Source organism: Halosegnis longus (assembly GCF_009663395.1).
Classification (GTDB): domain Archaea; phylum Halobacteriota; class Halobacteria; order Halobacteriales; family Haloarculaceae; genus Halosegnis; species Halosegnis longus.
Genome location: NZ_QKNW01000002.1, coordinates 115,344 through 173,014 on the forward strand (window position 1 = coordinate 115,344; position 57,671 = coordinate 173,014).

The following is a 57,671-nucleotide window of genomic DNA, read 5'->3' on the forward strand; positions in this document are numbered from 1 at the left end:
GTCATCGATCTATCCTCTGGTGAGACATCTGTGATTGTAATTCGGGGTCGACTGTTCGCGAGCCACGAACACCGATCCAGTGGTGCGACGCCGGCGCGGAGTTACTCCTGTTGGGTCGGAAGACGGGGAGCAAGTACCGACACGAGCGCGTCGAGATCGCGCGTCTGGTACCACGCCGTTCCCGGCCCGGTGAACTCGAAGACAAGCCCCTCACCACTCAGGAGCGTCGATTTCAGCCCGCCGACCCGCTCAACGGAGTACTCGATGTCGTCGTCCCACGCGATGAGATGCTCGTTGTCGAGGACGTACGATTCGCCGGCATCGAGTTCAATCTTCTCAAGCCCGCCGTAGGCGTCGATGAATGCCGTACCGGTGCCTTTCAATGCCAGCGGCGTCAGACTCGCCTCACCGAGCATCGATTTCACACCACCGATTTCGGAGTCGATATCGATTCCCTCAGTCGCGGCAAGAAAGGCCCCATCAACAGTGTATAGCGCCGAATCCTCCAGTTCGTGGGCCATGACATCACCAGGCGAAGGTGGTGCGAACGTGACTGTTCCACCCTCTGCGCTTGCAGTAAAGCTGTTCGCGAACGCTGATTCGCCCCCGAGCAGTGACTTCGCTGAGCTCAATAGCCCATCCCTGCTCGTGCCGGTCTCCACTGAGACAGTCGAGGAGTGACCGACCATTGCGCCCGGTTCTGCGATAATTGATTCGTTTGCATCAAGCGAGACGACAAGGTGTGTGTACGACGGTTGGTGTGTGAACTCGTAGTTCATAGGAGGGCTTCACGGAGTTGTGAATCTGACAAGCAATCAAACTATCGGGACAGTATTCTGAACGAAAACGCCCGGCGTACACTGTCTCGCAACTTAGCTGAATCGACGCGTAGTTCGGGGGCAGCGTATTCGGTACGTCTGGCGTACATGCCGCCATCGAAGATTCGTGAATACAGAGGATGTAGTCAGCAGTTGGCCATCGTTGGCCACACCAATCTGAGTGACTCAGCCGATGAGTGGAACTGCATATTGGTCTGTCCACTGAGACCGATGTTAAATATGAAAATAATTTTTAATCTGGTGTTTAGTATGCTATGATCGATGCCAGTGCTCGATCTGATTGGATCCCTGCTTGTGTGGCCCCTCAGAACTGGAGCGAACTCTCTCACCGGAATCGTCCTAACGATCGGTTTGATGATGCTTGTGTTTCTCGCCAGTTATCTCTGGAAAAAAGCCCGGCAACTAATATCAGAAGATGGACCATAGAGAGCTCCATGGCTGGTGACCATTGTAGCACATTCTTTCTCGCGGTCTCAGAGGCGCCGGAGTGAGATACCCCGAGTCAGTACCTGTGGAGGTTGCACTCCCTGTGGATACACCCGTACCTACAAATGGACAAGGCGAGTGCCTCAGCGCTTGACCCTGGGACTGTTCCCAAAGCGCGTCATGGAAACAGGAAGCCCTATGCTCACGGGGCGAATGGCGTCAGCCGTGAGCGAGTAGGAGACGATAATTCACACTTTCCTTACGGCAGAAACTGTTGCGAAGAGGGTGAATAATCCACCGAGTACAATTGCTATAATCGGTGCGTTTGACGTTTGATTTTCCAGAAATGCATCTCCCGGCTGGTCGGGAGAAACATATGCGGTTGTCTGCGACCCTTCTTGATACTCTTCAATAGCTGATTCGGCTCCTGACTGCGTTTCGTAGTTCTGTTCAATATCTGCGGGATATATTTTTGTTCCAGTATATTCGGATCCATCATAAGTGTACTCAAACTCAACTACCGGATCGAAATTCGCGCCTGGGTTTGATGACGTTCCGCTGTCCGCCTCGATGTCGAGTTCAATGATAGTCGCATCAACCTCGACTGATTCTCGAACTGCCTCAGTCTGTTGAACGTAATCATATCCTCCGTAGCTGATGATCGCAATTCCGATGAGGATGTACAACAACGCACCTTTGAGACTATCGGGACCATTGATATTCACACCTGAGTCGTCACCCATACTGTCAATCACCACGAGGTTCCTTACAATGGAGAGAGAGTCGGGCGTTGCTGCGGGGCGCAGTTAACTGCGGGCTAACCTGCTCACACCACCGAAGGCGGTATAGCAGGCGAAGCAGCGAGAGTCGCTGTATGCGTCGTCCGAATGTCCAATCTTCTTGTTGGAGGGCTGTATGCATCGCCCCTATGTTCGCACACCTGGCAACTAAAAATTGTATATCGTCACTGTACACAGCCTACCCAACGTGGCTTTCGGTTCAATTGGACCGACGGAACCACCGAAGAACACCGCCTATAGGTGCGTCGTGTCAGAGATTGTCATAGTCTTGGTTCTGTTGAAATCCAATTTATCAGATATATAACCAGATAAAACGGGTGGTCGTTGAATGGTGCGTATTGCCTGCTGGCACTTCTATCAGAACTGGTTGATGTTCAGCGTCGCGTACGAGATACAGGGCGTATCTCGGTCACAGGCGTCCAGGAAGAGCGCCCCGGCAGTAGCGTTTCTCGGATGTGCAGGACGTTTATTTGCGAAGTCTTCAGATATATATGTATGCCAACACTGGAAGGCTGGACACTCTGGCTACACATCGGTGCCGGAACAGTCGCTGTGTTGGCTGGCGTTGGGGCGCTCGTGACGAACAAAGGGGGATGGCGACATCGTCAGGCTGGAAAACTCTTTGTGATATCAATGGGGGTAGTCGTTGCGACAGTGTTTGGTCTTCTCGTCTTCAACCCCACAACTTTCCGAATCATCCTCACACTCGTTGCGATCTTCAGTGGCTATTTCGCGTTCTCGGGATATCGAGTGCTCTCCCGAAAGCGACCTGGTGATGACGCAGATACGATCGATTGGGTCGCAACGGGAGCTGTCTTTGTAGCCTGCCTCGGCTTAGGAGTGTGGGGAGGCATATGGTATCTCGGCGGGCAGTCGTTCGGCATCGTGATGATTGTATTCGGTACAATCGGAGTGGTATTCGCCACGCTTGATGCGTGGACATTCCGTCGGGATGGAACAGACGAGTGGATGGTGAGCCACCTCCAGCGGATGATCGCCGCGTTCATCTCAACCGTCAGTGCTGTCTCGGCTGTCAACCTGACACCCATACTCGGCATTTGGGCCTGGCTTTGGCCGACAATCATCGGCGTTCCACTCATCGTCTACTGGTCGAATGTCTACAGCACCGAGTGATTGCCCTCCCCTCCAATTCTATCACTTGAGATGAACGTCTGAGCTAACATCGCTCAGAGCACGAGCTGCATTGACACTTTGTATGCAGCACAGGGGTTGTATCTGCCTGTAAGGGAGTGAACGGAACCGGCTAGGATAGTTTTACAATACGACTGAACTGGTGTACAGTATGAACGTGACGAAGGGTCGCTGGCGAGTTCTCTTCATAGTCGGAGTTGTTTTACTTTCAGGCTGTGCCGGCGTGGTGCCAGATGGCCCTGTCGACGATGCAGAACCTAATAACGGGTCTTCAACTCCAGTTGATGGCACTCTGGAGATGCACTACATCAATGTTGGCCAATCGGTGAGTACACTCATTATTAGTCCAGGAGGTGAGACAATGCTGGTCGATACAGGCCATTATAACGACGACGGGGAACACGTCTTAGAATACCTCCAAGATCACGATATTAGTCGAATTGATCACCTCGTCACCTCCCACAATGACGCCGATCACATTGGGGGACACGCTGCTGTCATCGAGTATTTTGAAACAGAGGCCGAGGGCGTCGGTACCGTCTACGATCCCGGTATCGCTGCGAGTACACAGACCTACGATGAGTACCTCGATGCAATCGAGCAACACGACGTACCCTTACTCGAGACCCGAGAAGGGGATTCAGTCTCATTTGGTGACGTCGGGGTCGACGTACTTGGCCCACCAGATCCGTATCTCGATAGCGAGGACCGAAACGAGAACAGTATCGTTCTCAAGTTTACTCACAGTGAGACAAGCTTTCTCCTCTCTGGTGATGCGGAGATGGATCAAGAAAGCTATCTTGTAGATACCTACGGCGGGCAACTCCAATCGACAGTACTGAAGGCAGGCCATCATGGCTCTTCAAGTTCCTCTACCGGAGCGTTTCTCGATACGACGCAGCCGCAGGCGGTGATTATCTCTAGTGCGTATGATTCTCAGTACGGTCACCCAGATGAGGAAGTGCTACAACGGTTTGCAGATAGGTCGATTCCGGCGTACTGGACTGGTGTCCACGGCAATATCGTGCTCGTGAGCGACGGACGTTCGGTGTCGGTACAGACGCAAGGCGATGTGGATACGGATCCACTCACCCTCCGTGATGCTGCTCCAATCGACCCGGGGACGGGTGGTGCGGTAACTGAACGAGCTACGTTGGATAGCAACGGAACGACTATCGTTGAATCTACCTCTAACAGCAGAGATTCTGGCACGGATGAATCGAGTGACGGCACGTCAGGAGAGGGACTCATTATTAACGAGATTAATGCTGACGCTGACGGCGATGAGCGTGAGAACCTCAATGACGAGTATGTCATCTTCGAAAACAGCGGTGACGATGCTCTTGATCTCTCAGGATGGACGATTGAAGACGACGTAGGCCAGAGCTACACCATCCCGGATGGCTTCACACTTGATGCGGGCGAGACAGTAACGCTTCGAACTGGGAGCGGAGAAAATAGCGAGGATGAACTCTACTGGGGATCTGGCTCACCAATCTGGAACAATGATGGTGATACGGTGATTGTCACTACCGCCTCGGGTGACCTGGTGCTGGAGGAGGAGTACTGATGGAAGAAATTGAACTACCGGATGGGAGCTACACGGCAGTTGTTGATTCGATTGAAGATGGACTCGCGAGAGTATTCTTTGAGCAAGATGGAGAAGAAGTAGGAGACGCTGTTATCGATGCTTCGCAGTTGCCTTCAGACGGCCGCCACGCTGATGCCATTCTGTCGGTATCAATCCACGATCACCAGCTCGAAACCGCGGTTTACAGGCCAGAGAAGACGGCTGACCGAGCCGAGGATGCCCAGAATCGGTTTGATCGACTAGCAAAACGCCCCTCTTCAGATGAGGACAATTGAAGCCTAAGCAACGACAGCCAAGCTCTCGCTGAGGAGCCTTCCAAACGAACTCCGGTTCCTTCGAGCAAACAGCGATACGGAAGTCAGGCCGATGGCACGGCCCGTGCGATTCGAGTGGGATGACCACGATTGGTCGGGAAAACCACACTGTCATGAATCTCCCAAAGAAGTGCGCACGAACCCGCAAGTAGCCTCCGTGGATCGGTAGTCGAACCCACCGGAGGAATTCTTGCGCTTTAGCGCGGGGTGGATGTCACTCGTAGTCGTAGCCCCACTCCCGAAGCTTCGCCGCGACGAGGTCCTCATTCTCCTGCGCGACCAGCATAGCTGCCTCACGAACGTCCGACTTCGGAACTGACTCACCGAGCCGCCCCTCAACTGTGTCGCGAAGGTCGTCTTCGCCCTCGCGAACGAAGTCCCGAAGGAAGAACGGGACTTGATCACGTCCTTCGTTGACCTTGCTTCGCCGGTGGATGTACGGCAAGCGGGGTGTCGATGGCTCCGTGGTTCCGCTGTCGTCGACCGATGTTTCTGCTGTTTCGGTGGGCTCCACATCTGTCTCCTCGACGGATTCTTCGACCTCTTCATCATCGCTGTCGTACGGGTCGCCCGATGAGCCGGATTTGAGCCCCATCTACGCCACCCCCTCCACGATGCCTGCTTCACGTTCAAGATGACGTGCAAGGTCTTCGAACGCTTCGAGCGTGTCCATCTCGTGATCACGCTCTCGCGAACGATGCTCGTCGACGTACGCGAACGGCGAGCATTGTTGTCGCCAACTCCCTTCCATCAGCGACGCCCGCTCGCCGATGACAATCGGCACATCGAATGGCCCCTCACGAAGCTCATCAAGGATCTCCTGTTGGTCATTGGTTCCCTTGAAGCCGATCGGGACGACCGCTAAGACTCCGACATCAACGCCGGTGTTCTCTTCTAACCCGGTCACAAGATCGTCTAGTCCCTCAATGGACTCCTGTCCCTTCGCTGTTGCCTCGAACGGGATGACGACGTTTCCTGTTGCTACGAGCGCATTGTACAGTACCGGGCCGGCCTTGCCTGCCGTGTCCACGATGAGGACATCATACCGGTCGCGAACGTTGGCCTCGTCAAGAACACGGTGGAGTTGGTGGTATACCGAGTACGACCGTCCGAGCTTCGAGGCCTTCTCTTGTTCCTGAATCAGCAGTTCAGGAAGGTCCTCAAGCATGTTGTGTGATGGGATGAGGTCAACGCCTGCTTCGACGGTCTCGACTAACCCGTCAAACGGCCCCTCGGGACTGTCGACCATGTGCTTGACGAGATTGTCGGCCGATGAGTCACCGCGGTCGTATCCGTCTGGCCCGAACAGATAGGTGAGTGAGCCATTCTGGGTATCAAGATCGATGCAGAGGACATCGAGTCCGGCGCGTGCGTGTGCGACCGCGAGTGTCCCAGCTGTCGTTGTCTTTCCAACACCGCCAGCTTCGGAGACTGGCGTGTACGCGAGCATGGTTCTGGCGTCGGTGAGACATCTATTAAATGTTAGCCATATTGTGTAGTTAGTGGGTATAGTTATGAGCTATAGTTGGCTGTTATAGTTGTAGGCTATAGCTGGTGTATGTGGCTACAAAATATAGTTGCTATGTGTAGTTGTAGTGTGTCGGCACTACAACCTCTCATACGGCCGATTTCGACGGTCTCAGAAGTTCTGACAATATTCGAGGCCAATTTGCCTGTGGACAGCTATGCGCTTTCTGAGAGCCTCCTACCCGATATCTCTCAGCGCCAACGGTGTCGTCGTTGTACACGGGCAAATTCGCAAACGCTCGGTCGGAGGGCCTGGACCTCGCGACTCAGAGGTATCGCCATCAGAACCACATAATAACCGTAGAGGCTGATGACACGATGACCAACTAGGTGGCCTGTCCCAGACAGATCTATCGCAATCGCTGCTTACTGGTCATCAGCTGCACCGTACTATGCACTATTATGCGCTATTGATCGTTGCCACATGATCTCCTACCGAAGCTGAACACGAGCGCCGGGGTATCGAATGGTATTCTAGAAGAGCTCCGGGCAGACCAAGCTAATATTGCTGAGCTTGGACACAATCTCTTGGAACCAACGCCGGTTGCACAACGTCGTCGCGCCTACCTGCCAACAGCTGGAATGAATCACGCACGTCGATTGTTGTGGTTGCTCGGCCACTCGCCACTGGTGGTGTCGCAGATTCAATATAGCAGTATACACTTTATCGATGGGTAAAACAACCGAATATCGTGGCTTGAGGTGTCTGAGAGGCCAGTATTCTGGGTCTCACTACCTGATCTATTCCACTCAGTTGTAATGCAATACAAATGAGTGGCTATTTGCACCTCCACGCTGTACGGTCATCACGACGCATGCCCCAGGACTCAGACCGCCCATACCCGGCTGCAGACGACGCCAGCACCGACACGCCGGCGCTTGACCGACTCGTTGCGGATTTCCTCCGTTCCAAGCGACGTGACTCGCAGGCGTACGCAACCTCTGCCGAGTCAGTGTTGGAGCGGTTTGTCGACTGGTGTGGGCGTCGGGGGGCAACACTCGAACGCATCGACGATAACGACCGCATCCTTCGCGAGTACGCGAAACACCTGCAGCGGCGTGTCGACGGCGACGGCATCGCTGCCTCAACGGCGAACGCCTACTTCAGCTACGTCTCGGCATGTCTCTCCTATGGGGTTCGGGATGGGGTACTCACGCGGAATCCAGCATTGAGTGCAAGCGCACAAGAGGAACTCCCAACAGCCGAACAAACCCAGGCTGACCAGCAGTTTTGGACGCCGGCCCAGCGGGAGCAACTGGTCGCTCATGTCGACGAGCGGGCCCGAACGGCGATCAGTGACCGCGCGTTCGATGCCCACATCGAGGCTCGGGACCGCGCGATTGTCGCTGTCCTCGCGTATACCGGGGTGCGAGGAGCAGAGGTGTTTCGCCATCCACAGGATGACCGAGACGGCCGACAAGGGCTTCGCTGGGGGCGCGTCGACTTGGACGCGGGTACGGCACGCGTCCTGGGGAAATCGAAAGAGGAGAGCAAACGCTGGCAGGAGGCATCACTGGTCAAACCGGCTCGAGAGGCACTCCGCCAGCTCAAACGCGTCCAACGGCCGCCGACGGACGATTGGCCAGTGTTCGAAACGGCACATGCGCCGTCACTCCACCGAGCGGCTGATGCGGTGCTCTCGGAGGCAGCCAAAACCGAAGCACTAGAGACGTATGGGGGAATCCGTGAGGTGTTGCGCGAGCACGAGATCACCCCGCCAGCGCTCACGACCGATGGGGCACGGCGGCTGATGCAACGGCTCACCGACGCAGCCGAAATTGACGTGCCCAACGGGACGTACCTACAGCCCCACGGTGCACGGCGTGGCATCGGAGAGGCCGTGTATCGCGAAGATCGGGAACAGGCACAAGATCTACTGCGCCACCAGTCGCTCTCAACAACGAAAGATCACTACCAGCATATCGACGCTGCAGAACGAACAGAGGAGCTTGACGAGACCCTGGGGTTCGGGGACGACGCGTAGCCGCTCAGTATACTGATTCGACTTTGGGGTAAAATCCCGATTCTGGGTTGAATGACACGCCAGATTGATACGGCGCAAATCCAGCGGCGGTACACACTGCTGTTGCGAACATGGGATCGCCATCCGCAGACAATGGAGACAGGAGTCACAGTCTGAGAAGGCTGTCTAAAACAGGGCGACAGCGGTTGTCTCTCCGGAAAGCGTCATCGTGCTGCCCGTCGCCCGAGAATGAACACGAGCAGAGCAAGCATGACCGCGCCAAGGCCTGTCTCGACGGTAGTCAGGAGTCGTCCGAGCCCGACAGGCTGGAAGTCACCGAAGCCGAGGGCTGTGTACGTCAGCGTTGAGTAGTACACTGCATTCAGTAGCTCAACAGGGTTTGCAACAATTTGTGTATAGGTGATCGGAGCCCCCTCTGCTGGTTGCATCCACCCGCCAAGCGGGTAGAGAAGCGCAAATGAAAGGATGATTCCAAGGCTCCAGGCGATGACGCGCCACGGACTCTCCCCATAGAGGAGTGTTACTCGGGCTATCTTCGCTCGACTCCACCGAGCGCCGGCGATGAGTCGCTCTTCTATGCTCTCAGCTGCCGTTGCATCGTCCCAGTAGCCCTGTGTCTGGAGATCCTGTCGCCGGACAAATGCACGCGCTTGGAGCCGGGGACGAGCGTGTTGTCCGCCGAGTTCCTCCAAGGCGCGATAGACGCTTTTTGCCGTATCGACATCTGTCTCTCCAGCTCCGCCGTCGTAGCCGGGATCATAGACGCAGGTGTGGCGTGAGCGAATCGCAGCAAGCGTATGCGGAGACACGTCGCTGTTGTCCGATGGATCGCCGAGAAACCGTGTCTCTTCGTCAATCCGAACATCACCGAGTGAGGTATCTGCAAGCTTCGCGCCGCGCAGATCTGCACCAGATAACGTTGCCCGGCTCAGAATACTACGCTCCATGTCAACCCCACGGAGATCAGCATCCATCAGGTCGGCCTCTGTCAGATTCGCCTCCGAAAAGATCACGCTCGACAGATCCAACTCCCGGAAATCAACACCGTTGTTGAATTCAGCATTGCCGAAGTCCACTGACTCGAGGCGTGCATTACGGAATCGGGCTTGTCCGTTGAAACTGACATCGCGAAAGCTGGTTCGATCGAATGTTGCGCCGACGAAGTTTGCCTCCCGGGAGAATTCGGCAAATCGGAAGGTGCCGCCATCGAAGTCTGCTTCATGGAAGGTCACGCGATCACCGAAGGTTGTCTGGAAGAACTCACCACTGTGGAGTGATGCACGGAGGGCAAACAGCTCATCTTCAAACGAGCAGTTTCTGAAGCTCGCTTCAGTCTGTATCGTCGCGTTCAACAAGCTCACGTGTGCTTCAAACGTCGATGCGTCAAACTCGACCTCGGTGAATGACACATGCCCGAAATCGACGCGCTCAGCAAACCGGCTGGCATGGAAATTCACGGACGCCGCAAACACAGCATCTGAGAAGTCTGTCGCTGTCTCGAAATGTGCCCCCGAGAAGTTCACACTGTCAGCGAAGGTCGCCGACTCGAAGCCACCAGTATGGAAGTGTGCGTCCTCGAACGTTGCCGCAGCGTGGAATTGCGATGCTGTGAATACCGCTTCATCGTTGAACGCGGCCTCCCGAAAGGTTGCCTTCCCGCCGAATTCCACCATCGAAAACGCTGCTGGCCCCGCAAACGTGACCGATTCAAAATCGGCGTCACCGCGGAAGTTTGCCCCCGTGAAAGTGGCATGGGGGACCGTTACCGACGCTGCGCCGATGTCAAACGTACCGAACTCCGCACCCAGAAATTCTACCGCTCGGCGGTGGGCGTCGGAGTCAGTCTTGTCAGTCGCGGTGTCAACTGCGTCTAGAAAGGCGGCAACCACATCAGCATCGTCTTTCTCCTCGACTGGCAGGTGGAAGATGCAGTGGTCTTCCTGCGCCTCGGCCGCATGTGGGCAGGTCCACACCCCAGCCTCGTTGAGGAGCTCCTCGTCGACATGGCACGCATCCCCCGGTTCTCCACCCCACGATTGGGGATGCTCTGGATCAAGGACGTACGTGCAGCTCGCCGTCGCCTGTGACATACCGGTGGCAAGACGGGTATCATCTTCAAATTAGGTGCCAGTTTAAGCGGCTGGTACTATCGTGGAATGTGCTCCCGCGCAACCGCTATTCGTTATGTTGGAGTGGTCCTGAAAACGTACCTACTGGGTCCCTCGCAAAGGCCGTCCGGTAGGCCTCCTCAAAGATGGTATTGAGCACACTGAGCAACTCTGGATTCGTGGTGCAGAAGTCGCTGATTGCAGTGGCAAGCTGTGCATGGTAGGACTCGGCGAGATTCTGTGGATCAAGCGCCGAGAGATCCTCGCTCATGGATATGTACGATTTGGGGCTGGGGTCTTCAAGCTATGTTGGCGGTGGATGCTTCAGTGTGACAGTTGCCCGTGGTGCGCTTGCGTGGGGAGCTGAGGGTAAAGTAGGTGAGCCACGTTCAGGCCGGAGGATCTGCATCATCGCCAAAGCCGCTGCCATATGATTCGACTACGTCTGTGACAATGACTTCATAGGCGTTGTACCAGTCTGTCCAGCGCTGTTTTGCCGTTTTATTATCTGCGTGAGTGCCGAATTGTTCCAGGGCATCAAGTGAATCCCAGTAGTGAACTGCCTCGGGGTCAAGCCCGAGGTACTCGACTTGTTCCCTCTGTAGAGATATCCCTCTCTATTCAGTAGGGCTCCGACAACCACATCTCGACATACCAGGGTAGTCGCTATTCTTCGAACCCGTGGAGGGACCGATGTTTGTTGAGAAATTTCGGGTGCGGGCGCAGGTTCTCATCGTTCGGGAGATGCAGCGATTCTCCGTTGAGATTGTTAAACTCATCGTACCCGTCGCACCCCTCTGCCTGGCGCACGATGACCTCGTAGTCATCTGTGACAGAGAGCCATCCGTTGTCGAACGCCCAGTGATGCAGTTTACACAGCGCCACCCCGTTTCTCACATCATCTACGCCATCCTCGCTTTTTGGATAAATATGTGCAGCTTCAACCTCAAGACCCCCATTCGGCGCGACGCGCCGAGTACCGCACACCGCGCACCGTTCATCGTACGCATCTTTCACTTCCTGCGCAAATGCTTGGTCGCGCTGTCGGCGACGCGTGCTCGTGAATGACTTGTTGTCTTCCGTCAGGTCGGGATTCGTAGGCTGGGATGGCGTTCCATTGGATTCAGACGGTATCTGAGCGGACCCTGCATCCGCCGCATCGTCACCCTGTGTGCTTACCGAGTTGTTCTCTGGTGGAGTCGCAGTATCGTTGTGGGTTTCCACTTCGAGATCGAGACGCATACTCTCAAGCCGACCCCGAGGGAGATCAGCAACACGCGCCAGTTCGTATAAATATGCGTCACTCCAGAAGGCCGGGTCAGTGCACACAGCTACGGTATCAGCGCGTACCGAGGCATCCATGGGTGTTGCTGCGATGTGCGTATTACGTGGGCACGTTAACGGTCCCAAGAAGACAATCTCGCCTTTCAGCTTCCCTTCGGTACCGATGCCGTACGCATGCCCGTTATCTGTAAACTCGAATACTTGCACGTGCTCCTCGTCTTCGATGGCCGCGTGCGCGTCGTCCACCACAATATCAGTCTGATACCCGTGCAGCGTGACGCTCGACGCGTCTACGCGGCGAACGGTCACTCTGTCTTCAACGTCAACCTCAGTGATGTGATGCATCACGCGCGTCCCGTCCTCAACGGCGATATTAGCACCGTCCTCCTGCGATTCTCGCACCGTATACGTCTCGCCATCCACCGCCACAATCACGGTTGCGTCGCCATCGTCATCACGGTTGACGCGTCGCACTTCACCATCAGCTATTTCTCCGGGATGGAAAGGTGCATCCTCACTCGGCGAATCAGCCATGAGTGTTTCACGTGGCGCACGCCCGTTAAACGTGCACGGCATCAACGTCGTCAATATCCGCTATTGCAAACGATCGTCGCTGCGTGACTAGAAGGGAGCCTTCAGCCAGGAATGATCATCGGTCAGCGCCTGCATCTGCCGGCCAAAGAGTGGCCGCAGTGAGTGAATCTCACCGTCAATGAACAGATCAAATGGTTCGCCGCGGTGGATCTCTCCCTGGACGACAAACTGGATAATTGGCTGTGTCTCGGCGGTTGCCAGCGCATTGCCGTGATCGGCCATCGTCTTCGCGAGTGAGTTGATGAACTCCTGATCGGTGAATGCCTCGCCAAGATTGACAACTGTCACTTGATTTGGTACATCTCCCTCGGCGAGGAGCTCTTCGAATGCCTCAATCGGCAGCTGTGTCGGGAACGTGTCGTATGTTCCGTGCTCAACAATGTTGTAGACGCCCCGGAGCTGGCCATCTGTTGGCATTCTATTGCAAGATAGTATATTAGAAACGAATAAGAACCTATCGGGGAAATCCGGCAGCGAGAGCGGGGGTTGACACCCTCCCACCGCTTCAGGGGGTGGGCTTCCGCTCGCTCCGTGTCACTCCTCGGTGAACGAGAGGTCGATATCGATATCGAACGCGTCGTCGCTGAGTCGCTCAAGCAACTCTTCAATGGCGGCATCATCCTGGCCAGCCTCGAGTGTGAGATTGACTTGGGCGCGATCGGTCTCTGCGGCGCCCTGCATCGTCGTGGGAACCCCGGCATTGCCTTCGAGGACGAACTTGACAAAGCCGTGTTCAAGGACGCTGGGGCCGTCTGGACTCTCCGCAGTCCTGACCGACCGCCATTTGCTTCGCAAATCCGTGACGGAGTCGCCAGTGTAGCCGAAGGTCCACGTTTGGCTGCCTTCCTCGTAGATTTGGAATGGGTAGCCGGGCATCCACTGCGAGGGATCGGTGGAGCCAGTCGACGAGATGGTGAACCGGGGCGCTGTTTCGGTCCCAAGCGTTCGCAGCAGATGCGTCCGAACGCCTGCCTCGGTAACGGCGCTCCCAAATCGATTTTGAATCGTCGCGACATCGAACGTCTCGCCACCGTCCAGCTCGGTGAGGTACTCGTTGATTTCGTCAGCAAACGAGTCGGGGACGACGGGAACGAGCGTTACCTCGAGTGGATCACGGTCGGCGAGGGAATCTTGATACCGGTGATTAGCCTCGATGAGGTAGTCATCAGCAAGGACGCTCACCACGGCTTCTCGGATTGCTGTTTCAGTGTCGGCCTTGGGCAGATACACATCATCGGCCTGCCGAATCTCACGCAGTATCGCCTCGACTGTGACACGGCCGTCTGTCTCAATGGTGTCGGTGAGCCGGTCGGCAATGTCTGATGCGCCGATAATCCGCGCCATCGACACATCGCGAATTGCGGCGTCCAGCTCGGGTTCGGTGAGGAGCTCTGCCCCATGCCGCAGGATGTAGGCATCGTCCTGGATGAGGCGACCAATCGCCATGAACAGGCGATCCTGTTCGTCGCCATCGATGCGAACATCGGTTTTTGAGGCGAGCTCGGTATGGTAGTCACCGACCGAGATTTCCGTTGTCCCTTGGCTAAATCGGCTCCGCAGATCGGATTCAATCTCTTCGATCCCCCAGGTCTCAATATCGTCTTCGTGGATGATCGTTGATTTTGGCCGAAGCGCTTCGAGATTGGTGCTAAAGCCATCGGCTGGCGTGTGGATGAGGATCGGCGCATCGGCAAGCGCTTCCTTGGCGGCGTCGATCACATCGCCAACACTGCCCGGAATCGGATACTGCGGATTCGTCAGGAACGCCTCATAGATGGCCTCGATTGTGGTTTCGCCCTTCCGCGAGAGCAAGTCTTCGGCAATCGGCCAGATGTGGCTTTCAAGATCGAAGGGATCTGCTGCGGCCTCGTCAATGAGCGTACTGGCGCTGTATTCGTCCCCCTCAATGACGAACACATCAAGCTGCATGCGCGTCGCGTCATCGAATTCATTCAGGAGATCATCACCATCGATGACATCGCCATAGGCGCGGCGCAGCTCTTTCTGGAGCTCTTCTTCTTCCTGGTTTTTCATCGCCCGAATGCGGGCTTTGATGCCGTCATCAAGACCGTCGCCAGCCAGGACTTGGCGAGCCCCTTCAACATAGCGGGCTTTGTCGATATACCGGGTTCCCGATTCGATTGCGCTTCCCTCCTTCGGCTGGACAAAGAGGAACGTATTTCGCCAGCTCCGCCCACGCCCTTCATCGGTGATGACGTCCCGAACCTCGTCGGCGGTCCACTCGCTATCCTTGATGATGACTTTGACTTGCTTGCTGTCGGGGATCTGCTTCAGATCATCCATCCGGAAGCCAACGGTGTAGGCGCCGTGGCCAAACAGCTCCTCGACCATGGTGGCGATTTCGCCCTTGGCAGCCGTTTCTGACACATCGCCGGCGGCATTCCGGATCAGGGCATTCGGATTGCGCTTATCACGAATGGCGTATTTGCCGTTCAGCTTGTGTAGATGCCACGCAATGCCGTGGAGCTCTTCGAGCTGGATGTAGATTTCTGCAATCCGATCCCCTGTCTGATAGGCCCCCATGACGATCTGGGCGACATTGGCGCCTTCCCCCTGGCTATCATTCAGTGAGTACAGCAGAATCGTGTTGAGAATGCGACGCCCGTGATCAATGGTGTCGTCGATGCGGTCGATATCGTTGGTACAGGCATCCGGCCGCGCACGATTGATTTTCGTCAGCTCATCTTCAAACTGCTCGGCATCGATATCGCCGTGGGTGATCAGATCAGTCTCTTCGCGAAGCTCCAGCAGAATCGTCGAGAAGAGATAGATCATCCCGCGGGTGTTCTGATTACTGTCGGTCTTGTAGTAGCGCGATTCGAGTGTGTCGATCAGCTCGGGATGAATTGGATAGATTTCCTCGAATTCATCGCGCGTCGGGCGATCGTCTTCGGTGACGTAATCCGAGCGATCGTAGGCTTCGAGATAGCCATCGATAATCTCGCTGGCAAGCTCCGTCTCGACATCATCGATGAGCCGGTGGAGGAGGACATCACGTTTGCTCACCTTACTGTTCATGTTCACTTGGACGGCATCCTCGCGGTCGAGGATATCATGGACAGCTGACCCCTGTCGGAGGACGGACATGATAGTGTACAGCTCAAGCGAATCCATCGCTGTCGCTTCCATAAGTGCCTGCAGAAAGCCACGATTGGCGGCCCGGCGGTCATCATTGAGCGAATCCCACCAGTCTTCAAGCTCATCAACGATGAACGCGACCGTTCGGTCGCCGATGGCCTCTTCAATCGTTTTGATGCCGGGATAGCCCCCCGAGGCGAACGAACCCGGATCGTACTCAAGCGCCTCAAAGAACGGCTCCCAGAGATACTCGTATTGGTCGTTTTCGTACTGAATGGAGACGCTGATTGTTGTTGCGTCGGTCGGTAGTGCCGCGTCCATCCCAGGCACATGCTCGTCGGTCCAGGGGCCGGCAATCTCTGGCGAATTGAAACAGTGGTAGAACGCGACCATCTGGTGGGATTTGCCGGCGCCGTAGGGGCCATAGAGGACGTGGGTATTCCGTGGGTCGTCGCCGTTGAGCGAGTCACGCAGGATGGAGAGAGTCTCCTCTAACCCATGGGTGGACACGGTTCGCTTGAAGAACGTCTCGGCATCTGCCTCAAATTCATCATCGCGGTCCGTGTTGTACAGTTTCACCTGCCCGTCGATGCGGCCTTCGGTCCGGAGCTCCTCGCTCAGCGTGACCGTATCGGCAAGTGTGTGTGAAAGAGCGGATGCCATCGGATTATCATGACTGGGGGTTGGTGTGGGGTTAAGCATGACGGTGGCTGTTGCCCGTAATGGCGACAGTACAGCCGCTCAGTCTGGCACTTTCAGCCAGATTCATTGCGTGAACGAAGGGGCCCGCCACGGCTGGTTGCTGGCCCATCGCCAGCAGTGGCTCGGGGGTGGTTAGCCGCCGAAACTCGAGATGTCGCGGTCGCCGAGTACACGCTGGTAGGTGTCGTCACCGGTTGCAGCTGCCAACCGGTCGGCCAGCTCATGCACATCGTCGTCAATCTCCCATTTATCCACGTAATTTTGCACCGTTTTTCCCTCCTCGAAGCGTCGCCGGAGGAATTGCAGCTTATCTAAGGCGGTGAGGGTCCCTTCGCTGTTGACGCGGTCTTCGATATAGCGATAGCGGCGGTCATTTTGCCAGGTACCGAGCGCAAAGCCATCCTCCGTCGAGAAGAGCTGCATCCGTTTGAGATCATCTGGGCTTGCATTGGTGCCTCGACAGAGCTTGTTGACGGTGGAGTAATCCGGGCTTTGCTCCTGGAGTAAGTCAATGAAGACATCAATCTCGCCAATCTCGCTGGCTTCCTGGATGAGGCCATAGATTTCCTCGACAGCGTCCTTGGCGGACATGATGTCACCATCGCGCGTGACTTTGCCGTGGTGGCGTGAATACATCTGGAAACAGGCCCCCATCTCCATCACGCCGATATCGCCACGTGACAGCTCCCGTTCGGCCATGAGCTCGCGGCGCTTGGTTCGCACTTCCTCATAGATATCGCGGCGGAGGCGACGCCAGCTGATGCCGGTTCGCTCACTCTCGGCAATCGGGCGGGCCACGACAATGATATCGAAGGAGACTGCTTCCCCGGTGATGAATTTCTTCACATCGGCGGAGACGGGGTAGGTGCGTGTCACCTCAAAGCCGACATCACAGAGTGATTCAAGCAATTCACCCCAGGAGTCTGAGTCAGAGTGGTGATACGTGAACGCAAGCACCCCATCGGATTTCAGCGTGTTTCGAATGACGCTAAACGCTTCATGCAGCTCTGATTCGAAATCTTCGGAGGTTTTGTCAAGGAACGGATTGGTGACGATACTCTCAAGCCGTGGGGTTTGCTCCTGATCGAATCCCTCGTAGCGGTCCTCCAAGAGGAGTTTCTGCCAGACGTAGAAGTAGTCGGCTACCTCTGAATAGATGATATTGTCGTAGTAGGGTGGATCAGTAATGACGGCATCAAATTCATCCTCATACGGGAGCGTCCGCATGTCACCCTGCCGCAGCTCGAATGACTCACCGATTGGCGTCTCGAAGGGCTCCGTCTCCTGGGTGTCACCATCAACGATGTAGCGTTCGGTCGGGGCCGCAGCATACTCGACGCCATCGCGGACCATGGCCCAGTTTTTCTGGAAATTCCCCATGCCATACGCCGTCCCCCAGGGATTCGCCTCGGCAGGCCGACTCTGTGGATCAAATGAATTCGTCTGGAACAGATCGTTGATGTGGTTTCGCGATGCCTGATACCCCACCATCATATTGTTAAACCGCAGCATATCGCTAAACGCGAGGAAGAGATACTCCTGGGCGTTTTCATCCTCGACATTGCTGATGGCTCGCAGGAGCTTGCTCAACACGAGGAGCTGCCGGTCGTTGAACATGTCCTTCCAGTCTTCATACCCATGCTGAAAGACGTCATTGCCGCTAATGGATGATGCAGACGTGATGGCTCCCTCTGGGATCGGCTCTTGGGGAATGTAGTCGCGAAGGTCATCGGCCTCGGCCCACTCGGCGGCGGCGGCCGCATATCGCTGCTTGTCGTCGTCGGTCGCGGCTTTGTAGCCCTTGGCGTCGCTGCGGTCATAGCCACGCTCATCGCAGTGATCACAGTAGTACTCAACGGCGTAGAGTCGCTGTGAATACCCATCCTGTTCGGCAATGGCGTCAGTGACGCCGTATTTCTGGCCGCAGTCACGACAGGAGTATTCGCCGCGGTGCACGGTTCCCTCATCTGGACGGAAGGAATGGTGACACTGGTCACAGGTAGAGTCGCTCCGCCAGTCATCCACGTAGGTGAGCTGTTCGCAGTGGGGGCAAAACACGTTGTATTCGTCACCATGGTCGAAGCGGCCCTTGGCCACGCGATAATCGGAAAACAGCGAGACGGTGTTGTCACAGGAGACACAGTCAACCTCCTTGACCCACAGATAATGCATGACATCGGCAGTGTGGCCATCGTCGTCGGCATTTGGGCAGGCCGTTTGGTAATGCGCGGTAAGCTCCTCTGCCACCGCGTCTTTCACTGACTCAAACGCCGCATCAAGCGTGTCGAGATCCGTGCGGCCCGCCTCAAGCTCTTTCTTGACGACAAACCAGGCAACGGGATTCAGATCGTTGCCGACGACATCGGCGCCAAATCGGGAGGCCTCAACTAACGAGGTTCCGCCACCCATGAATGGGTCAAGGACTTTGGTATCGTTGACGCGGACGTCCTTGGGATACAGCTCCCAGAGTGACTCCGGATCTGTATCAGTGACTGACTCAAGCAGATGGTCGATATCATCGGAGCCAATATCAAAGTCTGTGAGTGTGCGCTTGTTTGCCCCCGGCTCACGCACGTCAATCTCCTTGGTTTCGTTGAGTAAGGAATACAGCGAGATGGAGCGGAAAACACAGCCGAGCCGGCGCGCCCACCATTTGTGCATGGTGTAGATCGGTCGGTAATGCCGCTTGGCACGCCCCTCCTTTTCGGCGATTTCGTTGATCTTCTCGATGGGGAACCCCTGCTCGATTGGCAGTGGTGTCCGTGCCGCCGGCGTGTGCTCTTGGCGGGCCATAATATACCTCCTCTATTCGGGAGTTGGTATATAAACCTTGCAGTCAATTTGGGGAGAGGAGTTAATTTTCAGGGGCGCAGTTTTATACAACCAGCCGGCCACCGGCGGATGTGACCGCGCCGACGAGCCCGGGAGGCGACTTTGTCTCAGTAACGTATGAGCACGGCGTAGCGGATGCCGTGACGGACGCGGGTGAGTCGACCGACGAGACGCAATCTGGGGAGCCCCTTGCGTCACTTCGCGCGCGACGAGTATTGGCTGGCCAGTCGGATACGGCGATGCAGTCGCTGGGCCAGCTCGATGAGTCGAATGTCAAGCTGCTTGAACACCAAGTTGAGGCGGCGTATCGCGCCCTGTTCGAGATGGATGGCAAGGCGCTACTTGCGGATGAGGTTGGCCTGGGGAAGACGATTGAAGTCGGCATGATTCTGAAGGAGATGGCGTATCGCGATACCTGCGATGCCGTCTTGATTCTCACCCCGGCACAGCTGGCCAAGCAGTGGCAAGGCGAATTGGCGGAGAAGTTCGGCCTCGAGTACGTCTGCAACTACGACGATGAGTTTGCGGGTTTTGATGCCCACGACCAGATCATTGCGAGTATTGATACCGCAAAGAGCGACCGGCACCGCGACACGGTGTTGAGTCGCCAATGGGATGTCCTCGTGCTTGATGAGGCCCACTACGTCAAAAACGAAGCAACGGATCGATACAGTCTGATCGACCAGCTCTACTATCGGTATGCGTTTTTCCTGACGGCGACGCCGATTCAGAATGAGCTAACCGATCTGTACAATGTGATCTCGCTGTTGCGGCCAGGGTTGTTCGGCACGCGTGATGTGTTTCACCAGTATTTCAGCGACTCCGGTGACTCGCTGATTAACACCGACGAGCTGCAGGCCCGCCTCCAGCAAGTCATGATTCGCAATCGGCGGGCCGAGACGGATATTGACTTCACTGACCGGATTATCGATACCCGAACGTTCCAGCAGTCAGCCGCGGAACGAGAGCTGTACGAGTTAGTCACCGAGTACGTGACAACGGCCTACAGCCAAGATCAGGGGCAGAAACTCGTGTTAATGTTGCTGCAAAAGGAGGTTGTCAGTAGTCCGGAGGCGCTTCGCGGGACGATCTACAAGCAGCTCCAGGACCCCACTGAACACACGAACCGCCAGGCACTTCGACGGATTCTGGATGCGATTGATGCGATTGAGGAGAATACGAAGGCCCAGCGACTCAATGATATCATCGCCTCGGCGCGTGAGGAAGTCGAGAAGGGACGTGTGATCGTCTTCACGCAGTTTCGGGCCACACAGCAGGCCTTGCTCGAATCGCTGTCAGCGGCGGGCTACGTGACGCATGCGTTCCACGGTGGCCACTCAAGTGCGGAGAAGGAAGCGATTATCGAGGACTTCCGCCAGGAGGGTGGTGTCTTGGTATCGACGGATGCGATGAATGAGGGGCGGAATCTCCAGTTTTGCAATCTGATGGTGAATTACGATCTGCCGTGGAATCCGATGAAGGTCGAACAACGGATTGGCCGGATTCACCGCATTGGCCAGGACCGCGACGTGTACGTGTTCAATATGGCACTAGAGGATACCATCGAGGAGTACGTCCTTGATCGACTGTACCACAAGATCGATCTGTTCCAGCAGACGGTCGGTGAGCTGAGTACGATTCTCTCGCGGTTGGATGACTCCGGGCAGAGCTTTGAGGATGAAATCTTCGAGCGACTCGTCAATGCCGGTGATGAAGTCGAGTTAGAGAATGACTTCGATGCGATGGCGGTCGATCTTGACGAACAGAAGGAGCTTGCAAATCAGATGGAGGAGTTCAACGAGGGGGTCTTCGACGGCTTTGATCTGGGGAGTGATACTGAGCGGGAGTCGCGTGATGAGCCCGCCGTGGCCCGGCAAACGCGATTGGGTGATGCGGAGTGACCGATACTGGTGAGTCGGAACGTGACGTCTCAGCATCCCGGTCGCTTGCGAATCTGCAGGCGGCGCTTCGCCCACTGTTTGTGCGGAGTGATGCAACTGTCGCCTTCGAGGACGATTGCTGGCGATGTACGGGAGACATTGCGGCCTTGCCGGCACCACTGCTTGACCAGCTTGCGACGCCGGAGCTGCCGACTGCTGTTGAGCTCGTGTGGATGGCGGCTGACGACGAGTCCACGCCAGAGCCCGCCGGTGAGGCGACTGTGGTGACGCTGACGCCTGAGGGGTCACTCACCGAAGAGTTGTTGACGCTTGCAGCGACCGACTGTCCGGTTGGCCGACTTGAGTATGAAGAGCCCGTACTTGCAGAGCCGGTTCCCGAGTGGGTAGCTGCTGGTGAGCTTTCAATTGCGGCTCGTGAGTTTACGCCGTATTTCACGCGTGATGGCGCGTGGTGTTTGCTTGCCGTCTCGGTTGAGACCGTCACTGAGTTTGAGCATGATCTGTTGCTTCCGGTCGCAATCGATCTTGCCAACGGTGACCCGCTTCCACTCCTCGTTGAGGCAGGCCGACAGCTTACTGAGCCAACGAGTGAGTACGAGTATTCGGTTGCTGATCCAGAGACGCTGACGGAGCCGGACACATATCACAGCGAGCTGATTGCGGTTGCCGAAACCGAGCTTGCACCCATTGTCGATGACGCTAAGCGTGACGCAACGGCGGCGGCACATGCAGAGTTTGAGGAGTATCGCGAGACACAGGATGCGCGACTCGAAACGCTTCGTGAGGACGTCGCCGCTCAAGAGGAGACAATTGCCGAGCTTCGGGACCAGCTCAAAGCCGTTGAGTCGCGGGACAAGCGGATGGAGCTGCTTGCTGAACAGGACGAGGCCAAGGAGACGCTCGATGCATTAACTGAGGAGTTGGATAGCATCACAAACTCGCGGCGAGACGGCTATCCTGAAAAGCAGGCGAAGATTCGCCAACGACATACAATCAATGTGGAGACGACGCTCGTTGGTGGGTTTGAGATGGCCTATGAGAAGGGTGATCTGACGCTGACTGTCACGGATGGGGAGTCACATGTTGACGTCCAGCAAGTGTATGGACGCGATGCGGCGTTCTTTGATGCGCCCGCATGTGCAGAGTGTGGGGCCACAGTTGATGAGGAGAATCCTGGCCAGATTCTCGCGGGGCAGCTTGTGGGTGCACATTGCTGTGATCGTGATGAATAGATTCATTCTCTATTTGCACAACAAATAAGGAACGGCACACCACACGACTGTACGTGACTCCGCCGGCGCCTCGTGATGAATCGGAGCCGAGTGACGAGGAGCCGATATCTGATGGCGGCGGCGAACTTCGCGATGCTGATCTTGCGCTTCTCGAGGATACCAAGCTGACGGATTTAGACGACGATGTGTTTGATCACGAAGCGCATATCGAAGTGCTTGAAGCGATCATTCACGATAACGAGCCGCCGTGGCAGATTGGCTTGTTCGGCACGTGGGGCTCCGGGAAATCGTCGATTGTTGAGCTTACCTTTGATCGAATCCGTCGTGGCCGGGCGAACGCGGTTGAACCAGCTCCTGAGACCGAGACCGACTCTAGGTTGACTCAGGACGACAACGACACAGAAGAGGGAGATGGTGCCGGCGAAGATACTGGGCTGACAGATTCAGACTCTGCTGCGGATGGTGACGTGGTACAGGACCCCGATACCGACGAAGAGCCGCAGGGTGATGGCGACGCTCCCGAATCCGAGGCAGCTGACGATGCGACGACTGGGGAAGACGAGGTAGACGAGGAAGGAGACGCTGGCTGGTGGGAGCGGATTCGGAGATTGGATCCACTGTACGGTATTCAGGAGGAGCGAGACGCAAAGTCAAGCGACGATGAGGAACCAGAGGGACAGGAGAGTCAGGAAAGTGGCGGGGATAGCAACAATGTACCGTCATATGATTTTCCGAATACGGCGTGTGTCCAACTTGATGCGTGGCGCCACGAGTCTGAGTCAATCAAGACTGGCCTAATCCTCGATTTGAATGAATCGTTGGCGGCGGATACATTCTGGCAGAATCATAATGCCCCGTCATCGCTACCTCCGACTGGGTGGCAAGCGACCGATAATCTGTATAATTGGATTGATTCAAAACGCCCCGATTTGACCGATACCGAGCGTGTGCCCTCTCAAGATGAGCTTCTCAACAGCAAGGATATTCTTCATACGCTGTATGATGTCGACGATTCCGATGAGCGTGGATTGCTCCAAACGATAACGGACACCACGCGATCATATCTCCATCAACTCATAATCATAATACCCGTAGTGGGAATCTTAGTTCTAGGTTTAGGTGGGCTCTACTGGATTCTCGACTCAATCTTAGGGGTTTCTGGGCTTGGTTCTCCCCAGATTGCTGCGGTGGGTATTGGAACACTGGTCGTGACTGCAATCGCGAAACAACTTGTTGGGGGCTCTTTCCCCGGGGCTGGTCCACTCGAGAACCCACGACAAAACTGGTCCGGCAGCTATGAGAAGATCTTCGACGAGGTTGTCAAGGCAGCTGAAGCAAACCACGAAGCCACCTATGGCGAGGAGTTAGACCAAATCGTCATCTCAGTCGATGATCTTGACCGGTGTGATAGCGAGACGGTCTATCGAACGCTGGTTGCGCTCAAGTCATTCATGGATCACGAGAAGTGCATCTATATCATTCCCTGCGACGACGAGGCGCTTTACAAGCACTTGTCGGATTCTGGAGGAGGGACATACCTGTCGGATGTGAATACCCAGCGTGATTTCCTGGCCAAATTTTTCCAGTCGCAGATTCCGATTCCACTACCAACCGACAAGCAGCTGGAGGCGTTTACTAAGCAAAAGCTGGATGAGCTGGATAGCTCCTCGAATCGTACGGTTGCAGACGATGCGATCGAGGAAATTGTGTCGCAAGCCCGGCTTCAGACACCCCGAAGAACGTTACAAATCATCAATCGAGTATATACGATGGTTGAGCTCGCTGAGAGAAGAGAGATTGAATCAGTCGACCCGCAGAGTGAGTTTGATATTCGGTTCCTCACGAAGCTTGAGATTATCCGTGAGGACTATCCAGAATTGTATACTGGAATTGAGGAAGGAATAATATCGCTTCCAGATATTGCCGGGCGCGGCCAAGACCCTATTCGATCAGAGATTATTCGGAAGCGGCTGGCACAGCAATTGTCTGATTCACATAATCTCGAGGAATTGAGTCGGTTCCTCGCTGAGACGCATGAGACGATCAAGCCAGTCGATCCGTTTGTCCGATTGATTGAAGACGCTGATGCGATGATTTCGCGCTTCGATGATGCGTTCCGAAAAGGGCATGTTGAATCCCTTTTGACACGACTGAAGCGTGCGAGCTATACTGGGGGTAGCAGCGGTGGCGACGATCTTAGCGCGAACACTGTAAACGGGGCGACACAAGCAGAGTATCTCATCAAAGTGGAGGATGCTCTGGATGAAGTGCAGACAGTACCGGAGCACTTCACTACTGCAGTACAAATTATTGATGGCTTTGATGATCTAAGACAAGAGGAGTTACTTGATACTCTGTGGCAAATAGTTGGAGATGAAGAGCTTGTCGCTGGCAAGGATGGAGATTCTGGGTTGTACCAGGCGCTACGAATGATTGAGTTTGGATCATTTGAGCCCCTCCTCGCTCAGCAAGACGATGCCACACTGATCACCACCCTCATCCACCGTTGTATGGAAGCAGAGCTCACCGCAGATCCTGTTGACGCTGCGGCTGTGAACACTCTCTTTGACGAAATTCGCGAGAATCAGACAGAGATTGACTCTGCCGATACGACAGAGTTGCGCGAGAAATTTGCCACAAATATACTACAAGCCAAAGATGACGGTCGTATATCAGAACAAGACTTTGTTGACCTAATTAATCAATCACAACGAGATGTTACCACGCTATATTCGGGAACACTTGCCCGGAATGTTGCATGAGTACTGATCAATCCACTCGGTCAATATATCTTATTCCCTGTCGGTCACCAGAAGCTCAAACTGGGTTTCAGAGAGCGTCGCTGGTCGGGAAATCTGTTGAAACCCTCGCCTCGATTGCTGAAGAGGAAGAGGGTACGTTTATCACACAATTAGGGGACACTCTCGAAGATGTGGATACGGTGCGTTTGTGGGGAGTCAAGCAATCCTATGCAAAGAGCAAGAAATTCACAGTTGGGGACTTGCTGCTATTTTACACTGGAAAGTTCGAATACGAGTTCGCTGCCATCGTGAAAGGTGGGGCACCAAGCCCCTCGGTTGCGGAATATCTGTATGAATCGAGTGATGATGGGGCCGCATCCGATTGGCACTATCACTTATTCCTGAGTCAACTCATACCAGTGAGTATCAGTGGTTCAACAATCCAGGAGCTCAATGAGGACCGTCAAAATTGGATTTACTCAATTCGGGAAATGACAGATGATGCCCAGGGAAGGATCAGGAAACAATATAATTCTCAGAAAGAATTCGTCAACGTACACTCTCTACTAGAATCGAGCTCTGCAGATCTCGTAACACAGCTATTCGGACATATTCCGCCAGCTGAGAGTGATTCTGACCCTATCTTCGATATATATCAGGATTCAGATGGGGGAGGTACAGACTCTCCTGTTGAGCCGGGCAATACGGATGGAAGAAGTGCTGACGCAGAGAAAACTCAACCAGGACCAACTAAAGAAGGCCGTGAAGTCACATCGGATACGACTGAATATACTGAAACTGGGTTTAGTCAGGCGAATATGCCACGGGGTGAAGATGGGCTAGTTCCCGTCATTCCGCGATGGGTACCAGACGTTCTTAGAGAGCTGATGAAGACCGGGGAAGTGTTTTTAAGCGGTCTAGGGGAGAATGGGGTGACCGAGCTGGAGAGACAAATCAACCGATTGGAAAGGCATTCAGATGCGGGCATCCCGTCTCAAGATCAGTTATCCATACATAAAGTACGTTTACCAGATGGTTGCGGGATCTACGATCTTTTCGGGGAACGATCGAATGGCAAGCCAGGACCGGTGAAAGCAGTTTGCAATTTGGCACATGCTGAGTATCTACAGAGAGACAAAGATGATGAAGATGGATTGGGGGCCCCATTGCACATATTGATACTATATAACTACCAAGGCCAGTCCGCGGAGGAATTATTCGGGGATCTTACATCTCCGCTATCGCTCCGAGCTCGGCATAACTGGGTAGGGAACTCATCCCCAGTGATTAAAGGAATAACAGTAGCGGACCAGCCAACGACCATTTCACTCAGCCCTAATTTGGCAATCGCGATCGTGGATGGAAGCGGACAGAGTGATAACGCGGCTCCTGGATTCCCATTCAAGACACTCAGGGTTTCACCAGACTTGGACCAGTTTGATGCATTCGTTTCTGAGAAAGATCCTGAATTTGTGTCCCCAGACATCTTACCTGATATTGATGGAGAAAAGAGTTTGATACAACCAACCAAAGGTGCATTACAAACACTGAATAATTGGATAGATAGGCAGCCATCTTACACTACGGGGGATCGACTTAGCCCGGAGCCATTCATTGACGCTCTAATCGGTCAATTCCGCGGCGCAATTTTCCGACAAGAAAAGCTGGATGAAGAAGGGTCCAGAAATGCCAACAAGACAGAATTCTCTTCGGAGGTTATTAAACAAGAATTGCTTGATCAGTGGCAGGACCTAATCATGTCACAGATACCAAGATATCTCGCTGAGATACCGGATGAGGCGACTCCCGGTGAGATTGCCGCGTTAGACGCATTCACACTGCTCCCGGTTGATGATGACAAGCTTGAACAGGCCGTTCAAAATCTCGCAGAGATGGAGCAACCTCTATAGCCACCACATCATCCGCTCGGAGTTACTCTCGTAGTCGTTGCCCGCTGACTCCGCGCATTCCTGCAAGTCCTGAATAAGGAAGTGGTCCGGATCTGCGACTGTAAGCCGGAATTTTTCATTCGCGTCGTATCTAACGACGAGAATTTTACCATTGAGATTCTCGGTATCAACCTCCGAAGGAAGGTTTATTCGACACATCCCATCATGGGGGTAGACTGTTTTTTCTCCGCCAGTGTGAAACTCGATCTTGTGCTTTTTCTCTGAATTCTTATACTCACTATCCTCTCGCGTAAAGTAGGGCATATGGTCTAAGCTGACGCTGATCTGTGTTCCCTGCCCGCCTGATTGATATCCAATCTCGGCGAGATAGTACGTCGCATTCTCCAGACTGGTCTCTCCGAGCTTGGCTGCAGACGCATCAATTTGAGTCGCTATCTCTTGGATTTTCCCAAATGTGTCACCGTGTGCATTTGTTTGTAGGTTTGAAAGCTGAATCCCATTTGGGGCCATCTGTTCCGTCCGCGGCACATCCTGATACGTCGTAATGTTGTACTTGATCAGATTTTCCAACTCATCAGTGTCACCAGCAAATAGCGGTGCTTGTGAGTAGGGTGATTCCGTATCGGGGATTTCCGAGAAAGACACAATCGACATTGGTCCACTGTATTGCAGGTATTGTGGATCATCTTCATCCAGTATCACCGCCGGAAAGTACGTTGTTACGTTGGAGTCAAGCTTGTCAATTTCTCGCTGCGTTTCCTCAATATTGACATTCCCGCCCAGACAGATGAGAGAAACGTCATGCTCCGTTGCCTCAGAAAGCCATGACCCTTCCTGTACACTGGATTCAGTAAGAAGCTGAAAACGCGCCATTTACTCAGCCGTGTCCTCGTGGTGGCTAAAATCCACCTCCTCATTTGCTACAGAATAGCTACTAAATCGACTGCGAAGCTGCCGACGGATCGTCGCTGCCACCGCACCCGCATCAGTCAGAATTAGCTCCCCGGTGGTCGTACTGATGTCCAACCCATCGTGATCGTTCACTACGAGCATCGCGTGCGGTTGGCTCCCAACACCGTACCACTCCCCGTCGACATCGTGGACTAACGAATCATCTGCGCGCATGTAGGCGACGTACTCAAGCGCCTCGCGAATCCCACGACGAATCGTCTGTTCACCCGCCTCTCCGGGCGACTGATACTTCGCTTCGATCATGAGCGACCGGTCACCGTCGATCTGCCCGTCTCGCTCAACAGCCACAAGCACATCGGGTCGGTTGGTCGTGACCCGTCCCCCAAGGCCAATCTCGGTCGCAGTATCGGCGTACCGACGCTCAACCGATTCGCGTCGGGTCAGATCCGTGGCATCGTCGGTTCCGCTCATGAACGAGAGCCCCGCATCGGTGCCGGCTTGTTCGTAGTAGATACGAACAGTTGTGTCATCACTGAGCTCGAAGGCAGCGACAGCATTGCGGTCACTGTCGATTGGGCGGAGCTGTGGCGCCTGCTCAAACACCGTGGCACAGGCATCAATGACGGTGTAGAGGACATACAGCTCAAACACGCCACTGAGCCGGCGGTGGGGGTCGCTCGCATTCCCAATCGGGACTAACAGCGTTTCCTGCAACAGTGTGGCCAGCCGGTCGCGGTCCGGGGTCGAGCCCGTGATTGATTGATACAGTGTGTAGCGGTCGGCGGCCGACCGGTAGAGCGTGTGCCGGGAATTGGCGGCCGTTGCGAGCATGCTCGCAGTTGGCTCATCGGGCTCGGGCTCGCGAATGCGCATGAGATTCGGCTGCTGGGCGACGACTTGTTGGGTTCGCGTCAGGACATCATCGGCCCACTGTGTGCCCCAGTCATACGTACTGAGCTCAGTCTCCCACTCGTCGAGCCCGCGGCGAAGCAGCTCCGTCGTCGCTCGCAACACGAGATTCTCGGGCAGATCGTAGTCTTCGCGCCGCGACCGCGTGACGAACAGCGTCCGATCGTTGGGATTGGTGGCGTATCGCTGGCGCATGGTCCGTTCCCAGTCAATCTGTTCGGAGACTTCCGACCGGACCAGCTGTCGTTCAGTCTTTGTGCCGGTGCGAAGCGCGCGGAGTCGCTGTGGCAAGGCGGCTGCAAACTCGCGTGTCTCCTCGTGCAGGAGGAAATGCAGCATGAGGAGCTCGTCAAAGCCGGTGACTCGCTCACCGAAGGCGGCGTCAGCCAGCGTATCGGCTGCCACATCCGGGTTGAGCTGGCCATTCATCGCATACAGCTCGAGATGGCCGGCGACCGATGCTACCAGCGACTCCCCATCCATGGATTAGCGGAATTGCTCGCGGGCGCCGGCCCGGATCGTTTCAGCATCGATATGCGATGCGCCAGCCAGCTCGTCGATCACGGGCGTCCGCTTCGTCTCAAGCATCCCCTCGAGTTGCGGGAAGACATAGCCAACGACGGCATCTGCCACGGCTCGCTCTGTCGTCGCTTTCGTGTTGTGTGGGAGTCGTTGGACGTAGCCGAGCATGTCCTTCGCGATGGCCGGGCCAAGGCTGCGGGCGCTTTCAGAGCCGTTCATGATCCGCCAGGCCTGGAGGACGCCCGTTGCGGCGGCCCCCTCGGCAGCAAGCTCGATATCGGTCCAGCCGTCGAGATACCCATCGAGGAATTCGGCGGGGGTTGGCTCTGTCTCGTCGGCGTCGGGAATCGGCGGCGCATCCACGCGAATGAACGTGAAGCGGCGCATGAACGCGTAACTCATGTCGAACAGCGATGTCTTATCATAGCTGTTCATCGTGGCCAACAGCCGCCAGGATGACGGGACGACATACTCGCTGAGTGCACCTTCCGAGTGTGCATCCCCCGGCTCGGGCGCATCGGCCTCGGTGGCCGGCCGGACCGTAATCTCCTCTTCCTGGGCATTTTCGTACGGGAGGGTCACTCGTTGGCCCGAAAGCACGGTAAACAGCTGGCCAAACGCCTTGTCAATATCTGCGCGATTGATTTCATCAATCACCATCAGATCATTCCGTTGCTGGCCTTGCTGCATCCACCGCCGTAGCAGTTGGCCGGGCCGGAACGCAAGTTCCTGGTCGGATTGCTCATCGCGTTCGGGCATGTAGCCGCCGACCGTCTCGAATGTCGACCAGTCGGCTGTGGCCGTCGTCAGATGCGTTCCCGTGTAGGGCGAATCATCGGCGCCGTGGAGCTGGGCGGCCGCCTGTTCAGCAAGTTCGGTTTTGCCGGTACCCGGCGGCCCGGTGAAGATGATGTGATTGCCGGAATTAAGCGCGGCTTCGACTTTCTGGAGGAGGGATGCTGTTGTCTCCCGCATCGTCGCCGGGAAGTGCAGCGTGTCAATCCCATCGGGCTCGAGCGTGGCAGTCAGCTCGGTTGTCGGATCGACGATGGAGTCATCGACACTCTCGGGGCCATACGTATTGTAGCGCGTGAATGTCTCTGCCACCGCATCGATGTGGGCGCGAATTGCCGGCAAGCGAATGGGGCGGGACGCCCAGCCACGTGTCTCCAGCTCGCGGTACTGGCGGCGCCGGGAGTCAACGGCATTGTTGCCCACATCAAGCCCGTAGCGAACCGTGTCGGGTTTGATTGCCAGCGAGATTTGGAAATGGTCGTCGGGGCCGGTGCCGGGCTCATCGGGAATGATGGTAATCCGCGCCAGTTGCTTCAGATTCGTCGGACCGCGGCGGAAGTCCTGAATCTCGGTCCGGAGGCTATCGCCCCCGACGGCCGACTCGAGGACAGTCGCCAGCATGCGCAGATGGTGTTTGATCCGCGGGGCAAGCAGGGTGTAGTAGACGCCACCCAGAATGGTGTACGGCCGCCAGGAGGTTTTCCCGGTGGTATCGCTTCCGAAATCGCGGAGCGTGGCTTCGTATTTCTTCTCGCTCAGCCGGCCGCTTAGGTGTGCATTCACCAGCTCCTGGCGTACCGTCGTCAGTGTTTGCTGGTCGTCATCGTCGCCCCGGTAGTGGTCGATGAGCCCATCGGGCAGCTCCCCCATTGCCGCTTTGAAGATGGATACCTCGTTGCGTTTGTCTCGCTCGGGTTCGACATCCAGGATACGAAGGTGGCGGGCCGTATCCCAGAGATAGTTGAGGAGGTATTCGTGGGTGGTGTCCGGAAAGGTGCCAAGCCCCATCTCGCGGGCAAGCGCCGCAATCAGATCCGGATCGATATCGATCGGGTCGTCGTCGCTGGTGGCGGTATCCAGGATCTGGAATTCTTCCTCAAGCGCGACGGCGATATCCGATGTCCAGGTATCGAAGGCGGCCGTGAGCTCCTCATCGGTCAGATCGAGCTCTTCGACATGGCCGGTGATGTCTCCCTCTCGGTAGGGCCCCCAATCACAGAAGTATTCGAGAAGCGCTTCGGCCGCCGGCGCGTACTCATCGCCCGTTGGCGTGGCGGCAAGGTCGCCAAACTGGGTGAGTGCGCTATGGATTGCTGAGAGATTGAATTCGTAGTCGCCAGATTCGACCAGGGGTTGGCGTTCGCTCGGCTCCGGGCGCGTGAACGGCTTGCGGGCTTGGGTTTGGACACGTTCAACGAGCTTGGGGAGTTGCTCCTCGTCGCAAAGCTCGGTGACGGTGTGGCGCCAGTCGACATAATTGTCCAGCAGATCGTTGACGTCGCTGACGGGGACGGCGCGGCTTTCGGGGAGGATATAGTGCCAGTCGACATCGATCGTATTCTCGGCGGCGCCGTCGTAGTGTTTCTGGGCATCGGTATCGACGACGCGGGGTTCATCAGAGCGAACCGTGCCGTAGGCGATGAGTGTTGCTGTGCGGCTGTGGTGTGCGAAGATGGCGTCACCACTGCGTGGTTTGTCGGCCTGATCGTAGTAATCCGCGCTATAGGTGACCGCCTCACCGGCGTGGAGGGGGCGTGCACCGCGGTCCGGGCGAGGATTGTCTTCAGTGTCGTTTACGTTGATTCGCCAGACAGCCATCGGTTATCAATGTGACAGCACCGACTGGTATAGGTGTTCGGCCGGTCGGATATCATCCCCCCACCAGCAGTGGCGACCCGCTCGAATGCTCCAACACGAACGGACCCCCGTGTGGGGCAAAATCGGATTCGCCTGCCTCAGACGTCCTCCGTCGGCAGGGCATAATATTAGGTGGCCACATGTGGGGAAGGGCGTAGAGATAGCAAGGCGGTGGTGGGCAGTCACACCGCCGTGAAGTGGGCGCGCGGATTTTGCTATCGGTCAAGATACCCTGAATACGGGAGAATTGAGAGCCATACCCCTCGAATCGACATAACACTAATTACTTCTCACCCACTCATACCAAATGTATGACAGTCTCTTGGATAAAAATAACCGCGTTTGGGTCACTGCTCACAATCCTTGCCGCGGCTCCGTTCCTGCTCGGAATGGGAAGTGTGCTGTCTAACGCGAGTGTACAGGGCGCAGATGTTGAGGGTGTGTATCGGGTAATGAATCTTGCAGTGGGCGCGCTCAAGACGTTGGTTCCACTCACCGCTGTGGGGGCCCTTGTTCTCGCCTTTTTTCAATTTGCAGGGGGGATGGCATAGATGTCAGACTGGGACGACGCGGATGACTTGGCGACTGTCGTAGCCGTCTTACTCGCGGGTGGCCCGCTTATCTATCTAACTCGGAATACTGGCGAATTGTCTTTCTCTGAAGCATGGGCGGTGGGTGAGTATGTGATTCGGACAGTTGCGGTCCCCGCCTTCGGTTTGATTATCTTATGCTGGGTTCTTCTCAAGGCGGTACCGCTCATAGACACCTTCGCAGACTGGTAATAGTGAGTAAAACTGGGTTTAGTTCCACTTTCACCGAGGTTGGCTAGTTGTTAAACAAGAGTGGTTTGAATCATTATCTGCAATGAGTATCAAAGTAGAGTGGTACGATAGCAGTGGAACTTCCCACAGTCAGGAGTGTGAGTACATAGATGAAGGCGAGAATGGTATCTTTTTATACCAAAATCCAGGAGCTGACCAAATCGGATATGTACCGTACGATAATTTGGAACACGTAATCCCCTCTGAATAGGACTAAAGCCGCTTCTTTTGTGCAGGAATACCTACCCCTACTATGCGCGAGTAGGGACCCGTCTACTCTGTAATCTTGACGGGGGACCCTTGGGTGTGGTATCGGTCGGATTCGAGTGGCGCGCGAGATGTGGCGAAGCGCCTACGTATCCGATTGATAGAGTAGTTTGGCGCGGTCGATCCCGACTGTCGGGTAAAACGCCCGAATCTGTGTAGACAATTGGCTACACAATACAGTTACTCTCCTAGAATAGACGACGAAGGATGTCTAACAGGGTTTGATACTCGGTAAAATCGAGTGTATTGTTAACATTCAATCGAGGTCAATGGTCTCTTGGAAAAACTGAGCCGCTTCCTGACGGGCGTCTTTGTCTACCTGCTGATGATCCTCGAAGATAGACTCCTGTTCAGCAATAGGATCGTGAAATGTTGAAGCAGGCTGGCCAGCCGGCGGCTGCGGGCTCAGTTGCTCGGAGCTTGAAGCGATGAGTTTGACCCGGTACTGGAATCTGAATCTACACCAGCTGTGTTGATTTGGCGGTCGCAGGCATCGCCTCCGTCGTTTCGGCGAAGGGCGGACTCCGGGGGCGAGGAGTTATCATTGCGGCCGGTGCCGGGTGGGTCCTTGCAAACATGATCATGACCGCTCTCAACCCCCCGATCTGACGACGCTGGCTCGGCTTGTCGGTTGTCGCTATCCTGCCCCCACGACTGCTGGAGGCATGACGGTGTCACATGTCGGTGGACACGCCCAGCTGGTCGCTGTCGCTGCTACCCGACGCGAACACAGATCGTTGCGGGATTGCGCGTCGGTGGGGGCCGCCCACGGGCAGGAGCTGCTGTCACGGCTGTTTGGACAGTCTCCTGCCGGGTGTCCCGGAATGAATCCAGTGATGGAGGCGACGCTGTCTCGGGCTCGCTCACTCCGTCTGTCTCCACAGCCAGCCGTGGCTCGTATGTCTGATACCCGCCACTCGCAGCCGACTGTACCACGCCGCGGTCGCGAAGCGCCGCCACCTGCCGATTCCACGTGTTCGGGTGCATGTCGAGTCGCGCCAGAATATCCTGCCGGCCGGCCTCCTGTTCGATGAGGAGTGACTGCAGAATGCGGCCTGCCGAGTCGGGAAGCTCCGGACACACCCGCGAGGCCGGCAGCCGCGCAAGCGCCTGGTCGATTGCCCGCCGCGTGAGTCGCTCCTCGCCGTGTGACTCGGGCAGCCGCGTGACGATATCCGCCAGCAAATGCGGATCAAGCCGGCCGTCGGCCGGGGCACACACCCGCCGACATCGGTCCAGCAGCCGTCTGCACCGCTTGGATGGCGTGGCCGCCCCATTCTTGCCGTCGGGTGTCTCGATGGTGTAGCCACGCGCACGGGCGCCAGCAGCCAGCTGCCGCGCCAATCGCGCGGGCGTCGCCGCATCCGTGAGCGTCAGCTCGAGTGGCGGCTCGACGGGCTCGCCATCCCCGTCGGTGCGCAGCCGTCGGTGTTCCCGCCGAATGGCGCGGCCAATCGGCGCCTGCAGCTCGCTCATGTCCGGGCCGGAGATGACCCAGTTGGTCGTCAGCTCAGCCGTCGTATTCGATTCAATCGCGGGCGGCAAGCGGCGTCTGAGTTTCTCGATCCCCCAGTCGAAGGCGTCGGGATCAGCAACTTGCCGCAGCCAGCTGTGCCACCCCGTCTCCGACGCGTAGACGGCGTGTTTCGGAATCGTATGCTGCCAGAAGGCGAGGAAGTCACGCCGGTAATACTGATCGTCGCGAATCTGGGCGGCCTGCGGGACGCGCACGTTGATGATTGGCTCGTAGCCCGCCGCATACAACAGACTCGTCATGCTCGTGATGAGCCCGTGCAGCCGGCGGAAACAGGCGGCTCGCTCCGCCGGGTCACCACGCTGGCCATGCGGGCCCGTCAGCCGGCCCACGTCTGCGAGGAGCTGCGCCCGAAGCGTCTGCCACCGGTCGAGCGTTCCCTCACGGGCCGTTGGCTCCTCGCCCGTCCACCCGACTTGCAGGCCGTTCACGAGCATCTGCCGGGCCGAGACATCCAGCGTGCGCTCGTCGAGTGGCGCGTCAAACGATTCAAACAGCTCGCCAAAGTCGCTGCCAACGTGGGTGGCGTCCAGACACCGCGCCATCACACGGGGCGAACATACACTCGCCGCGATGCGACCCAGGGTGGCCAAGGGATCAAGCGCGTATTGGACCATCACGAGGAGCTCATCACCGACGGCCTGTGACACGTACCCCACCCGACTGTCGCCCTTTGTGGCCTGGTGCCAGTCGGTGACCGGCGAATCAACCACCGCGATGTCCGTCTCGCCCGTCAGGGGCGCCGTCGTCCGTCGATGTAAGGGCTCTGCTGCCGTTTCCGGTGTCTCCCCACCCAGCCACCGGGTCCACTCGCCCGTCTTATCGGGGTCGCCCGTCCGTGCCAGCGCCGCTTCACTGGCTGGCCCATCGACCACCCCAGCTCCACTGCGGCGCAGGCCCACTGTACTGGGGGAACCGTTGTGGGTATCGGTACACTGGCTGGCCAACTGCTGTTGGGCGGGGTCCCGCACCGTCTCCCCACCCGGACTGACGTACTCACTGGCGGCCACGCCAGCTGGCGTGAGCGACAGCTCGGATGGCGTCGCCGGGCTCGTGTGGCGATGATACTCGACAAGCCCCGCATCGGCCAGCCGCCGCGCGTACACGTACAGCGACGCATCTGCGACCGTCACAGTCGGCGCCTCGGCCAACGACGGCAGTGATAAGCGGTGGTCCGGGGCCTCGGCAAGTGCCGCGACTAGCTGCGCCGGGCCCGTGTCGCCGGTGGCCTGGGTGGCCCACTCCCGGGCCGTCGTGATGGCCGCCTCATCGTGGCCACCCTCGGGGGACCCATCGCGACCAGCTGTTAGGTCACTGCCTGGGAGCTCACGACACTCATGCGTGGCGAGCCACTCGCTGTGGCGGGCCTGCAACCACTGCCGCGTCGCCGTCGATGCGACGATAACTTCGACTCGACAGGCCTCGGCGACTGTACTTAGGGCAGCCAGCGACCGCGCGGCCGTCTCACGCCGGACATCGGTCCAGTCGCCCGCAAACTCCACACGAACCGTGGGGGTGTACGAGGCCTGCGCGAACACCGCAACCGGCCCCGTCGCAAGTGTCTCGCGCCAGTCGGATTCGAAGCGAACCCCGCCGGGCGTCCCGAGCTGGGTGAGCTGGCGGCGCAGTTGCTGTTCATACTGTGGCGGGCCATCAGCCGAGGCCGTCGGGCCAAACCGCGTCGCGTACCGCGCCAGCCGGTCGGCGTAGATGCCACCCTGGGCCGTAATCCCGGCCTCGCGCAGCTGATCGAGAAACTGGGCGGGAATCCGGCCACTCTGGCTCGCGCCAAGATCGTACTTCGTGAGCTCGGCATCGACGATACCGGCCAACGTATCCAAGCTATCTTCGAGCATCGATGGCAGCCACTCGGAGAGCCGGGGCCGACACTCCCAGACGTGATCAGCTGGGCGGGCGTCGGCCGGTCGCACGCAGTCGAGCCCCGGGGCGACCATTACTCGCTGGCCTCCTCGCCGGTGGGGCGAATCGAGACACTTGCTGGGTCAACGGCTGCCAGTCGGCCTGCCAGGCCACGCCGATGCGGCTGGTCGTGTTTGGCGGGCCGGGTCGCTGGCGTATCGAACGTGGTGTCACACGCATAGCAGCGATACCGGTCGCTCGGCGTGTCGCTCGCGGGCTTGCCCCACGTGCCGGTCCGGGCGTGAATGTCCGTCCCGTCACAGGCGGGACAACACGTCAGCTCCCGGGGGGTGTCGTCGGCTGTCATTGGGGATTAGCTGGCCCGGACGCGGGCCGCGACTGTGGGTGGGCTCACGAGTCGGCTGCGTCATCGCGGGTGGCCTCGCTGGGGTGCTCCAGCGTCGTGTACCGAATCAGGAAGCTGGCCTCCTGGGCCAGAATCTCGTGGCCGGCGTCGGTCAGCCGGTACTGATTCGTCCGGCCATCCAGGGGCCGTTTCTCGACATAGCCCGCCTCGACGAGTGAATCCAGATTCTGGTAGATACGCGCGTGGCCGAGTGAGCCGTACTGTGTCTCCAGTTGTGTCTGGATGGCGGTGCCTTTCGCCGGCGTGTCGGCGACGGTCGCGAGGAGATGCAGTTGGAAGCGCGTCAGCTCTGTGTCGGCAGGCGCAGTCATTGGTGACCGCCTCCGGTGGTGGGGATCTGGCATGCGGTCGAGCGTAGCTGATGGCCTGGCTTGAGACTCAGTCGCTCGCTTCCCGGTTTCCGGATTGGGGTTGGTGTGCGGGCGGAACGCCTATCGGGGTGGGTGAACTGGGTGTACATGTCTCGGGTAGAGACCCCACGACGCGGCCGTGTTGGCGCACGGTCGCACCCTTTTCGTGGGCGCGCAATCCGCGTCTGAGAGTCACGACTGTTTCTATACAGCGAGGGTACTTAGTTATTTGCTGTACAGAAACAATACTGGCTCAGCGATTCTCCCTAGCAACTATGACGCAGGATAGGAAATATGAACGTAGATGCCAACGTCTGGGCCTGATAGAGAAGTAACTGATGAGCGTGTACTGTTAGAATTCATTCTGACAGCAGATCCAGCTATGTTCGCCAGCGAAGTAGCAGACAATCTCCCAGTGAGTCGGCAGAGAGTGACGACACTCCTAGACGATATGGAGAATGATGATGGGTGGGTTACATCTAAACATGCTTCGGGCCGTAGACTCTGGTGGCTGACTCCAACAGGCCGTAAGCAGGCAGCTGAGGAGTTACGCATGCGCTTGGACTAGTCCGGGCAAGAGGGAACCCACCATGCCTTTCCACTTCCCAGCCGTTTCGACTTGACTAATCCTTGAGATTCCATCCGGGCCAATCGTTGGTTTACTCTAGTACTCGTGAGGGGGATGTTTTCAGATAATTCAGTATTACTTACTACAGGATCTGGGTGATCCTTTACTGCTTGAAGCAATTCTCCATCTGTCACTTTTTGACCGTTATTGGCGGCTCCCATACCCACACTAATGTTTCTGTATGGAAAGCATTTATGGGTGTTGCGCTATAACAAATGAAATGAGAACGCGGTCGCTACGAAGCGAGTTAGCCCAGAATCGAAGGGTGTCACTCCGGTGTTCCAGCACCGAAGCGACCGGGTTTTCAACAGGTGAAACCCATGAGCAAATCACAGCCAGCCGGACAAGAACGTACCGGCCACGATGCGACCGTATCGACGACCAACCGCGACCCGGATGTCGGCCACCGACCGCCGTACTTCCGTCTGGGCCGAACCAACGGCCGCGATTACCTCGCGGACCTACGCACGCGCACGGTCCACGTAATCAACCCCGACGGCACCCGTCACCATCGCTACCATCTTAACGGCAAGTCGCTGGACGAATTCATGGAAGCCGTTGCATCGGCCCACGGCTGGGAGCGTCGCTCCTACGGTGGCGGCATCAAGGGCCTCATCGAGCGAGGGATGGACGCATGAGCGACGAGGACGCTGCAGATGGCAAAGAGGTAGCCGACGCCGGAGCCCGTGCGGGTGACAGCAACCCGGAAAGTGAAGCGAACGACACAGAGGAGGAATCGCCCATCCACTACGAGAGCCCCATCTCAGTCACGTACGTAACGGAGACGCACGATGTCCGGCGGATGCGCTTTGAGAAACTCGAGGATGGCTACATCCGGATCGAAGAGGAGTGGACCGGCTGCAAGTGGCATGTCACCGGCGAGGAGCATGTGTCCAGTGTTGCGGTGAACGACCGGCGTGAGCCGCTAGAGCCGCAGGGGACGCGAGTGTTCCGCGGGCCGTAGTCAACGAACACCGGGACATCGTCGCTCGCCAATTAGACAGTCTGAATTGCAGTGTCTGCTGATTCTGCTAATTCCCCAGCTGATTCAAACAGCTCCTCATACTGGCTTTGCTCGATTTCCTGCTGGTTCGCGATAGCTAAGCAGGATGCGGTTGTCTCCAATAGCTTGTCCCGCACATCAATGATAGCCTCTTCGTCGTGTGTACCGGGAATGGATGCCCATTGAAGCTTGAGCTGCTTGTAGTACGACTGGAATTCGTCCGTCGCAGTTTCAATGAACGCAGGGATTAGCTCCTCTCGTCTATTTCGAACGTCGCCCATAATTTGCTCTTCTGCAGAGTCGTCTTCAGCGAGCGCATGCTCAACCGCATCGAGGAGTTCTTGATCAAGATTGAGAGATTCACCCATCTCGATCAGATTATCAAACTCTTCCGGCGGCGGCGCTTGCTCGTTGAATCTCTCCTGCATGGCCTCATGTGACATTGCAGCAATCTGAATCTCTCTGGCCAATGTGACGACTTCACCGAGCCACGCTTTGATTTCCTCTTGTTCCTCTCGTCGCTCGCGATGGATTCGTTGTAGCTCCTCTTTCCCAAACGTCGCCACCACACTGAGGATGACAGCTGCGATGGCAGTTGGGATATCGATTACTGGGAAGCTAACCATGCTACAGCGTATCGGACTATCGTGTATATGTGTTAGCAAGGGGCGAAGTCATTGATACTGAGTTAGCCAAACAGAGCTGGGATGATAACTGACGTGTCGTGGGTTTATACAGTCGCCCGGCTTGGCTGCTGGTAATCACTATGTCTCAAGAACAGGAGCCGGCCGAGCGTCGCGAGCTGCCGATTGAACGAGGCTTTCCAATTGAACGAGTAAATGAAATAGCCGAAAAAGAAGGGCGAGCGAAGCAATGGTACCGCCCAATCTATACCATGCACAAGTGGTGGGCGCGGAGAATGGGCTCGATATTTCGTGCCATTTCACTCTACGCACTAATCGATGACCCAGATGATATTGAAATCCATGAACCAGGGGAAAACGACACACTGGATAACTTCGGAGGGTCACAAGATGAGATTGAAAGACTCATCGACCGAGTCGATATGTCTGATCCCGAATCTCTGTGGGGCATCTATCCTAAAGATGTACGTATAGACGACAAGAAAATCCTTGACCCGTTTATGGGGGGCGGGACTTCATTAGTTGAAGCCTCCCGCTTTGGCGTAGATGCTGATGGGTATGATCTTAATCCGGTGGCTTGGTTTGTTTCCAAGAAACAATTAGATGCCGGACAAGCTAACCGAGATGAGCTGGAAGCCGCATTCGAGAAGGTCAAAAGTGAGGTGGCGGATAAGTTACAGGAGTACTACAAAACCCCGTGTCCGAACGGGGATCACGAAGCGGATATCATGTATAATTTCTGGGTGAAGACGGTGGATTGTATTTCATGTGATCATGAAGTCTCGTTGTTTAATGACCATCGTTTGGCTGCTGGCCGCTATGATCATGATGATGAGGATGTCGTCATTTGCCCAGATTGTGACGATATTGTCCATGTTGACAGCTACCGGGAGAGCTCAATCTGCGAAAGCTGTGGGTACGAATGGATACCCAGTGAAGGGAACACGCGAAGGGGAGGAAGCTATGTTTGCTCTGATTGTGGGCAAAAATACAGTATAGTGGATGCAATCGAAGAGCAAGGTCAATACGGTCTTGAGCTGTATGCCATTGAATACTATTGCGAGACTTGTGATTCTTCAGGCGAGCCGAGAGGCGTGTACAAGGGATACAAGAGTGTAGGCCAGACTGATCTGGACCGGTTTTCACTGGCACAAACAGATTGGAACACTAACCAGGGGTTGCATGAATATATCCCTGATGAGGAAATTCCAGAAGGTGCTATAACCGCTGCTTCTGAAGTCTCTGGTAATGACCTTTTTCAGCATAATATCACTCACTGGAAAGATATGTACAACGACCGACAACTGTTGTGTCTCGCCACGCTATTGGAGTCTATCAGCAATATAGAAAATGACGATGCTAGGGAATTCCTGTTGCTAACCTTTTCTGAATCGCTTAATTACAACACAATGATGAATATATACAATCCGAACTACAACAAAAACACAAATATATTCAAAAACAATTCGTTCGCGCCACCCACTGAGCCGATTGAAAATAACGTATGGGGAACTGAGTACGGCACTGGCACATTTACGTCAATGTGGGATATGGTGATGAGGGGGGTCGAATACGCGAATGCGCCAACCGAGCGTTACATCGAAGACGGAGAAACGAAGGAAACGCCACCGTTTGCACAGCCGATTGGTGAGAATACATCGGTTCACCAGGGTGATATGCGACTTATCGACGCTGAAGACGAGTATGACGCAGTCATCACCGACCCGCCATACTACGACAATATCATCTATTCGGAAGTCTCCGACTACTTCTACGTCTGGCAAAAGATTCTCCTCGAAGATGAATACGAAGGCTTCGATCAGGATAAGACCCCACGAGCAGGGAGCATCGTTGCAAATCCATACCTAGGCAAGGGCTCAGAGGAATTCGAATCGGAGCTGCACGAAGCATTCACTGCTATCCACCAAGCTCTGAAAGACGATGGCGTCCTCACGTTCACCTACCATCACAACGACCCCGAGTCGTGGGGTGAATTGCTCGAATCACTCTGTGATGTCGGCTTCGAAGTTACCGCAACATATCCGGTGTCTGCAGACACGAACAAGTTCATCACCGGCGAAGCAGTCGAATTTGACATCATCATCGTGGCTCGCCCAGCAGGCGACCGCGAACCCGTCTCGTGGCGAAATCTCCGTCGCCGCATCCTCAATACAACAAAGCAAACCCACGCCCGCCTGACGGAAAATCGCGAGCTCTCACAAGGCGATATCGGCGTGATCGAGATGGGCCGCGCCTTCCACGAATACTCGAAGCATCACGGCGAAGTCCGCCAAGGCGACTCTATCATGGACGCCAAAGATGTCGTTGAGCAAATCTATGGCATCCTCCAGGAAGCCAGCGAGGTTGGCGAACTTGATGTCTATATCGACATGCTGTCGGACCCTGACCCAAGCTACAGCGAGCTGAATATGCTCACCAAGGGAACCGATGCAAATCCCGACCGCCTTCGCGACATGAAACTATACCGAATGGATGGCGGCGACTTTGAGCTCCTCGACTGGCAAGATGACGACCGCATCGCGTACATCCAATCACGCACCAATAGCGACACCGAGTCACTCACCCCACTCGACAAAGCCCATCTCCTGCGCTACAAATACGAACGCGGGGAATCCTGGGAAAACCTCATCGAGAAATGGGGCGTCAGCGATGGCCTCCGTGATATGTGTGAAAATCTCGCAGATGCCACCGGCGATGACACCTATCGACGACTCCTCGGGGGCGACGCCTCGATTCAGTCGTTCGACTAGCCCATCCCAGCTGTCTCGAGGACGCTCCGCCCACACCACTGCTGCCATCTCACAGTATCCAACCCGACACCGACGCAATCCACGCGATTCACATCCCTATGCGGTATCTTCACCACCGACGATCCAGCATGGAGAGTGGGCCCCAAGCGATACACATGGACCACTGCTGGTTCCCAATATCCACCATATGATGACTGATATATCAACCGGAAATTAATTTTCACTGCCGACTATCTCCGATTTGTGCGACAGATTCAAATAGTCTGAATCGAGGAATCAACCAATATCGGTGTACATCGCCGTTCTACACCGAATATGGTTTACACCTCGCAGTGTTGATAGGTTACAATTTGCCCCCGAAGCGACTGCAGTCACGGCGACCGCGGCCCGAGCCAGCTCAACTAGGTACCACACTGATGTACCACGCCCCCACCACACTGCCCGCCGTACCCCACTGCAAGCCATCGCCTCCACTCTCTCTCGATATCCGAGTGAACACCACCGAGGAGCTCCTGTCTCATTGCAATCTCAGTCGATCGTACCACATTGTCTTCACCCAGATGTGCCGATGACGCGGTCAGCATAGACGGCGCCGTCAGCGAAATCCGACGGCCAACAACTACCGAACTAACGTGGGCGGTAGTTACTTGTAGAGGCCTGCTACATGCGGGAATGAATGGGTGTCAAACGTCTCTTACCGGGGATCTTGCTCTCTGTGACGGGGTTGGCAATATTTTTTGTAGACACCGGGTTCCGACTTGCTGGCCCGCAACTGCCCGATACTGCACTTGGCTACGGTGGTTGGATACTCGTCCTCATCGGCGTGGGACTGCTGAAACGTGCCGCAGCGAAATAGCTGCCAGAGGAGATGTCTGGTTTGGGTACAGGCAGCCAGTGGCAACCCGTTCCCCCCACGATAGAGATGCACACATAGTGGCCGAATCTCTCGATTCAGTTTTCACCACACCTCCGAATAACGACCCCGCGCTACCAACTACTGATAACAACAACTTTGTATCGTGTTAGCAAAGCGGAAATCATCAATGGTGGGGCACACACGCCGCGAGATATTGCGTGCCGGCGCCGGGACAGTTGCCGGCCTCGCGGCAATCGGAAACGCAACAGCGAGTCAACAAGCTGGCGCAGACTACCACATTGGCCTCCCGCTTGAGCACACGTGGACAGCTGAGGTTGCTGATTTGGTGTTTGCGTTCGGGGAGACAAATGATCACCGCGTGCTTGCGCTTACCGCAACCGACTTTTCCTACGTTGACGACGCGGTCGAGGCGATTGATCTGGCCACTGGCGCCCGCGAAGAGATACTCACGAGCTCAGAAAGCATCTATGACGCGGCAGTCAATGGAGAGACGATCCTGCTGAGTCTCCCCGACAAAGTCGCAGCCTTCGATCTGGATGGCACACGACTGTGGGAGGATCACACAGAGTACGAAGAGCCGTATCGCGTCGTTTCCCACAAGCAAGGCTTCCTCTATGCAAGCTCTCAGTATATTGCTGGCAGTGGCGGTGACCCCGGTCGCTACAATCGCGGCCGCGTGACGAGCATTGGAACCGATGGCACCCGCCACTTCTCTGAGTGGGTCGGCTTCGCCACATCGTTTTGGCTCACCGACGACCAGATCATCCTTGGCATCACCGAAGAGGAGCAAACCGATGACGGCTTCGAGATTGTTGACGGTCACGTGCAGAGTCTCGATTACGATGGCAACACACGCTGGGAAGCCGAGACGGACCCACCGGACCGACTCCATGGAATGGACACAACACTCGCCGTCGGCACAACGACAGACTCGCTTCCACTGCTGGATATCGACTCTGGCGAGCTCGTCACATCGCTTACCACTGACGGACGGGTCGCAGATATCACAGCCGATGCCGACCGGTTCTACTACCAAGTCGAGGGAGCGGTGCAAGCAATCACTGCTGCGGATGGGAGCGATGTCTGGCGCAAACAGCTGGAGCCGGAGCTGTCTGATATCTCGCTGATTGGGGATGCGCTCTACACCGGCTCGCGGTCCGGGCGGTTTGCCATGCGTGATCCGGCAACAGGAGCGGTACGGTGGTCCGACGACCGTGCCGGCTCCACAGACACTGTCGGGTATGTCCGGATCCACGATGGCCGGGTTCTCGCAATCCGTGGCGAGTCAATTGCCTGCTATCGCGGGCAGCGTGGCATCGCCCTTGACCGCCACCGACAACTGAGCGACCCCTCGGGAATGGCCATCGGCAGCCGCACAAACCAGCTTGTGAGCGGCAGCAAGCTTGCACAGGCCGAGACGGCAATCAGCGAGGAACGCTACGCAGCTGCCTTACAATCACTAGATAGCGCCCGTCGCCGGCAGACAGCCATCGATTCCCTCCTCGGGGTCACCGCAATTGGCGGCGTCTACGCCGGCGCGCGCAAATCCAGCAGTCGCTATCGCCACCACCAGTTTGCAGAGCTGGTCGCGGAATTTCGTGATGCATATCCACTCGAAGACGGCGCCTTAGCGGGTGTCTCTCCGCGGGATACACTCTCGCAGGTAGAGGTTGCGCTTGACTCGCATGATTCAGGCATCCTAGGTAGTCGCCTCATCACATTGACGAATGACAATCTCCCCTACGCCGAGTTGGAAACAACAATAGACGCCTACATCGAGATGGCCCCGGCGCTTGAACGCCTCTCACAAACGCTTGAGGACGTGGAGACAGCTGATCCTGTCCGTCAACAGCTCACGACGACCCTACGAGACGCCTTCGATGACCCGGACGAATTGCATGCTGCGGCTGAGACAGCAACGACCATCCTCACGCAATACAATCACTGGCAGGCCGCAACAACCCCCGAATTCACGTTTGCCGGTGAATCAGTCGCGACGGATGGCGTTACGCGTGCGTTCCAGCAGGCAAGCGCCGCCGAGTCAGCTGGTGAGTCGGCAGTAATGGAATACATCGACGCCGCCACGGAGTGTGTCACCACCGCAAACGAGGGTGCAGACGTATTAGCTGGCTATGACTGTTCGGCGGTCCGCAGCGTGATGCAGCGAGCCTTGACGACCGACAAGTCGTCCTATGACGGGGCCGCGACATCACTCTCACAGGCGGCGCGACTCATCAAGACGGTCGCCGAGGCCGAACAGACACGCCAGTCACTCTCGCTTGAGTATGTCGACGCATCGAAGGCCGAGCTGAAAACCCAGCTCCAGACGGCGCTTGCAGACATGCATCTCTCGGCCGCAACGGAGCTTGCTGACTACATCGACCATCTCTCAACCGGCACGTGGCGCCCGGAGCATCTGGCTGCGCTTGACCCAACGGAATTCGAACAGCTCGTCGCCGAGCTCTATACGGCACGTGGCTATTCCACCCAAGTCACCCGCCAGTCTGCTGACCGCGGGATCGATGTCGTCGCCCGCGGTAACGGTGAGATGCTGGCTATCCAGGCCAAGCGGTATACCGGCTCGAACAAGGTTGGCCGGCCCGCCATCCAGAAAACGGTCGGCGCCGCCACCCAAGTTGGCGCGAGTCGGGCCGTCGTCATTACGACATCTGGCTTTACGAAGACGGCCCAAACCGCCGCCGATGACTTTGGCAATGAAGTCGAATTGATTGACGGCGCCACGCTGGTCCGGCTGTTGACGGAGTCGCCGTTGAGCCCGCCTCGCTCCGGGCAGTCGACCAGCAGTCGGTCCACATCACGGTCCGCCACAGGGTCGCAGTCGCGTACCACAACGGGCTCACAGCGTCGCTCGGGCTCGCGGTCCAAGCAACACCACCAACAGCAACAGCAGCAACAGACGCGGTGTGACGCCTGTGGCGAAGTCTTCCGTGGCGAGCTGACGGAAGTCACGCTCCCGGATGGCTCAACCGGGTATTGTTGTCCACGCTGTGAACAGCTGATTGATGAGTCGCTGGGAACGACGCCATCCGACAAGGCGGACGCTGCGGCTGTCCTTGGCGTCTCGGTCGATGCAACACCGGAGGAAATCGAGGAAGCCTATCGCGACCGAATCAAGGAGTGTCATCCGGACACGTCGGATGGCGACCGGGAAACGTTCCTCCGGGTGCAGGATGCGTACGATACGCTGAGCGAATGACGGCTCTATAGTTGCCTAGCTATATGACAGATACAGATGAGTCGAAAGACCCATCTGAGCGTTCCGTAACTACGGAATACATGAGAAACCAAGTAGGAAATTCTCAACCGTCTAGCCGATCGATCCTCAGTCTCGGGCTCGGCTCGGTTATCGTCTCTGGGATACTCGCTTGGTATTTTCCGCTTCCTCCAGAGCGATATGCGTCAATTATTCAGACGATTCTGGGAGTCACCGGCTCAATCATCGCCATCGTCTTCTCGTTACTTTTTGTGACCGTGCAGATGTCTGCGTCTGAATATGCGCTTCGACTGCCACAGTTGATCCGCAAGTCATCAATCCTTCGCGATACGGTTGCAATTCTGGGAGGCGTACTCCTAATCCTTACTGGATGTCTCTATTTCGTCAGCTTTTCTCAACCCAGTATCGCGAGTGTGTGTACGTATTTAGCCGGGTGTCTCCTATTTGTCTCGGGATACACGCTATATCGATTTGTTACCCGAATGATTGAACTCACAACTCCCGAGGGGACGCTGTCATTGCTACGGGATGATTTTAACAAGGAATCATTCGCATCAGATGCCAAGTCCGCAGCAAATGCGCCAACGACGCTGGGCCCCTTCGATCTGTTAACTGCGACGACGTCATCGCTCATTCAAACTGGTGTTCAAACTGGGGACTTACACGGAGCTAAACTCGGCATCAGTACGATTCAGGATCTCATTGAGGAACTTATCCAGGACGAAACGCAGGCGATAGGTGGCACATTGGAGGCCGAGAATGATATCGAACAGATACTGTGTCAGCAATTTCCCTCATATCACGAGATACTTGCTGAAACACAGTATCGGGACAACTGGAACTTGCTCCCAAAGACGTTTCAACAAATTGCAGAAACAAGTGTTGATGCAGAGTATCGGCCCGGTATTGAGTACTCTCTCGAAGGGCTCGCAGATTTGATTGGTCAGCCCCCAACTGAGAGGAACAGGCAGGCAATGTACAAGCCAACTAGCCATGCGTATGATCAAATATTCGAAAACGCGGTTGACAATCAAGAACACGAATTTATCACAGATAGCCTCCAAACGCATGCAGAGAAGGTTGTACCGACAATCAAGGATAGCAAGGGAAGCAACGACCTGCGAATCTATGTCTGGGAAATCTTGGCGGTTGATTTGTTGAAACTGAATGAGCATACATATCAGATCCTCGCGTCAGGTGGGCGGAGTAATGACGTCTGGCCACCTGGCCGAAAGGATCTTAACATGGCGCAAGAAGAGGACGAAGGTTCAAAAGAGACCCCAACAGGAGTTGAGGAATTGTGGGTAATATACGCCAACGTTGCGGCTGTATCTTCAGCCGCTTATCGCCGGGTCAAGGAGGGTACTCTTGATCGAAGGGCAAGCAACCACGTCGGTGACGCTATAAAACAGTATGCGGAGTTTGCTGATGCCGAACAACTTGACGTATTGTGCGATCAGTACGTTGCAACACTCTACTATCTGGATTACATTGACACCGAAATATTCCCGACAGAAGAGCGATGTTTTGCGCAAGATATTCGACAGCTCAGAAAACCACTTAGGTCCCGAGCTCGGCGAAACATCCTTGATGATGGGTCAGCGATTGACCCAACCGAATATATCGATGCCACCCCAGACAGAACACTGAACGGCTCGCCAACAAGACCGACAGGCCCAACCAATCCAATTGTCTCGGAGGATAACCGAACACAGACATTCGAATCGTTCCTCGAAGACTGGTCCGATACCACGTAGGCCGCGCTTCATGGCTCTCTGTTTGACGGCCCATCTACCCTCAGATCCATCAGCAAGTATTCTCCCGGCCACATGCACCTCTCTACAGTGACAAACCCTGTTGTGCAGGAAATTGGGGGGCATCAACCAGCTGGAGAGTGTCGATTACAAATCACACGTTCGTAAATACTCAAACAACCGCAGGTGGGAAGCACTTACTTTAGAAATTCCCGAGAGATTGGTCCCCTCCCAGGATCCGCGTGTAAACCTCATCGCCTGTCGCCTCAGCTAATCCCTCACAAAGCTCTCGGAGATCGTCACTCACTCCCCACTTCTCGAGATAATTGTGCGTAGTTTTCCCCTGTTCGTAACGATAACGAAGGAATTGGGCCTTGTCGAGAGAGGTTAACGCTTCAGCACCGTCGCCATTCACCCGTTCTTGAATATACGCCATCCGCTTGCCATCCTGCCATGTTCCCAGGACAAAATCGCCTCCCTCAATGTGGTAAAGACACATAGACTCCATCTTATCGGGATTTGCTCCATTACCACGGGTCAACTTGTTTAAGTCATTATACGTCGGATCTGAAATTTCAAGAAGATCAAGGAACACGTCGATTTCTCCGATATCGCTCCCCTGCTGGATAATGCCGTAGATTTCTTTGACAACCTCTTTCGCGGACATTGTCTCGCCGGCACGCATGACTTTCCCATGGTGTTTTGAGTACTCGTGGAAACATTCGCCCATCTCAATCACACCGATATCTCCACGTGATATTTCTCGATCCCCTTCCAGCCGATTTCGAGTCTTTTGTGCGGTACGATACACATTCCTCCGTAAGCTGTTCCAAGATGTCGGTGTAGTTTCGCTGACTGGTCTAGCCACGATGATAATATCGAATTCAACTGCTTCGCCGCCGATGAACTTGTGAGCGTCTGCACTAATCGGGTATGTGGCTGTCACCTCGAACCCGACGTCACAGAGTGACTCAAGAAGTTCACCCCAGGACTCAGAATCACTGTGGTGGTAGGTGAACGTGAGGACGCCGTCCTCTTTCAGAGCGTTTCTGATCACGCTAAACGCTTCGTGCAATTCAGATTCAAATTCCTCAGGCCCTTTCTCTAATGCTGGGTTTGCGACGATACTCTCTTTTCGTGGGGTGTGCTCCGGTGTGAAGCAATCATACTCGTCGCCGAGGATCAACCGCAACCAGGCATAGTAATACTCAGAAATTTCGGAGTACAGGACATTATCGTAGTACGGTGGGTCAGTGATGACCGCATCAAACTCGTCTGTGGCTTCTATTGTCCGCATATCACCCTGGTAAACCTCGCTGTTTTCGCCAATTGGCTGCCCAAACGGTGGGGTCTCCTCGGTGTTCCCATCAACAACGTATCGATCTGTGGGCGCCTTCGCGTAGTCCACAGCTTTCAAAATCATAGACCAGGTGCTCTGGAACGTCCCGATTCCATATTTTGTTCCCCAAAGATTTCCCTCAGAGATCTTTGTTGGGGTATCGAAAGCGTTGGTTTTGAACAGATGATTCGTGTGGTTTCTTGCTGCTTGGTAAGGATTTAGTGTCGAATTGAAATTGAGAGACTCCGAGAAGGCCAATAGAAGCAGCTCTTTCGTATTTTGATTTTCAACCTGGTCAATTCGGCGGAGTAGAGTACTTAGACACAATAACTGCCGCTCATTATAAAAGTCAGCCCACGTCTCAAATCCATGGCGTAGGATGTTATGTCCCCCACCAATACTCCCACTAAACTCCGTGCTATCGGTCATTATACCCAGTGGGATATCTGTATCTGGGATATACTCGTTCAATTCATTACTCTGATCCCACTCCTCTTTTGCATCCCTCCAGTTTTCTCTATCTTCAGACTCAACTCGCTTGTACCCTTTTACCGAGCTTCGTGCTCGACCTTCCTCATCACACTCTGAACAGTAGTATTCAACCCCGTATTGGCGGGTCTCATATCCACCTTGCTCTTGAACGGCATCAATAAGCCCGTACTTCTGTCCACAGTCGGGGCAGGTATAATCTCCTCTCGATACGTTCCCTTCTTTTGGCACAAATTCATACGAACAGCTTGAACACGTGCATTCAGACTGCCAGTCATCGACCAGAATTACGCTATCACATGACGGGCAGTAAACATTGTATTTGTCATCATTCTCATACCGACCTTTCGCCACTCGATAATCTCGAAATAGCGGAACGGTGTTTTGACACGAGACGCAATCAAGCTCCCTCACCCAGAAATAATACATCACATCTGCGGTATGCGAACTCTCAATCGGGCAGCTTGTCTTATAATAGCGTTGTAGTTCATCGGCTACATCCGTCTTAATATCTGAGAATACCGATTTAAGTCCGCTTTTTTCAGCCGAAGCAGCGTCAAGTTGCTTTTTTGTGATGAACCAGGCAACTGGACTCAAATCATAGCCAACAGTATCAACCCCGAATCGAGATGCTTCTACGATAGACGTACCTCCCCCGACAAACGGATCAAGAATCTTCTTATCAGGTACACGAACATCCTTCGTGAAGAGGTTCCAGAGTGACTCAGGGTCTTCTCGGTCTACCTCACTAATCAAATCGCGGATTTTTGAGCTGCCATCCGCATAATCAGATAGATTCGTATTCTTTCCGGGTTCGAATACTGTCTCATCTGCTTCTCCAGTCAGTAATGAATAGAGACAAATTGTCCGAAACACCGCCCCCGAGCGCCTTGCCCACCATTTGTGCATTGTATAGACTGGGCGATAGTGCTGACGCGCTCGGCTCTCCTTAGAAGAAATTTCGTTGACCCGTTCAATCGGGAATCCTCGCTCAATCGGTAGTTTTGTCCGGGTCGTAGAGTCGTTCGAAGAATTGGTTTCTTGAGACACAGTGATTGACTTGTTATCTTCTGGGGAATAAATAAGTCCGTCTGTAGAAGCTTTGTATCGGGCTGCTCGTGAAATCTAACGAGTCGGCATGGCCCGTCAGGAGTATGATTCCACTGCATCCACAGAGACAATCTTCCATTTCGTATTCCGTTGATTCTGACTCTCGATTGTTAGGGTGACTTCATCGGCCTGACGAAGCCGGCCCAGTGTCGTATGATCACCGTAGATCGCAAACTCAAGCCCCTTCTTTTCCCCTTCTAACAGCTTGAGCCAGGCGAATTCATCTTCTACAGTAGAAACCGAACATTGACGCTGTATGCGGGGCGTCACAATCTGTACTACCACTGTTTCAGGATTGAACCCCCGTGATCTGTGTTCTATGTAGAATAAGATGGTAGACGATTAACCGCGAACCTCAGCATGGTCGTCCCTCAGATTGGCCGCTATTGTCCACGCCAAACACCGATACGATAATAGCCGTAGAGGCGTTCATATCGCGAATACCGACCCAATACACCACTTGAGATGAGGCCAGCAAGCGGTGCAGGACACAGTGTTATCATGGCTCGCACCTATCCCCGAACATGAGTCTCACGAGCTTCCTGGGTGATGAAAAACGGGCTCGCATCCTCATCGATCAGACGTTTGAGCGGCCATCACTGGAACAAACGCCACCGCGGCGTGCCGAGCCACAGACATCCAACTACGCACTTATCGGGACCGCGTTCGACTACATCCTGCGCTTCTGGCTGGAACGAGAATATCCTGGCACCGAGTCACAACCGTGGGTAGCACACCAGGGGCTCTCACTGGCGGAAACCGTCGACATGGACACGACTGTGCCGGATACCGTCAGCCTTGGCGACCGGATGGAGACGATCGAACAGGCACACCAGGCCTATCTCGACACCGGTGAGCTGACTGATGAGCTGCTGGCTGGCACGCTTGATCTTGCACGCTTCGATTGGATCTATCGGTCCGGGAGCCCCCCAGAGGATCTGGGCAAGGCCGCCGACGGCGATATCACGGATCTTCGCCAGCTGTATGATACCATTCCGGCCGAGGAGTTTCGTGGCGCAGAGCGTGTCCTGTTGAATCCCACGTTTGGCTCGGCATCTCGATTAGTCAATGGCGCCGATGCGGATCTTATTCTGGATGACTCCCTCATCGACATCAAGACGGTCAAAGACTACACGATCAAGCCGGACTACTGGCGCCAGCTTGTCGGCTACGCCGTACTCGCTGATTTGGCCAGCGATGAGCTCGATAGCATGTCGGAATTTTCCACCGTCGGGCTCTATTTCGCACGTCACGGCGTGCTTTGGCAAACCCCTGCCGCAGAGATCTACGGCCACGAGAAATACGACCAATTCAAATCCTGGTTTCAGGAGATGGCCGAGAAGCATTTCTCTCCAAGTGTGTGATATTACTGGGAGCTGCGGAGAGATGATCATCCATTGATAAATCACGCTGAAAAAGTATCTCCTCTCTCACCCACACAAAGCATCTTACCACCATCCGCCATACCCACTTGCATGTATCTCGTCACGTTCCGGCTTGATCCAGGGGAGTACGACGGTGCGTTTCACAAGCTACACGACGAGATACAGGCGACTGCCGAAGAGATGGACGACTATCACGGCAAGCGCGTGTGGCAGGCCCACGACAGTGAGCAAGTGCTTGTCGTCTATCATTGGGCCTCATTAGATGCCCTTGCGACATTCGGCGAGACAGCCAGTCACGAGGAGGCAAAATCCCGGTGGCAAGAATGGTATGATGCGTATGAAGTCACCATCACCGAAGTTATCGACTCGTACGGGCACGGCTTCGGCGACGATGCCGACCCGCCCTCAGTGGCATGAGACCCTACTAAGTAGCGGCCGATTGTCTGGTGGAATAATGCCAGAGGAGGCCAACGGCCAATTACGAGAAGACAAGCCGCTTGAGGCGGTCGACCGGGATCGGTTGGGGTACGCAGGATTTGCGAAGAATCTTGCAGAGACGATTACAGCCCGAACACCCACAAGCGGCTACACCATTGGCGTGTACGGCCCTTGGGGATCTGGAAAGAGTACAATTCTGAATTTTGTTGAGCAGGAATTGAGTGCCACCGACCCCGCGCCAACAGTAGTTCGCTTCAATCCTTGGTGGTTCTCTGGCCGTGGTGATTTAATCGAAAAGTTCCTTGGAGAGGTGGCTGCCCAACTGAAATCTAATGGCGACTATGCAGATATTCGCGAGAGTTTGGCGGATCTTTCCTCGACCCTCGCAGATATCCCGTTTGGTGCAGTCACAGGGATCCCTGCTGACAAGGGATTTGAGGCACTCAGAGGTGCTCTGAATCAAGATCCAACCAGTGTGGACACCCTGAAGCAAGATATCGAGACAGAGTTGGAGGAGATAGACCAGAAAATAGTCGTGATTATCGATGATCTGGACCGGCTCTCCCCCAGCGAGATTACTCAAATGTTTCAACTGGTCCAGAGCATCGCAGACTTTCCGAATGTTGTGTATCTCCTAGCCTTTGAAAAGGGCATTATCGTTGATGCATTGCAACAGGAGGGTAATTTCCGTGATGGGAAGCGGTACCTGGAGAAAATCGTGCAGCTCCCACTCCATATTCCAAAGCACAAATCTGGGGCTCTGGAAGCAATCTTTATCGATCAGATCGAGACGATTCGCGGAACACGCCCCCCGATGACCGAGAGATGGGAACGGCTTCTCAATCAGGGAATCTTGCCGTTATTGGAGACTCCACGAGAAGTAGTCCGGCTTGTAAATGCAATTGAGGTGGTGTATGCCTCTATCGGTGAGGATACAAATTTCACTGATTTGGCTGGATTAGAGACTCTCCGTGTCTTCCATGAGGACGTATATAATGCAATCAAACTGTCACCAGGACAGTTTGTTGGCAGTCCTGGTGAGCCACATAATGTAAATAAAGAATCATATAGCTATTTACTCGATCCATTGGAGAATCCAACTCCGGTGAACCAGATTCTGTCGACGCTATTTCCCTTGGCAGAGGACATTTTACATGTACACCCAGAGCCACCAGATTGGGCCCAGATGCGTGCAGACAAGCGGATTTGTCATGAAGCGTGGCTTCCGACCTACTTCCGACTCAGTGTTCCGGATGGGGCAGTTTCGAGTACTGAGATGAATATAATCCTCCAAAATGTGGACGATAATGAGTACCTCCGGACCGTCTTCATACGCGGGACCAAGGACTCACAAGAGGAGAGTGCGGCGAATCCACAGCTGATCATAGAGAGATTGTGCGGGGAAATTGACAAAATCTCTCCCGATGCATACTCATCAATACTGGAAGCGGTGTTTGCTGAGGCAGAGCGGATTGCTCGCACAAGTGATCGGTCGGTTCGGAAGAACTACCAAAATATGGAAACCCTCATTGATGAAATTTGCGGGGGCTCACCAACTTATCCCGAGATTTTAGCCAACTGCATCAAATCAGGGAGTTCACCACACTTAGCCGTCTACGCATTGAACACATACCTTCGTCCAGAGGGTGAAGAAATTCCCGCCGAAGTAGTCGACATGCAAGTCAATATCGGGTCGTTAAAACAGGCCACTGTGATGGCGATTAAGGACACAGTAGATAATGATGAGCTAACCCTAACGCCCCGACTCAACGAAATTCTGGACGCCTGGGCGACTTGGGGTACATCAAGCGAGCCAAAAGCTTGGGTTGAGGCGGCAATCGGGAGCAAGTTCACGCTCCTGGAATTTATTGATAGAATGAGTGAGGTGGATATCACCGATGGATCAGAGACAGTTTACCTCGATCCCGAGGAGGTTTACAGATGGATAGATCGAGAGCGGATTGATAACAAGCTTAGTCGAGATCCTGGTGCAGTGACTGACAAGGAATCCTCTATTCTCGAACGGTATGAACGAGCCACAGATATGTTGGACGCCGGGCTCGATCCAGCTGACCCAGCGAATTGGCGGGCCAGTAGTTAGACCAGACATCATTAAGCTTCAATCGGGCCGTCAACTCTCCCCCAGCTCGACACGCTCCTGGCTGTGATACCGGAGATACGCCGCGCCCAGCTCATGCTCATCAACGACAGTGAGCGTCGCGTTCGTCTCGGCATCGGCGTACGCATGCGTTATCTCGAGCGACTCAGGATCGACCGCGACTAACCCATGATCAAGATCAGCGTGGTGATTCGGACAGACAACGAGCATGTTGGCCGTCACATCTGGGCCATCATGTGGCGCACCGAGCGGCTGGAGATGATGTACATGCGAGAAGCCCGTTGTCTGGTCGTACTGGCGCCGATCACCACAGAGCTGACACCGGTTAGCATACAGCGATTTGAGCGTATCAACGAGCGACTGGTCTCGCTGCACACGTGTCACTGCGCGTGTTCGTCGTGTCGGTGATGTGTCCCCACCACTGCGCACGCCGTCGGGTGCGGAGTCGTCAGCGTCCGGTGGCTCCCCCATCTCAGCACGCTGCTCGCTGGCCAGCTGGGCGCCCGTTAGCGTCAACGTATTCACGCCATCATCGCGGGCGACGAAGCCAAGCGCTTGCAACCATTCGCGGTGGCGGGCAGCTGGGCCAGCCGTCTCCATCTGGGCCTCATCAAACGCATCAACCAAGATGTCGCGAAGGTCATCGTCAGTGAGCTCGCCACGCTCGCTGAACGCCGCGAGGAGTGTCTCGAAGCCCTTCACATTGGCAGTAAGCGTCTCATAAAATATCCGGGGGTCACGGTCCGTGAGCCACCGAGCCCCGGCGTCACCAATCGTAACTGTGTCGTCGTCACTCTCGATCAGCTCAAGGGCCGCAATGAAGCCGAGATGCTTCCCCACAGCATCGCGACTCCGGGCACGTGTCTCAGCGAGAATCCAGTCATGAACGGCCTCCTCTGTGGGCTCCGTCTCGTCGATCCAATTGAGGAGGGTCGCGAGAATATCCAGCCGGCCATCAACCCCACCGTAGAATCGATCCGTCGTCATCCGGCGGTCATCCGTCATATCTGTCTCATAGGCTCGTTGGGTATCAGTCTGCGGTCGCAAGTTACGGGATACTAAACCTCCGTTCACAGATGCGCGAACAGTTGCGGTCTATCCGGCTATAGATCAAGTCTCCACCGGCGATAGCCAGAGTACCCGAACACGAGTGGGTGAATAAGCGACTGCGTCAGATCTTGTCCAGCAAGTTTGTCTTCTTTTCCTCAAATTCCTCATCTGAGAGGACGCCAGCGTCGTGGAGCTCTTTGATGTTTTTCAATTGTTCCGTCGGATCTGGGGATGACCCTGCTGCCGATTGGTTTTCATCTCTCACCTCACTTTTTCGCTGGCGAATGAAATCTTTTGCTGCTTTCGTGTTTTCCGCATCCCGTGTGTTGATTTCGTATGTTCGACCATGGGATTGAATCTTGAGATACTTTGTTGCTAATCCCTTGTTGAAGTCAACACCGCCCATATCCTCGTAGGCGAGACTCTTCGTGTCATCTCCCATCAACTTTTGAGGAACAACCGTCAGCACCCGCCGATCAGTCACCGCACTCCGAACAGTACCCGTTAACGACCCCTTTCGATCATCACTGTTTCCTCCTTCAATTGAGATACTGGCTCCCCTCAGTATGTAGTGGACTTGCTCGTCAGGGTCCAGATATTCCTCAATAGCTGCAAGATCCTCTGCACGAATGTCACCCGTTGCATTAGCGATTTGCTCTGCGTAGTCGTCGGCTGAATTCGATGCAGCTTCGTCATTGGGTTCCGCTTCACTAGACACATCTGGAGCCTCATCTGGAGACCCTGCTGCAATCTCAATCCCATCTTCCGGAGTCGCACGGGTCGATTCAAATAGATACGCAGACACTGCTTCGATATCGTCGTCATCGTAGATATTTGCAATTGGGAATGTGATTTGAGAGTCGGCTATCCCAATCGATATCTCGTGTGCACCGACGCCTCCAAGTTCATACTCAACCCCGTCAATGTCGTCAAGCGAAACGTCCAGTGTCTGGTCTCCGTTTTGATTGGCTGTAACCGTCAGCCAACGATCGTCAGTAATCAGATACATCGTCATGCCAGTTCCCGATTTCTCCGGCATCGTAAGGGAGCTTGATCCACTTACGCTCGGGCCCTTGTTTCTCGCGGCTAAAATGAAGTGTGGCTGTTCTCCCTCGTTCAGATACTCCACCAGTGGATCGTCATGGAGATATCTCGACATTCGCCCGGGCTTCAGTTTCGTGAGTCGCTCCTCGGTAACAGAGTCGTGGGCGGCATTCGTGATAAGCTCCTCAACAGAGTCATCGACATCGTCATCCTCCCCACTGCTAAAGATCCCCATACTGTACCGTCGAAGTATCGATATTAATCACTGTTGGTTAGTCACATGGACGACAGACAGATCTGAATTTGTGGCTGGATGGACCACAGCGTGGACAAATACTCATGCAATCAACGTTGAGACGACGTCATCTAACGCCGTATCCATTGCCTCACAGTAGGCCGCAAACGACTCCGGCCGCTCACCCGCCACCGGCAGCTCAGCAACGTAGAGCTCACGATCATGTGCCGTCGCTGCCGTACCACGAATTCCCGCCGCC

Annotated in this window: 40 protein-coding genes and 1 pseudogene (2 of these 41 cut by a window edge); 18 read left to right on the top strand and 23 right to left on the bottom strand. The window is 55.3% G+C overall.

Annotation, left to right across the window (positions count from 1 at the left end):
- From DM818_RS13750 to DM818_RS13760, 3 genes are all read right to left on the bottom strand, one after another.
- On the bottom strand, positions 1–5 hold the 5' end (the start) of the coding sequence (locus DM818_RS13750; protein ID WP_153952793.1) for an ABC transporter ATP-binding protein. It extends 946 nt beyond the left edge of the window; only the first 5 of its 951 coding nucleotides appear in the window; the start codon lies at positions 3–5; the stop codon falls past the left edge of the window.
- A 96-nt stretch (positions 6–101) separates the two neighbouring features.
- The gene (locus tag DM818_RS13755; RefSeq protein WP_153952794.1) at positions 102–779 is read right to left on the bottom strand and encodes a TIGR00266 family protein; all 678 of its coding nucleotides are present in this window, start codon (positions 777–779) and stop codon (positions 102–104) included.
- Between the two features lie 734 nt (positions 780–1,513).
- Complete coding sequence (locus tag DM818_RS13760; RefSeq protein ID WP_153952795.1) at positions 1,514–2,008, bottom strand: DUF3592 domain-containing protein; 495 nt, start codon at positions 2,006–2,008, stop codon at positions 1,514–1,516.
- A gap of 552 nt (positions 2,009–2,560) precedes the next feature.
- Between DM818_RS13760 and DM818_RS13765 the strand changes: the two genes are divergently transcribed.
- From DM818_RS13765 to DM818_RS13780, 4 genes and pseudogenes are all read left to right on the top strand, one after another.
- The gene (locus tag DM818_RS13765) at positions 2,561–3,199 is read left to right on the top strand and encodes a hypothetical protein (RefSeq protein ID WP_153952796.1); all 639 of its coding nucleotides are present in this window, start codon (positions 2,561–2,563) and stop codon (positions 3,197–3,199) included.
- A 169-nt stretch (positions 3,200–3,368) separates the two neighbouring features.
- On the top strand, positions 3,369–4,787 hold the full coding sequence (locus DM818_RS13770) for a lamin tail domain-containing protein (protein WP_153952797.1): 1,419 nt from the start codon (positions 3,369–3,371) through the stop codon (positions 4,785–4,787).
- Positions 4,787–5,083 carry a DUF3006 family protein gene (locus DM818_RS13775; RefSeq protein WP_153952798.1) on the top strand — a complete coding sequence of 99 codons (297 nt, stop codon included), beginning with the start codon at positions 4,787–4,789 and terminating at the stop codon, positions 5,081–5,083. Before DM818_RS13770 ends, DM818_RS13775 begins: the two co-directional genes overlap by 1 nt.
- Before the next feature lie 55 nt (positions 5,084–5,138).
- Positions 5,139–5,291 (top strand): annotated as a pseudogene (locus DM818_RS13780) (IS200/IS605 family transposon protein TnpB); the annotation flags it as partial.
- A gap of 45 nt (positions 5,292–5,336) precedes the next feature.
- On the opposite strand, the gene DM818_RS15255 reads toward DM818_RS13780, so the two are convergent.
- The gene (locus DM818_RS15255; RefSeq protein ID WP_235907966.1) at positions 5,337–5,717 is read right to left on the bottom strand and encodes a hypothetical protein; all 381 of its coding nucleotides are present in this window, start codon (positions 5,715–5,717) and stop codon (positions 5,337–5,339) included.
- Positions 5,718–6,572: a ParA family protein gene (locus tag DM818_RS13790; RefSeq protein ID WP_153952799.1), complete on the bottom strand. Its 855-nt coding sequence runs from the start codon at positions 6,570–6,572 to the stop codon at positions 5,718–5,720.
- 892 nt (positions 6,573–7,464) lie between these two features.
- Here DM818_RS13790 and DM818_RS13795 point away from each other — a divergent pair.
- Entirely contained in the window at positions 7,465–8,634 is a 1,170-nt protein-coding gene (locus DM818_RS13795) for a tyrosine-type recombinase/integrase (RefSeq protein ID WP_153952800.1), read from the top strand.
- Between the two features lie 203 nt (positions 8,635–8,837).
- On the opposite strand, the gene DM818_RS13800 is transcribed toward DM818_RS13795, so the two are convergent.
- From DM818_RS13800 to DM818_RS13825, 6 genes are all read right to left on the bottom strand, one after another.
- Positions 8,838–10,724 carry a pentapeptide repeat-containing protein gene (locus DM818_RS13800; RefSeq protein WP_153952801.1) on the bottom strand — a complete coding sequence of 629 codons (1,887 nt, stop codon included), beginning with the start codon at positions 10,722–10,724 and terminating at the stop codon, positions 8,838–8,840.
- An 85-nt stretch (positions 10,725–10,809) separates the two neighbouring features.
- The gene (locus DM818_RS13805; RefSeq protein WP_153952802.1) at positions 10,810–11,013 is read right to left on the bottom strand and encodes a hypothetical protein; all 204 of its coding nucleotides are present in this window, start codon (positions 11,011–11,013) and stop codon (positions 10,810–10,812) included.
- Positions 11,014–11,408: 395 nt separating this feature from the next.
- Positions 11,409–12,560: an HNH endonuclease gene (locus DM818_RS13810; RefSeq protein ID WP_172977350.1), complete on the bottom strand. Its 1,152-nt coding sequence runs from the start codon at positions 12,558–12,560 to the stop codon at positions 11,409–11,411.
- Between the two features lie 87 nt (positions 12,561–12,647).
- Positions 12,648–13,037 (bottom strand): hypothetical protein, encoded by a 390-nt coding sequence (locus tag DM818_RS13815; RefSeq protein ID WP_153952804.1) that lies wholly within the window; start codon positions 13,035–13,037, stop codon positions 12,648–12,650.
- A gap of 117 nt (positions 13,038–13,154) precedes the next feature.
- Positions 13,155–16,382, bottom strand: coding sequence for a DUF499 domain-containing protein (locus DM818_RS13820; RefSeq protein ID WP_153952805.1), 3,228 nt, complete (start codon positions 16,380–16,382; stop codon positions 13,155–13,157).
- A 171-nt stretch (positions 16,383–16,553) separates the two neighbouring features.
- Positions 16,554–19,214, bottom strand: a complete 2,661-nt coding sequence (locus DM818_RS13825; protein WP_153952806.1) for a DUF1156 domain-containing protein — start codon at positions 19,212–19,214, stop codon at positions 16,554–16,556.
- Between the two features lie 110 nt (positions 19,215–19,324).
- On the opposite strand from DM818_RS13825, the gene DM818_RS13830 reads away from it, so the two are divergent.
- Genes DM818_RS13830 through DM818_RS13845 form a run of 4 tightly spaced genes read left to right on the top strand, consistent with a single transcriptional unit; the run spans position 19,325 to position 27,037 of the window.
- The gene (locus tag DM818_RS13830) at positions 19,325–21,154 is read left to right on the top strand and encodes a DEAD/DEAH box helicase (protein ID WP_394351345.1); all 1,830 of its coding nucleotides are present in this window, start codon (positions 19,325–19,327) and stop codon (positions 21,152–21,154) included.
- On the top strand, positions 21,151–22,386 hold the full coding sequence (locus DM818_RS13835; RefSeq protein WP_153952807.1) for a hypothetical protein: 1,236 nt from the start codon (positions 21,151–21,153) through the stop codon (positions 22,384–22,386). Before DM818_RS13830 ends, DM818_RS13835 begins: the two co-directional genes overlap by 4 nt.
- Before the next feature lie 53 nt (positions 22,387–22,439).
- Entirely contained in the window at positions 22,440–25,148 is a 2,709-nt protein-coding gene (locus tag DM818_RS13840; RefSeq protein ID WP_153952808.1) for a P-loop NTPase fold protein, read from the top strand.
- On the top strand, positions 25,145–27,037 hold the full coding sequence (locus tag DM818_RS13845) for a hypothetical protein (RefSeq protein WP_153952809.1): 1,893 nt from the start codon (positions 25,145–25,147) through the stop codon (positions 27,035–27,037). The genes DM818_RS13840 and DM818_RS13845 overlap by 4 nt, the downstream gene beginning before the upstream one ends.
- Here the strand turns inward: DM818_RS13845 and DM818_RS13850 are convergent.
- Genes DM818_RS13850 through DM818_RS13860 form a run of 3 tightly spaced genes read right to left on the bottom strand, consistent with a single transcriptional unit; the run spans position 27,032 to position 31,993 of the window.
- A complete protein-coding gene (locus DM818_RS13850; RefSeq protein WP_153952810.1) occupies positions 27,032–27,910 on the bottom strand; it encodes a hypothetical protein in 879 nt (292 codons plus the stop codon). The two genes, DM818_RS13845 and DM818_RS13850, sit on opposite strands and share 6 nt — an antisense overlap.
- The gene (locus tag DM818_RS13855; RefSeq protein WP_153952811.1) at positions 27,911–29,341 is read right to left on the bottom strand and encodes a hypothetical protein; all 1,431 of its coding nucleotides are present in this window, start codon (positions 29,339–29,341) and stop codon (positions 27,911–27,913) included.
- A gap of 3 nt (positions 29,342–29,344) precedes the next feature.
- Positions 29,345–31,993, bottom strand: a complete 2,649-nt coding sequence (locus DM818_RS13860; RefSeq protein WP_153952812.1) for an AAA family ATPase — start codon at positions 31,991–31,993, stop codon at positions 29,345–29,347.
- A gap of 350 nt (positions 31,994–32,343) precedes the next feature.
- Between DM818_RS13860 and DM818_RS13865 the strand changes: the two genes are divergently transcribed.
- Positions 32,344–32,583 carry a hypothetical protein gene (locus DM818_RS13865; RefSeq protein WP_153952813.1) on the top strand — a complete coding sequence of 80 codons (240 nt, stop codon included), beginning with the start codon at positions 32,344–32,346 and terminating at the stop codon, positions 32,581–32,583.
- Positions 32,584–33,834: 1,251 nt separating this feature from the next.
- On the opposite strand, the gene DM818_RS13870 is transcribed toward DM818_RS13865, so the two are convergent.
- From DM818_RS13870 to DM818_RS15415, 4 genes are all read right to left on the bottom strand, one after another.
- A complete protein-coding gene (locus DM818_RS13870) occupies positions 33,835–36,609 on the bottom strand; it encodes a hypothetical protein (protein WP_153952814.1) in 2,775 nt (924 codons plus the stop codon).
- Complete coding sequence (locus tag DM818_RS13875; protein ID WP_153952815.1) at positions 36,609–36,881, bottom strand: hypothetical protein; 273 nt, start codon at positions 36,879–36,881, stop codon at positions 36,609–36,611. The genes DM818_RS13870 and DM818_RS13875 overlap by 1 nt, the downstream gene beginning before the upstream one ends.
- Before the next feature lie 44 nt (positions 36,882–36,925).
- Positions 36,926–37,252 (bottom strand): PadR family transcriptional regulator, encoded by a 327-nt coding sequence (locus DM818_RS13880; protein WP_153952816.1) that lies wholly within the window; start codon positions 37,250–37,252, stop codon positions 36,926–36,928.
- A gap of 603 nt (positions 37,253–37,855) precedes the next feature.
- Positions 37,856–38,080 carry a winged helix-turn-helix domain-containing protein gene (locus DM818_RS15415; RefSeq protein WP_153952817.1) on the bottom strand — a complete coding sequence of 75 codons (225 nt, stop codon included), beginning with the start codon at positions 38,078–38,080 and terminating at the stop codon, positions 37,856–37,858.
- A 159-nt stretch (positions 38,081–38,239) separates the two neighbouring features.
- Here DM818_RS15415 and DM818_RS13890 point away from each other — a divergent pair, with 159 nt between their 5' ends.
- Both DM818_RS13890 and DM818_RS13895 read left to right on the top strand, forming a co-directional pair.
- Positions 38,240–38,557 carry a hypothetical protein gene (locus tag DM818_RS13890; RefSeq protein ID WP_153952818.1) on the top strand — a complete coding sequence of 106 codons (318 nt, stop codon included), beginning with the start codon at positions 38,240–38,242 and terminating at the stop codon, positions 38,555–38,557.
- The gene (locus DM818_RS13895) at positions 38,554–38,883 is read left to right on the top strand and encodes a hypothetical protein (RefSeq protein ID WP_153952819.1); all 330 of its coding nucleotides are present in this window, start codon (positions 38,554–38,556) and stop codon (positions 38,881–38,883) included. Before DM818_RS13890 ends, DM818_RS13895 begins: the two co-directional genes overlap by 4 nt.
- A 32-nt stretch (positions 38,884–38,915) precedes the next feature.
- On the opposite strand, the gene DM818_RS13900 is transcribed toward DM818_RS13895, so the two are convergent.
- On the bottom strand, positions 38,916–39,548 hold the full coding sequence (locus tag DM818_RS13900) for a hypothetical protein (RefSeq protein WP_153952820.1): 633 nt from the start codon (positions 39,546–39,548) through the stop codon (positions 38,916–38,918).
- A gap of 140 nt (positions 39,549–39,688) precedes the next feature.
- On the opposite strand from DM818_RS13900, the gene DM818_RS13905 reads away from it, so the two are divergent.
- From DM818_RS13905 to DM818_RS13915, 3 genes are all read left to right on the top strand, one after another.
- Positions 39,689–42,337, top strand: a complete 2,649-nt coding sequence (locus tag DM818_RS13905; RefSeq protein ID WP_153952821.1) for a DUF1156 domain-containing protein — start codon at positions 39,689–39,691, stop codon at positions 42,335–42,337.
- Positions 42,338–43,380: 1,043 nt separating this feature from the next.
- Positions 43,381–46,431, top strand: coding sequence for a restriction endonuclease (locus DM818_RS13910; RefSeq protein ID WP_153952822.1), 3,051 nt, complete (start codon positions 43,381–43,383; stop codon positions 46,429–46,431).
- Between the two features lie 500 nt (positions 46,432–46,931).
- On the top strand, positions 46,932–48,206 hold the full coding sequence (locus DM818_RS13915; RefSeq protein ID WP_153952823.1) for a hypothetical protein: 1,275 nt from the start codon (positions 46,932–46,934) through the stop codon (positions 48,204–48,206).
- Positions 48,207–48,405: 199 nt separating this feature from the next.
- Here DM818_RS13915 and DM818_RS13920 read toward each other — a convergent pair whose 3' ends face one another.
- A complete protein-coding gene (locus tag DM818_RS13920; protein WP_153952824.1) occupies positions 48,406–51,081 on the bottom strand; it encodes a DUF1156 domain-containing protein in 2,676 nt (891 codons plus the stop codon).
- A gap of 584 nt (positions 51,082–51,665) precedes the next feature.
- Between DM818_RS13920 and DM818_RS13925 the strand changes: the two genes are divergently transcribed.
- The 3 genes from DM818_RS13925 (at position 51,666) to DM818_RS13935 (ending at position 55,065) form a co-directional block, all read left to right on the top strand.
- On the top strand, positions 51,666–52,505 hold the full coding sequence (locus DM818_RS13925) for a hypothetical protein (RefSeq protein WP_153952825.1): 840 nt from the start codon (positions 51,666–51,668) through the stop codon (positions 52,503–52,505).
- Positions 52,506–52,616: 111 nt separating this feature from the next.
- Entirely contained in the window at positions 52,617–52,943 is a 327-nt protein-coding gene (locus DM818_RS13930) for an antibiotic biosynthesis monooxygenase (protein WP_153952826.1), read from the top strand.
- Between the two features lie 37 nt (positions 52,944–52,980).
- Positions 52,981–55,065, top strand: a complete 2,085-nt coding sequence (locus DM818_RS13935) for a KAP family P-loop NTPase fold protein (RefSeq protein WP_172977351.1) — start codon at positions 52,981–52,983, stop codon at positions 55,063–55,065.
- Positions 55,066–55,095: 30 nt separating this feature from the next.
- Here DM818_RS13935 and DM818_RS13940 read toward each other — a convergent pair whose 3' ends face one another.
- From DM818_RS13940 to DM818_RS13950, 3 genes are all read right to left on the bottom strand, one after another.
- Positions 55,096–56,088: an HNH endonuclease gene (locus DM818_RS13940; RefSeq protein ID WP_153952828.1), complete on the bottom strand. Its 993-nt coding sequence runs from the start codon at positions 56,086–56,088 to the stop codon at positions 55,096–55,098.
- Between the two features lie 166 nt (positions 56,089–56,254).
- Positions 56,255–57,412, bottom strand: coding sequence for a PH domain-containing protein (locus DM818_RS13945; protein ID WP_153952829.1), 1,158 nt, complete (start codon positions 57,410–57,412; stop codon positions 56,255–56,257).
- Positions 57,413–57,514: 102 nt separating this feature from the next.
- Positions 57,515–57,671: the 3' portion of an McrC family protein gene (locus DM818_RS13950; protein WP_172977352.1), read on the bottom strand. It continues 1,115 nt past the right edge of the window; 157 of the gene's 1,272 nt are visible here — the last part of the coding sequence; the start codon falls outside the window, past its right edge — the gene reads right to left on this strand; the stop codon is at positions 57,515–57,517.

Bases quoted from the DNA above. Each gene is read 5' to 3' on its own strand.
- DM818_RS13790 (WP_153952799.1), bottom strand. From the start codon at position 6,572: ATGCTCGCGTACACGCCAGTCTCCGAAGCTGGCGGTGTTGGAAAGACA.
- DM818_RS15255 (WP_235907966.1), bottom strand. From the start codon at position 5,717: ATGGGGCTCAAATCCGGCTCATCGGGCGACCCGTACGACAGCGATGAT.
- DM818_RS13755 (WP_153952794.1), bottom strand. From the start codon at position 779: ATGAACTACGAGTTCACACACCAACCGTCGTACACACACCTTGTCGTC.
- DM818_RS13935 (WP_172977351.1), top strand. From the start codon at position 52,981: ATGCCAGAGGAGGCCAACGGCCAATTACGAGAAGACAAGCCGCTTGAG.
- DM818_RS13815 (WP_153952804.1), bottom strand. From the start codon at position 13,037: ATGCCAACAGATGGCCAGCTCCGGGGCGTCTACAACATTGTTGAGCAC.
- DM818_RS13775 (WP_153952798.1), top strand. From the start codon at position 4,787: ATGGAAGAAATTGAACTACCGGATGGGAGCTACACGGCAGTTGTTGAT.
- DM818_RS13900 (WP_153952820.1), bottom strand. From the start codon at position 39,548: ATGGTTAGCTTCCCAGTAATCGATATCCCAACTGCCATCGCAGCTGTC.
- DM818_RS15415 (WP_153952817.1), bottom strand. From the start codon at position 38,080: ATGGGAGCCGCCAATAACGGTCAAAAAGTGACAGATGGAGAATTGCTT.
- DM818_RS13895 (WP_153952819.1), top strand. From the start codon at position 38,554: ATGAGCGACGAGGACGCTGCAGATGGCAAAGAGGTAGCCGACGCCGGA.
- DM818_RS13805 (WP_153952802.1), bottom strand. From the start codon at position 11,013: ATGAGCGAGGATCTCTCGGCGCTTGATCCACAGAATCTCGCCGAGTCC.
- DM818_RS13800 (WP_153952801.1), bottom strand. From the start codon at position 10,724: ATGTCACAGGCGACGGCGAGCTGCACGTACGTCCTTGATCCAGAGCAT.
- DM818_RS13890 (WP_153952818.1), top strand. From the start codon at position 38,240: ATGAGCAAATCACAGCCAGCCGGACAAGAACGTACCGGCCACGATGCG.
- DM818_RS13875 (WP_153952815.1), bottom strand. From the start codon at position 36,881: ATGACAGCCGACGACACCCCCCGGGAGCTGACGTGTTGTCCCGCCTGT.
- DM818_RS13825 (WP_153952806.1), bottom strand. From the start codon at position 19,214: ATGGCCCGCCAAGAGCACACGCCGGCGGCACGGACACCACTGCCAATC.
- DM818_RS13810 (WP_172977350.1), bottom strand. From the start codon at position 12,560: ATGGCTGATTCGCCGAGTGAGGATGCACCTTTCCATCCCGGAGAAATA.
- DM818_RS13925 (WP_153952825.1), top strand. From the start codon at position 51,666: ATGAGTCTCACGAGCTTCCTGGGTGATGAAAAACGGGCTCGCATCCTC.
- DM818_RS13845 (WP_153952809.1), top strand. From the start codon at position 25,145: ATGAGTACTGATCAATCCACTCGGTCAATATATCTTATTCCCTGTCGG.
- DM818_RS13765 (WP_153952796.1), top strand. From the start codon at position 2,561: ATGCCAACACTGGAAGGCTGGACACTCTGGCTACACATCGGTGCCGGA.
- DM818_RS13945 (WP_153952829.1), bottom strand. From the start codon at position 57,412: ATGGGGATCTTTAGCAGTGGGGAGGATGACGATGTCGATGACTCTGTT.
- DM818_RS13795 (WP_153952800.1), top strand. From the start codon at position 7,465: ATGCCCCAGGACTCAGACCGCCCATACCCGGCTGCAGACGACGCCAGC.
- DM818_RS13880 (WP_153952816.1), bottom strand. From the start codon at position 37,252: ATGACTGCGCCTGCCGACACAGAGCTGACGCGCTTCCAACTGCATCTC.
- DM818_RS13870 (WP_153952814.1), bottom strand. From the start codon at position 36,609: ATGGTCGCCCCGGGGCTCGACTGCGTGCGACCGGCCGACGCCCGCCCA.
- DM818_RS13855 (WP_153952811.1), bottom strand. From the start codon at position 29,341: ATGGATGGGGAGTCGCTGGTAGCATCGGTCGCCGGCCATCTCGAGCTG.
- DM818_RS13905 (WP_153952821.1), top strand. From the start codon at position 39,689: ATGTCTCAAGAACAGGAGCCGGCCGAGCGTCGCGAGCTGCCGATTGAA.
- DM818_RS13865 (WP_153952813.1), top strand. From the start codon at position 32,344: ATGACAGTCTCTTGGATAAAAATAACCGCGTTTGGGTCACTGCTCACA.
- DM818_RS13820 (WP_153952805.1), bottom strand. From the start codon at position 16,382: ATGGCATCCGCTCTTTCACACACACTTGCCGATACGGTCACGCTGAGC.
- DM818_RS13860 (WP_153952812.1), bottom strand. From the start codon at position 31,993: ATGGCTGTCTGGCGAATCAACGTAAACGACACTGAAGACAATCCTCGC.
- DM818_RS13940 (WP_153952828.1), bottom strand. From the start codon at position 56,088: ATGACGGATGACCGCCGGATGACGACGGATCGATTCTACGGTGGGGTT.
- DM818_RS13910 (WP_153952822.1), top strand. From the start codon at position 43,381: ATGGTGGGGCACACACGCCGCGAGATATTGCGTGCCGGCGCCGGGACA.
- DM818_RS13930 (WP_153952826.1), top strand. From the start codon at position 52,617: ATGTATCTCGTCACGTTCCGGCTTGATCCAGGGGAGTACGACGGTGCG.
- DM818_RS13850 (WP_153952810.1), bottom strand. From the start codon at position 27,910: ATGGCGCGTTTTCAGCTTCTTACTGAATCCAGTGTACAGGAAGGGTCA.
- DM818_RS13915 (WP_153952823.1), top strand. From the start codon at position 46,932: ATGATTGAACTCACAACTCCCGAGGGGACGCTGTCATTGCTACGGGAT.
- DM818_RS13760 (WP_153952795.1), bottom strand. From the start codon at position 2,008: ATGGGTGACGACTCAGGTGTGAATATCAATGGTCCCGATAGTCTCAAA.
- DM818_RS13770 (WP_153952797.1), top strand. From the start codon at position 3,369: ATGAACGTGACGAAGGGTCGCTGGCGAGTTCTCTTCATAGTCGGAGTT.